Annotated in this window: 36 protein-coding genes and 17 pseudogenes (1 of these 53 running past the window's edge); 22 read left to right on the forward strand and 31 right to left on the reverse strand. The window is 47.1% G+C overall.

Translation table 11 applies throughout. The features are described 5' to 3' along the window. From LC431_RS20000 to LC431_RS20045, 10 genes and pseudogenes are all read right to left on the reverse strand, one after another. A pseudogene (locus LC431_RS20000) lies at positions 1–399 on the reverse strand (DNA methyltransferase); it reaches 245 nt to the left of the window's first position. 554 nt (positions 400–953) lie between these two features. Then, positions 954–4439 (reverse strand): P-loop NTPase fold protein, encoded by a 3486-nt coding sequence (locus LC431_RS20005; protein WP_223510248.1) that lies wholly within the window; start codon positions 4437–4439, stop codon positions 954–956. 335 nt (positions 4440–4774) lie between these two features. After that, positions 4775–5143, reverse strand: a pseudogene (locus LC431_RS26420) (transposase); the annotation flags it as partial. Continuing rightward, the gene (locus LC431_RS20015; RefSeq protein WP_223510249.1) at positions 5143–5730 is read right to left on the reverse strand and encodes a transposase; all 588 of its coding nucleotides are present in this window, start codon (positions 5728–5730) and stop codon (positions 5143–5145) included. The pseudogene LC431_RS26420 and the gene LC431_RS20015, both read right to left, overlap by 1 nt. A 582-nt stretch (positions 5731–6312) precedes the next feature. Then, positions 6313–6546, reverse strand: a complete 234-nt coding sequence (locus LC431_RS20020; protein ID WP_223510250.1) for a hypothetical protein — start codon at positions 6544–6546, stop codon at positions 6313–6315. A gap of 293 nt (positions 6547–6839) precedes the next feature. Continuing rightward, positions 6840–7073 carry a hypothetical protein gene (locus tag LC431_RS20025; protein ID WP_213052954.1) on the reverse strand — a complete coding sequence of 78 codons (234 nt, stop codon included), beginning with the start codon at positions 7071–7073 and terminating at the stop codon, positions 6840–6842. A gap of 37 nt (positions 7074–7110) precedes the next feature. Next, the gene (locus LC431_RS20030; RefSeq protein WP_223510251.1) at positions 7111–7506 is read right to left on the reverse strand and encodes a plasmid partitioning/stability family protein; all 396 of its coding nucleotides are present in this window, start codon (positions 7504–7506) and stop codon (positions 7111–7113) included. Positions 7507–7524: 18 nt separating this feature from the next. Further along, positions 7525–7707, reverse strand: a complete 183-nt coding sequence (locus LC431_RS20035) for a plasmid segregation protein ParM domain-containing protein (RefSeq protein ID WP_223510252.1) — start codon at positions 7705–7707, stop codon at positions 7525–7527. A gap of 1445 nt (positions 7708–9152) precedes the next feature. Then, positions 9153–9431, reverse strand: coding sequence for a hypothetical protein (locus LC431_RS20040; protein ID WP_223510253.1), 279 nt, complete (start codon positions 9429–9431; stop codon positions 9153–9155). After that, positions 9431–10066, reverse strand: coding sequence for an AAA family ATPase (locus LC431_RS20045; protein ID WP_037035481.1), 636 nt, complete (start codon positions 10064–10066; stop codon positions 9431–9433). The genes LC431_RS20040 and LC431_RS20045 overlap by 1 nt, the downstream gene beginning before the upstream one ends. Positions 10067–10827: 761 nt before the next feature. Between LC431_RS20045 and LC431_RS20050 the strand changes: the two are divergent. Continuing rightward, positions 10828–11076, forward strand: a pseudogene (locus tag LC431_RS20050) (transposase); the annotation flags it as partial. 9 nt (positions 11077–11085) lie between these two features. Here LC431_RS20050 and LC431_RS20055 read toward each other — a convergent pair. Then, positions 11086–12236: pseudogene (locus LC431_RS20055) on the reverse strand (IS30 family transposase). 67 nt (positions 12237–12303) lie between these two features. Here LC431_RS20055 and LC431_RS20060 point away from each other — a divergent pair. Both LC431_RS20060 and LC431_RS26345 read left to right on the forward strand, forming a co-directional pair. Further along, positions 12304–13050, forward strand: a pseudogene (locus LC431_RS20060) (IS3 family transposase); the annotation flags it as partial. A gap of 20 nt (positions 13051–13070) precedes the next feature. Beyond that, a pseudogene (locus LC431_RS26345) lies at positions 13071–13347 on the forward strand (DUF4113 domain-containing protein); the annotation flags it as partial. A gap of 672 nt (positions 13348–14019) precedes the next feature. Here the strand turns inward: LC431_RS26345 and LC431_RS20070 are convergent. Beyond that, positions 14020–15069 (reverse strand): RepB family plasmid replication initiator protein, encoded by a 1050-nt coding sequence (locus tag LC431_RS20070; protein ID WP_223510254.1) that lies wholly within the window; start codon positions 15067–15069, stop codon positions 14020–14022. Positions 15070–16021: 952 nt separating this feature from the next. Here LC431_RS20070 and LC431_RS20075 point away from each other — a divergent pair. Further along, on the forward strand, positions 16022–16636 hold the full coding sequence (locus LC431_RS20075; RefSeq protein WP_223510255.1) for a hypothetical protein: 615 nt from the start codon (positions 16022–16024) through the stop codon (positions 16634–16636). 134 nt (positions 16637–16770) lie between these two features. Then, a protein-coding gene (locus LC431_RS20080) for an IS3 family transposase (protein WP_223510256.1) occupies positions 16771–17870 on the forward strand; the annotation gives its coding sequence in 2 pieces (ribosomal slippage) (positions 16771–17032 and positions 17032–17870; 1101 coding nt in all). 9 nt (positions 17871–17879) lie between these two features. Here LC431_RS20080 and LC431_RS20085 read toward each other — a convergent pair. From LC431_RS20085 to LC431_RS20095, 3 genes and pseudogenes are all read right to left on the reverse strand, one after another. Then, positions 17880–17993 (reverse strand): annotated as a pseudogene (locus tag LC431_RS20085) (hypothetical protein); the annotation flags it as partial. Positions 17994–18278: 285 nt separating this feature from the next. Then, positions 18279–18494, reverse strand: a complete 216-nt coding sequence (locus LC431_RS20090) for an EexN family lipoprotein (RefSeq protein ID WP_223510257.1) — start codon at positions 18492–18494, stop codon at positions 18279–18281. Between the two features lie 1074 nt (positions 18495–19568). Then, positions 19569–21101, reverse strand: a complete 1533-nt coding sequence (locus LC431_RS20095; protein ID WP_223510258.1) for a methyl-accepting chemotaxis protein — start codon at positions 21099–21101, stop codon at positions 19569–19571. A gap of 199 nt (positions 21102–21300) precedes the next feature. Here LC431_RS20095 and LC431_RS20100 point away from each other — a divergent pair. The 3 genes and pseudogenes from LC431_RS20100 to LC431_RS20110 all read left to right on the forward strand — a co-directional run bounded on the left by LC431_RS20100 (position 21301) and on the right by LC431_RS20110 (position 23292). Beyond that, positions 21301–22430 (forward strand): annotated as a pseudogene (locus tag LC431_RS20100) (IS3 family transposase). A 30-nt stretch (positions 22431–22460) separates the two neighbouring features. Further along, positions 22461–22622, forward strand: a pseudogene (locus LC431_RS20105) (resolvase); the annotation flags it as partial. 295 nt (positions 22623–22917) lie between these two features. Beyond that, positions 22918–23292, forward strand: a complete 375-nt coding sequence (locus LC431_RS20110) for a hypothetical protein (protein ID WP_223510259.1) — start codon at positions 22918–22920, stop codon at positions 23290–23292. Positions 23293–23687: 395 nt separating this feature from the next. Here the strand turns inward: LC431_RS20110 and LC431_RS20115 are convergent. Further along, positions 23688–24270 (reverse strand): annotated as a pseudogene (locus LC431_RS20115) (IS6 family transposase); the annotation flags it as partial. Between the two features lie 52 nt (positions 24271–24322). Between LC431_RS20115 and LC431_RS26425 the strand changes: the two are divergent. Beyond that, the gene (locus LC431_RS26425; protein ID WP_223510260.1) at positions 24323–24685 is read left to right on the forward strand and encodes a type II toxin-antitoxin system RelB/DinJ family antitoxin; all 363 of its coding nucleotides are present in this window, start codon (positions 24323–24325) and stop codon (positions 24683–24685) included. 204 nt (positions 24686–24889) lie between these two features. On the opposite strand, the gene LC431_RS20125 is transcribed toward LC431_RS26425, so the two are convergent. Further along, positions 24890–25564, reverse strand: coding sequence for a GntR family transcriptional regulator (locus tag LC431_RS20125; protein ID WP_223510261.1), 675 nt, complete (start codon positions 25562–25564; stop codon positions 24890–24892). A gap of 111 nt (positions 25565–25675) precedes the next feature. Here LC431_RS20125 and LC431_RS20130 point away from each other — a divergent pair, with 111 nt between their 5' ends. The 4 genes from LC431_RS20130 to LC431_RS20145 are packed head-to-tail and all read left to right on the forward strand — an operon-like array spanning position 25676 to position 29648. Continuing rightward, a complete protein-coding gene (locus tag LC431_RS20130; RefSeq protein ID WP_223510262.1) occupies positions 25676–26356 on the forward strand; it encodes a DUF2848 domain-containing protein in 681 nt (226 codons plus the stop codon). Between the two features lie 10 nt (positions 26357–26366). Further along, positions 26367–27710, forward strand: a complete 1344-nt coding sequence (locus LC431_RS20135; protein WP_223510263.1) for an amidase — start codon at positions 26367–26369, stop codon at positions 27708–27710. Then, entirely contained in the window at positions 27710–28345 is a 636-nt protein-coding gene (locus LC431_RS20140; protein WP_223510264.1) for a DUF4286 family protein, read from the forward strand. Before LC431_RS20135 ends, LC431_RS20140 begins: the two co-directional genes overlap by 1 nt. After that, positions 28338–29648, forward strand: coding sequence for an MFS transporter (locus tag LC431_RS20145; RefSeq protein WP_223510265.1), 1311 nt, complete (start codon positions 28338–28340; stop codon positions 29646–29648). The genes LC431_RS20140 and LC431_RS20145 overlap by 8 nt, the downstream gene beginning before the upstream one ends. 315 nt (positions 29649–29963) lie before the next feature. On the opposite strand, the pseudogene LC431_RS20150 reads toward LC431_RS20145, so the two are convergent. Together LC431_RS20150 and LC431_RS20155 are read right to left on the reverse strand one after the other, a co-directional pair. After that, a pseudogene (locus tag LC431_RS20150) lies at positions 29964–30332 on the reverse strand (IS30 family transposase); the annotation flags it as partial. A gap of 184 nt (positions 30333–30516) precedes the next feature. Continuing rightward, the gene (locus tag LC431_RS20155) at positions 30517–31266 is read right to left on the reverse strand and encodes an NADPH-dependent F420 reductase (protein WP_223510266.1); all 750 of its coding nucleotides are present in this window, start codon (positions 31264–31266) and stop codon (positions 30517–30519) included. Positions 31267–31767: 501 nt separating this feature from the next. Here LC431_RS20155 and LC431_RS20160 point away from each other — a divergent pair. Together LC431_RS20160 and LC431_RS20165 are read left to right on the forward strand one after the other, a co-directional pair. After that, positions 31768–32361, forward strand: coding sequence for a TetR/AcrR family transcriptional regulator (locus LC431_RS20160; protein WP_223510267.1), 594 nt, complete (start codon positions 31768–31770; stop codon positions 32359–32361). Positions 32362–32634: 273 nt separating this feature from the next. Then, the gene (locus LC431_RS20165) at positions 32635–33495 is read left to right on the forward strand and encodes a helix-turn-helix domain-containing protein (protein WP_223510268.1); all 861 of its coding nucleotides are present in this window, start codon (positions 32635–32637) and stop codon (positions 33493–33495) included. A 223-nt stretch (positions 33496–33718) separates the two neighbouring features. On the opposite strand, the gene LC431_RS20170 is transcribed toward LC431_RS20165, so the two are convergent. From LC431_RS20170 to LC431_RS20180, 3 genes and pseudogenes are all read right to left on the reverse strand, one after another. Beyond that, a complete protein-coding gene (locus tag LC431_RS20170) occupies positions 33719–35062 on the reverse strand; it encodes an MFS transporter (RefSeq protein WP_223510269.1) in 1344 nt (447 codons plus the stop codon). Positions 35063–35149: 87 nt separating this feature from the next. Then, positions 35150–35995, reverse strand: a pseudogene (locus tag LC431_RS20175) (fumarylacetoacetate hydrolase family protein). 76 nt (positions 35996–36071) lie between these two features. After that, a complete protein-coding gene (locus LC431_RS20180; protein ID WP_223510270.1) occupies positions 36072–37235 on the reverse strand; it encodes a mandelate racemase/muconate lactonizing enzyme family protein in 1164 nt (387 codons plus the stop codon). A gap of 182 nt (positions 37236–37417) precedes the next feature. On the opposite strand from LC431_RS20180, the gene LC431_RS20185 reads away from it, so the two are divergent. Further along, entirely contained in the window at positions 37418–38344 is a 927-nt protein-coding gene (locus LC431_RS20185; protein WP_223510271.1) for a LysR family transcriptional regulator, read from the forward strand. Between the two features lie 393 nt (positions 38345–38737). Then, positions 38738–39772, forward strand: a complete 1035-nt coding sequence (locus tag LC431_RS20190) for an alpha/beta hydrolase (RefSeq protein WP_223510284.1) — start codon at positions 38738–38740, stop codon at positions 39770–39772. An 820-nt stretch (positions 39773–40592) separates the two neighbouring features. On the opposite strand, the gene LC431_RS20195 is transcribed toward LC431_RS20190, so the two are convergent. The 3 genes from LC431_RS20195 to LC431_RS20205 form a co-directional block, all read right to left on the reverse strand. Then, entirely contained in the window at positions 40593–40880 is a 288-nt protein-coding gene (locus LC431_RS20195) for a hypothetical protein (RefSeq protein WP_223510272.1), read from the reverse strand. Between the two features lie 284 nt (positions 40881–41164). Further along, positions 41165–42820 carry a methyl-accepting chemotaxis protein gene (locus tag LC431_RS20200; RefSeq protein WP_223510273.1) on the reverse strand — a complete coding sequence of 552 codons (1656 nt, stop codon included), beginning with the start codon at positions 42818–42820 and terminating at the stop codon, positions 41165–41167. Between the two features lie 1061 nt (positions 42821–43881). After that, on the reverse strand, positions 43882–44478 hold the full coding sequence (locus tag LC431_RS20205) for a TetR/AcrR family transcriptional regulator (RefSeq protein ID WP_223510274.1): 597 nt from the start codon (positions 44476–44478) through the stop codon (positions 43882–43884). Positions 44479–44594: 116 nt separating this feature from the next. Here LC431_RS20205 and LC431_RS20210 point away from each other — a divergent pair, with 116 nt between their 5' ends. Further along, positions 44595–45350, forward strand: a complete 756-nt coding sequence (locus tag LC431_RS20210) for an SDR family oxidoreductase (RefSeq protein WP_223510275.1) — start codon at positions 44595–44597, stop codon at positions 45348–45350. A gap of 145 nt (positions 45351–45495) precedes the next feature. Here LC431_RS20210 and LC431_RS26315 read toward each other — a convergent pair whose 3' ends face one another. After that, entirely contained in the window at positions 45496–45777 is a 282-nt protein-coding gene (locus LC431_RS26315; RefSeq protein ID WP_370633913.1) for a cytochrome c, read from the reverse strand. Positions 45778–45825: 48 nt separating this feature from the next. Further along, positions 45826–46083 (reverse strand): annotated as a pseudogene (locus tag LC431_RS26320) (cytochrome c); the annotation flags it as partial. Between the two features lie 95 nt (positions 46084–46178). On the opposite strand from LC431_RS26320, the pseudogene LC431_RS20220 reads away from it, so the two are divergent. Next, positions 46179–47299 (forward strand): annotated as a pseudogene (locus tag LC431_RS20220) (IS3 family transposase). A gap of 52 nt (positions 47300–47351) precedes the next feature. Here LC431_RS20220 and LC431_RS20225 read toward each other — a convergent pair. Further along, positions 47352–47954 carry a LysE family translocator gene (locus LC431_RS20225; protein WP_223510277.1) on the reverse strand — a complete coding sequence of 201 codons (603 nt, stop codon included), beginning with the start codon at positions 47952–47954 and terminating at the stop codon, positions 47352–47354. A gap of 233 nt (positions 47955–48187) precedes the next feature. Here LC431_RS20225 and LC431_RS20230 point away from each other — a divergent pair, with 233 nt between their 5' ends. Further along, positions 48188–48688 carry an Lrp/AsnC family transcriptional regulator gene (locus tag LC431_RS20230; protein ID WP_223510278.1) on the forward strand — a complete coding sequence of 167 codons (501 nt, stop codon included), beginning with the start codon at positions 48188–48190 and terminating at the stop codon, positions 48686–48688. Between the two features lie 162 nt (positions 48689–48850). On the opposite strand, the pseudogene LC431_RS20235 reads toward LC431_RS20230, so the two are convergent. Beyond that, positions 48851–49015, reverse strand: a pseudogene (locus LC431_RS20235) (IS110 family transposase); the annotation flags it as partial. A gap of 16 nt (positions 49016–49031) precedes the next feature. On the opposite strand from LC431_RS20235, the pseudogene LC431_RS20240 reads away from it, so the two are divergent. After that, positions 49032–49358: pseudogene (locus tag LC431_RS20240) on the forward strand (integrase core domain-containing protein); the annotation flags it as partial. A gap of 79 nt (positions 49359–49437) precedes the next feature. Here LC431_RS20240 and LC431_RS20245 read toward each other — a convergent pair. After that, positions 49438–49707: a hypothetical protein gene (locus LC431_RS20245; RefSeq protein ID WP_223510285.1), complete on the reverse strand. Its 270-nt coding sequence runs from the start codon at positions 49705–49707 to the stop codon at positions 49438–49440. Positions 49708–49831: 124 nt separating this feature from the next. Continuing rightward, positions 49832–50327 (reverse strand): annotated as a pseudogene (locus LC431_RS20250) (baseplate assembly protein); the annotation flags it as partial. Between the two features lie 837 nt (positions 50328–51164). Here LC431_RS20250 and LC431_RS20255 point away from each other — a divergent pair. Next, positions 51165–51860, forward strand: coding sequence for a metallophosphoesterase (locus tag LC431_RS20255; protein WP_223510279.1), 696 nt, complete (start codon positions 51165–51167; stop codon positions 51858–51860). Positions 51861–52356: the final 496 nt, after the last annotated feature.

Raw genomic sequence — 52356 nt, forward strand, 5'->3', positions numbered from 1 at the left:
GACGTCCGGTAACGGCTTTTCAGGCAACGGCGGACGCCCTTTCGCCAAAATGTAAGCACTTTCGTGGCGGTAGCCTACGAATGCCGATTTTGATGCGTAGGTTTTGGTAAACACGACGTGGCCAACCACGCGGAACCCCGCCGCTTTCCATGCCTGCATAAACAAGTCCACCCGATTCCAGGCGTAGAAACTGACTGCCAGGCTGTTGGGTTTGAGCACCCGGAACATCTCTTTGCTGACCGGCAGCAGCCAGTCCCCCTGCTTGTCATTGGCAATAGTTCGCCCCGTCCGGTCGGTAAAGCCGACGAGATACGGCGGGTCCGTCAAAATAAAATCCACCGCATTCGACGGAAAACCAGACATAACCTGCTCACAATCACCCTGGATAAATCGGGACATAGCGTGACTCCACATAGAATGCCGGGACCGGCCGGCGCCGTGCCCCCACGACAGACGGGCGCAAAGCGGAGCGGGCAGGTGCGTCCCCGGAAGCCGCAGCGCAAAACCGGAACGGGCTGAATGCACCATGACGGGTGCGAACGGGTGAGCAGTTGTGTTCGGAGTCAATGCCGCTAAAGCAGGCAATACTCGAATGAGGATGAGTTTTAATGGAATGCAGAATAAGAAGAGGTCATTTCATTGATGTCCGCTTAGAGCGAAAAGCGGACATTCAGACTGCTAGTTTCTCATTTCTCGAAGCGTATAAAAATGCGTGTAATGCGCAGTCATCCCCTGAATGCCGCTCTAGCGGCATTCAGGGGCCAGATGACATTGAAAGTAAGGCCAGTGTAGAGTGGCGCCGTTAGTCCGGTGCATCCGGTTACAGACGTATAAATCCTGCCATTCCATGGCCCTTCCCTGTGCAGCTCAATTTTCACATTGATGACCGCCACTTCAGTTCTGCAGCATCTTCTTCAGGGGCCTGCCGAAATGCCCAGATACGAAAGGTAGTTTCAAGCCTCATCCTTATTTCCCTCTGCATTTGTATCATCCTGCTCCGGCGCCAGTACGGGAAGACGGTTTCTGATGAATGAAGAGCGGCTGATAATATCAGGAAAATTCTCCTGATTTTCGTTAATTACCTGACTCACTGTCTCAGCTTCAGCCCTTGGCCAGGCGCTGAAAGTAAACTGCTGTGCATTAAGCCACGAACGCAATATCTCATCACTGGAAGTAAGACTGAACAGCGCTGCAATCGCCCGTCGTGAAGTTTTCCCTTCCGGTTCGACAAAGATGATAACATCATGAAAGTCATGAATGACTTTGAGCCTGTTATCTTTAAGCGTGCCCACTTCCATAAGAACATCGTGGAGTTCTTTAAGTATTTCAGACCGCTGCACTTCATTAATACATGACCATATTAACCTTACATTGTTAGGAGCTTTCAGCTGTACACCATCAATATTCCGATACCAGTCCGCGAAGAGGCTGATACCTGCCGTCATGTTTGCGTACTTTCCTGCTGATGCCATCCTTCGCAGAACGAGGCTTCTGTTGCTTTCGAGCGCTTTAAAGGCACTATAGAGCTGCTCTTTACTTGAAATAATGTCCTGACTGATTGTATGAAGTTTCTCTTTAAATCTTTTGAGCAGATTTCTGGAGAAAATGTCCTCCAGAAATCCCTCGCTTATTTTTGCTATATTTTTTTCATTTATGTTTTTGAGCAAGCCAGTCTCGCGATTAACAATCGGACTCATGTAATCTACATCACTCAATTCAGACTTGAGTAACGGGTAATAGGTGTTAACGTAATCGACTGTATTGATTAAGCCTAGATGATTTTCGTTAAATAAAATTTTTATGGCTTCCTTTACATACGCTGACGACTGAGTGTCTTTCAGTGCATCCAGTACGATATTGAAATTCTGAGCGTAGCGGAAATAAAAAGAAAGAAACTTAATGTAATTTACATCATTTTCATAACCTTCAGCGTAATTCTTTATTTCAGAGTAGTTTTTTATTGCCACCAGATGTGCGACCAAGTGAGCAGCAAATTCTTCAGGATAATTTTCGCTGATGACACTCTGTTTTTTTAAACTGGGTGTTATTTGACTTTCATACCACTCAGGGTTGAAAATAACATAGCGAAGATCATCTATATACTCATTGCTGCCGGAGTTGCGAAGCAATCCCAACTTGCTAACTATATTTTCAGGTAAGTTTGCACTTTCGTTATTAACTATATTTTCTACTGCACTGCTTGATAGTTCGAAAAAGCGGATGACGTCAGGGTTGAAAATTCCGTGCGCCTCAGTCAGCAGTAAGTGGCGAAGCATGTTTTCCTGCTCTGCATCTATAAGTGAAAGAGAACTGACACAGAGGTTGGGCAGATTTTCTTTTTCATTCAGCAGGTACATGGAGTAAAGTTTACCGCTAACATCATTCTCAATCAGGTCCAGCAGGTTTTTTTTAAATATTGCAGAATAGAGGTCTGCCTCCTTAAGAAGCTCCCTGACGTAAACCTCATCATTTTCCGGCATTTTCTGCAGCTTATTCAGTTCTGCGACGACATAATTTTTCTGCCGGACCATGAAATCTTCAGTACCGAGGTAACCTTTTTCTTCTAAAAATTTGAGGCTTTGGGTGAAAGACTCACGAAAATTTTCCCGCTCAGATAATGCATAATTTGCGTTGAGCCTGGCAACGGCACCGGTTAGCTCTTCTTTGATTTTGATTAATGTATCGTCGGAAAGTTTTATGACAGTTTCCATCCAGTCGTACATATTAAAGCGCCCGGCACAGCGCTGCCATGCATGAGAGAATCCATACATACCTGTCAGTTTCTCCAATGCAACAGCATCCCGGCTATTAACTGCTTCGGTAAGCGGCAAATCAAATAACTCTGTACGCGCAAGCTCCACCGATGCCTGGAAATGAATGCTCATCAGATATTCACTCCATCGATTCGTATCATTCATAAAAAGACGATTTAACTGGGCTTTTGTTGCCTGCAACTTATCTTCATACTCATTGGGCTGCATGTTGATAGAGTCATTTTCGGCGAATCTCAGTAGCGCCATTACGTCAGATTCGTTGTAGCGTACGAAAACTACATAAAGTGCAAGTAGAACGTATTCCTCCGGAGCTTCCGCAGGCACTGTCATCAGAAGTATGTGGACGTCATTTACCAGTTTTTTTAGGAGTCTCGGCGTCATCCGGGGGTACTCAACAGTACGCCAGCGTTCCAGTATCTGCATGGTCTCCGCGCAGGAGAAATCAGTCCGCTCATTCACGGTTTCTTTCCACATTTCACGGAACGTGTCCTGCCATCCGGCAGTGATCAAAGGTGGTACGGTAAAGGTAACGGGGATGCGTTTGGAGATAAACTCCCGGCCGGTATGGCCCTCTAGCATAAGAGATTTTGCAACATGGCGAGCGGAATAAGGCACAATAATGCGGAACTGCCGGTGCGTTGTTCCCGCAATAAGCTCCATATCACTCCAGAGCTCTTTAACCTTGTCGGCGTTAATGCGGTCGAGATTGTCAATAATGAGAATAAACTTTGCGTCAGCAGAAACAGATGAGCTACTGGTAAAACCTGCGAGCGCCTTAGTTAATTCAATAGTCCCTATTTCCCGGCTTATCAGCCACTTTTCAGTAATACTATCGGTACTGTTTTGCTTGAAGAGATCACCCACGGTGGTGACGTCCTCTGAATTACCCCGAGGTTTTGCATTAAGTTTTTGGCTCACTAAAATCCATACTAAAAGCACGGCCGAGGACAACGCCGCAACTATCTCAAGGGCTATTACCAAACCTGATATTGTTCCCGGATTTTTAGCATTAGCATTGATGTCTAGAATAAGATAGCTGACCACCTGCACAGAAAACAGGCATAAAAGACCGAAACTTGCGGCCCACCAACTTTTTAAATTTAGCTTCGGGCTTACTAAAAGCCATAATAAAAGCAGACCAGGTGAAAGCGCCGCAACTATTTCCAGGAAAATTACCAAACCTGAAATTGTGCCCGGGATTTTGACATTAGCATTGATGTCCAGGATAAGATATCTGACCATCTGCACTGAGAGTAGGCATAAAAGAATGAAGCTAACGGTCCACCAACTCAGTCTACTGCTTACTCTTTTATCATACTTTACGATATTCCCCAGCGCTGTGTTTTTGAGTTTATCAAGGTTGTCCTTATTTGCCCCTTTACTTTCGCTCAGGCCATCGTGAATGACTTCGATGAGTGCTTTTTTCGTATTACCGTAATGATAAATCTCTGCATCAAAGTCTATAAAAGTGTATTCAGGAGACAGGGATTTTTTTAAAAAATGAATGATGGTCGATTTTCCGGATCCAAGCTCACCCTCCAGACCCAGAATATTAATTTCCTGTTCTTTAATTACCTCTGCCATCCTGTCTGCCACATTTTGGTGGCTGCCACCTTTGAACAGGTCGCTGTCTGCGGGCATTTCCTGCTGAAGTTTAAGTGCCACGTGCTCTCCTTGTACTTCACATTGTTGCTGGGAGGATGACCTTAGGTCAGTGAAAATAGGCATTCATCAGAATCGCTCACGTTTTCATCATAGTGCTAATGATAATAATATTCCTAGTGCCTTTTGAAACAATGGCAGCATTTCCTTATTGTTAAATCCCGCAGATCCGAAAAAGGGTAAACTCGGATCTGTACTGATTAATCGCGTGGAAGTGTGAAGGAGGTAGGCCAAGAAGGGATTGCAATCAAAAGGCAGGAGGTATTGGAAGGTCCGCTTTTGGCACAGAGCAGCCCCTCAGGAAGACCCTGATATGCCATTACATCTGAGAGTGAAAACTAAGGGGTTAGACTGCTTGCCCCCTCATAAACCCAGTCTTTTTGATCGCGAAACATGGCATTAAGTATCGTAACAAACTTCCTTATACAGGCTGTAAGCGCCACTTTTTTGGGTTTTCCCCTTGCTAACAGTCCGTTAAAGAAAGCTTTGATTTGAGGGTTATAACGGACCGCTGAAAGCATGGCCATAAAGAGAGTGGCGCGCAGACCAGACCTTCCACCCCAGATCGCCCTTTTCCCTCGAAGTTGCCCACTGTCTCTGTCATAAGGACAAACACCAACCAAAGCTGAAATCTGTCGACGCGTAAGACAGCCCAGTTCCGGAAGCTGTATCAGCAATGTGGCCTGCGTTATGGGCCCGATACCTTTTACCTTATCAGCAACAGACGCTTTGCTGCCAGATCGTCATCCTGGCGTAGCCGCTGCTTAATTTCGGCATCCAGTACATCAATCTCAACATCGAGCCATTCAATGTGCCGCATAATTCCTTGTTCAACATAAGCGCCGAATCGTTCTTTGCAACGGCTAGATTCCATCACACGGTTCTGAACCAGCTGACGCCGACGTGTCAACAGTACGGCCAGGTCTTGCTGCTGCTCGCTTTTCGCCGGTCTGAATTGTGGAGTCATGCGTCGGCCATATTCGCAAATAATTCTCGCGTCAATTGGGTCGCTCTTTGCCACCTTCCCCATAGCTCTGGCAAAGTTCTTGATCTGACGAGGATTAATTACTGCGACCGGCAGACCCGCAGCACTGAGCATTAACTCGGCAGTACAGTGATACCGGCTTGTTGCTTCCATAATTATTCCCGTAACAGAAAGCCCGCTCAGAGCTGCCTGCAATTCAAGTATTCCTGCAGCTGAATTTTCCAGATGCAGTAGCTGCCCGGTAGTATCGATAAATACTTCCAGAGTGTTTTTAGCTACATCTATACCGATTGTGGTTTTATCACTCATGTTCAGTTCTCCCTGCCTTGCAGATACAGGCTGTTTGCACGCCCCGGCAATTGTTCGGGTTAATACTGATAATGACGTTGCGCAATGATGCTCACCCTCGGGCTCATATCCCAGGACGACGAACGTGCTGCAACATCAGGTAAAACACAATGAGTGTATACGCTTCTCACTGTCATCCTAAACATACAAGGAGACGACGGAGTGAACACTTGCAGGCGCAGCGGCCCGGCTACAGTGCGGGCACGGGGTCGGCGCTAACGTTAAGGATGTGGAGGGATAGCACGGAAGTGAGCAAATCAGGGCGGCACCGTCAGGTGCTATGGATGTGGAGCAACGCGACATCCTTGGGTGAAAAGCCGCCAGGCACAGGACCGGCGCAGAAAGGTACACCGACTTATCCCCCGCGAATACCGAAGTTACTCAGTGAATCTGTGGATAACCGAATGCGGTTTGAAATGAGACGGTAGTCTGCGACGACCGGGGCGGTACGCGAAATGAATGGCAGCAGGACAGACACCGGCCAGGCCGGCCCCCTGAGGTCAGACGATGAATGAGGATGACATTTTGTTTATCGCGGGCAACTCAGCGGTGGCCACGATGCTCTTCAAGCCGGTTAATCTCCTGCTGCATCACGCCGGCCGTATAGTTGTCTTCAATGATTTTCGCGTAAGCCTGCCGGTCGGCCAGGCATTCCACCAGGGTATCGTGGCAGATTTCTTTACCTGTCAGAAAAATGCGAGTCGCCGCGTCAGCGACGGCATCTTTGACGTCCGAGAAGAAAATCAGCTCTTTGGGAAAGCGGGGATTAATGACCATGTCATGCCTCCAGCAGGGTTAAGCGCCCCTTATCATGCGTCCGGGTTCTGAGCCGGCCAGCACGACCGGGCCGTTGTCTTGAGAATGTCGAAAAGCGGAAAAAAGTCCACCCTGTAAAAACCCGCAACGCTCGCCGCAGACTCGGCTGAGGCGTACCGCAGCACCGCGAGGAACGAACAGCCGCGACGAGGAAGCGTCATATCGTCTGCAGCTGATGTGAAAACCGCACACTCCCGGCCTGATGTAGCCATAAAAAAACCGGCACGCGGGCCGGCGGAAAAAGATGATCGGTTTTACTTACGGTTTTTCTTCCAGGTTTCAGAGGCCAGAAAGGCCGCGCGTACCACCACGATCGCCCAGCACAGCTGCAGGAGTATCTTCACAGGCACACTGAATCCGTCAAATATCAGCAGCGGCACAATAAACAGGCAGCTGAGGAGAAAACACCACTCCGCCGCGCTTTTGCGCGCCCTGCCCGTCAGCGTCTCCAGTCCGATTATCCCTTTGCATAACAGCATCAATGACATGGTTCTCTCCACAAATCTTCCGGCACGCCGGAGGGCTTCAGTCTTTTTTCAGCATGCGTTTGAAATTAGTTCGGGCCTGCCCTTCCCCTTCCGTACTGCCGGTGGGTTCCGGGAGCACTGAGGGGGCAGGCACCTGGCCAGCGCAGGCGGCAATGACGTCCTGAATGCTGGCCGTCGTGGGCTGCCATCCCGTCGTTTGCTGAATAATACCCACCAGCTGGTCGGCGGTCAGCTGGCCATCGAACAGCATGGACAACAGATAAGGCAGACGCTTATCCAGCTGGTATAACGCGCTTCCGCCCACGATCGCCGCCCGGAAAAAATCACCACGGGTGCGCAGGGGAACTGACTCGATAATCTTCATCGCCCGGGCATCCTGACTATCGTCTTCAGGGTGCAAATAGACGGTCAGTTTCTTACGTTTGTCGGTCACGGATAGCGCTCCTTGAAATTAAAGTAAAACAAGTTCGCGAACCAACGCCGTCTGGAGGTCATTGACGACAACAATGCGTTTAGGAGTCAGTTTCCAGGCACGGCGCACAGCGACTTGAATCAGCGGCATACCACCACCGACCAGCCACACCAGGTTCAGGGCAAAAACAATCTGCTCTTCGGTGAATCGTGACTTTTTCATCGGCACCATCTCCGTTCAGGGGAGTGTTTATCATGCCTGAACTCTGTTTCTGAATGGGACAGGATTTGGGGCTAGAGTCACCCCTGCCCTGCTGCCGTGAAATTGTTTAGGGCAAGATTGCGACTCTATTGTCGCATAACCGAGCTCACAGTTTCTGACAAACTCTTCAAAAGAGTGACTGATGAAGCAGCTATTTACACGAGAAATTGCGGATATATATAATATGAAATAATAAGTATGAGATGTGAGATGTGAGATGTGAGATGTGAGATGTGAGATGTGAGATGTGAGATGTGAGATGTGAGATGTGAGATGTGAGATGTGTCATATAATCTCCAACGGGGCCTAATGATGACAAACAAAACGTTTAATAAATATTAAATCACACTTCATAAGTGTGACATTATGTTTCACTTCAATTTACGGCTCCTGTCCTCCCTGGTAACACGCCAACTTTACTAACTGGCATCTGATCTACTACATTGAATCTCAGCCTGGACACCATAAGTGCTAATCATGAATTCACAAGTATGAATTATGCGGTTGCGTGCAACCGACACAACACAGACTGCGGAGGATTCAATGATTCATATTAGAGCCAGGTGCCTCGCCTAAAGCTAGGAATTGCTACCTTTTATCTCTTCAGATACATGAATGCACTCCACACATATTTAAAATGGGTATGAAGTATTACTTATGAGGTTATCCTCATAATTCACACGTGTGACATATGTTTGTTCCCACCAGGGGAATGGTATTCTGTGGGCGTGCATCATCATAAGTAATATTTCATAAGTGCTACATGTTAAATCGTCAGTAATACAGGGGCCAGATGTAGCCATTGCTAGATTCCCCCCTTCTCATTGCTGCTTGTAGGTACCCAGTAAAATCACCAAACAACATAACTCATAACTCATAACTCATAACTCATAGAGTTCATACTTCATAATTATGAAGTAATAAACAGCAATGATGAATTATTCGGTCTAATTCTACCAATGAAAACAATGCATAAATGATGTTTATTGCAATACAGACTCACCAGAACCGAGCCAGATAAACTGAGGTATGAGGTATGAGGTATGAGGTATGAGGTATGAGGTATGAGGTATGAGGTATGAGGTATGAGGTATGAGGTAGCATACTAAATTTAGCATTCAAATAATCAACTCTAAACGATCGTTATCAGTGTGAATTATTACGGAATACTTAATACAGCAAATTGAATCTACTGATAACTAAGGAATTATAAGGTTACGCTCCACACATCATTATCATCAGAAACATAGCAACATGATTGATTTTTTTCAGAAATTATCCGGCTCGGAAAGATGGAAGGAAACATAATTGTGAAGTATGAAGCGCGGATTATCAGGAGCTAATTGAATACAGTAGGGGAGGGCGCTGGATTTCAAAAAGAAGCCCAGCGGTGCTTAAGTATGAAATCATACTTTTTTGAAATACGCGTCCAAAGCATCGCGAATGATTGCGCTCACACTTTTCGGCGCAATACCGACGCGTTTGTTATACAAGGCCAGGTCTTCAATTTCACGCAAGGTATGCTGTGGCAGAGAAATGGTCGTTCTGGTCAATATTTCTGGTACAGGTTCTACAACTACTTTCTCATCGCCATAGGGACGGTCAGCCAATCTGTTCGCCAGAGCATCTGCTTCTGCTTCAGTAACTATGCGGCGATTGGTGAAAGGGGGTTTTTTTAAAGCCATTAAAATACCTCATTCAACAGTGCAAGAACTTCAGACTTAGCTTTTTCGTTAGATGTTTCCAGGACAGATTTACCTTCAGACATCACATCTCGGTAAACCTTTCGGTAACATGCCGTCGCGCTCAAAGGGATCAGTCCTTCGAATTCGCGGACATACTCCAGAAATTCATGCCGTTCGTTTCCCTGAAGGAGCGGATTTGTAGTGGCCATACTTTGATAGCAATATGCCTTAAGCTCCGGATTTAAATCCCGCATGCTTTCTAACTGCTGCTGAAGCTCAACCATTGTATCCAGGTCTAACTGAGAGCATTGGTGCGGAGCAATGATCTGATGAGCTACGGTTCCCCCTGTAATCAGCTCACGGCTGTTTCGGCCGGCAACATCCACTATAACGTGATCAAACCTCTCATCAAGGCTTCTGAGTGTTTGAGATATGTTGTCTCTTTTCTCAATCAAAGTGATGGAGGGGGTAAGACCTGCAGCTTCCCGTTCGGCATACCACCTAGACGAAGAGCGTTGAACATCAGCATCGACCAAACACACATCCTTGCCCCATAAGGCCAAACCCACAGCTATATTGACTGCAGTTGTTGTTTTCGCGGCCCCACCTTTATTGCATCCAACAATCGTGATCATTTGTCACCCGTGATATCAAAAGTAGTATTTCTTAAATAATAACTCACAAAAGATAAATGTGAAGTGATATCGAATAATTATTATGTATGAGTTCATACTTATTACTTAACTAAGGCATTGTGAGCACAGCTCAATTGAAACCACGAGTGTGATTGAAAAGGGAAGAGACGAAATCAAATTTATTTGTTTCCTTGTAGACCAGCTGCCTAAGACTTTTCTTGGGTACAACCCTTCACAAGCTGAAGACCCCATTGTTACACTATATAAATGAGGGTCTTCCCCTGTAGTGGTGGGTACTCTAGAGCTGTCCTTACATTTGTGAACAGCAACTCACTAAGCAGTAAGTTTCTTATGACTCAGAGTGTTTTTTTCATGAATATGCGGCAGGTTCCATCAGGTAAACAGTCAATATCCTCGAATTTTTACAAACCATTTTTTCTATATATATCAGGTAATTGAAAGATGATTATATAAAGGAATGCCGCAATACAGCATCTTTGCCGTCCTTCTTCTTTAAACCGTTTTAAAAACTCATTCCCAAGTCCCTTTGACCTGAGTTCAGGGGGCAGATAAAGAAGGTCTATGAACAATAAGCCCAAGGATGAACAGCCCAACATTCCTCCGAGGATCTTCCCACTGCTTATACCCCGGATAACCACAGATAAAGGTTTACGATCGCTGATACTGGTCATGTAGCCTGAATCGCCACGGGTTTAACAGACACCTCAGAGTCATTTAAAATGGCTTGAATAGAGGTGCCCATGAGCGGTAAGCGCTATCCCGAAGAGTTTAAAATTGAAGCGGTCAAACAGGTTGTTGATCGCGGTCATTCTGTTTCCAGCGTTGCAACACGTCTCGATATCACCACCCACAGCCTTTACGCCTGGATAAAGAAGTACGGTCCGGACTCATCCACTAATAAAGAACAGTCAGATGCTCAGGCCGAGATCCGCCGACTCCAGAAGGATCTGAAGCGGGTTACTGACGAACGGGACATATTAAAAAAAGCCGCTGCAGATTCAATCTGTCAACGCAACACCCCTTTCAATTATCTCTTTCGGTGTTTTGAACTTCAGTGTCTTTCTCGGTCTGTTGTTTAGCTGAGCTGCAACCTGATCCAGCTCATGTTGAGTATATTGGGCAAGGCATGTCTTTTTGGGAAAGTACTGTCGAATTAGCCCATTAGTGTTCTCGTTTGTTCCCCGCTGCCAGGGACCTTGAGGATCGCAGAAGTAAACTTTAACTCCGGTGCTGCCAGTAAATTCCAGATGCCTGGCCAGCTCCATTCCTCTGTCCCACGTCAGTGATTGCCGGAGTTCAGGCGGCAAGCTCAGGAATTTTTCGGTAAGTGATTGATTCAATGAGACAGTGTCTTTTCCCCTAAGTCTAAGGATGATCGTATAACGTGATTTTCAGTCTACAAGTGTGGCTATATGCGAGTTTTTTGTGCCTGATACTAAATCGCCTTCCCAGTGCCCCAGAGAGCGTCTGTTATTGATATGCCGGGAGCGTTCGTGAATTGGCGTTCCGTTCACTATGTTGATCGTACCTCTTTCACCTTTGCGGGTATGGCGTCTGCCATGACGAAGGCTATGCGATCGGCGCAGATGCTGTACATTCAGGTGGTGTAGCGCTTCACGGCTACGAAAGTACAGCGTTTTATAAATTGTCTCAGGTGATATTCGCAGTGTTTTTTGACGCGGCTTTGTTCGCCTTAACCATCCTGATATTTGCTCAGGAGACCACTTCATCTCCAGCTTTTCCAGGACAAGCTCTCGTAACGGTAAATTCTGATCCAGTAAGCACGGTTTTGGTCTTTTCGCCATTCTGTTGGTCCGGTTATTAGCATCAACAGCTGTGTAATAGCGCCTGTCTCGATTACGCTGAACTTCAGTGAGATCGTCGAAGGACTACGATTCAGCGCAGTCGCTATCGCACGAATGCTCATTTTGGCTGACAAACCGGCTCGTATTTCCTCGCGCTCAGACAGCGTAAGGTGAGCTTCAGCCCGCTTGCGCTCATTGGGTTTTATACCGCCAGTATCTCTTAACATAGTGAAGATTGTTCCTGGTTTCGAACCCAGGATATTAGCTATTTCACTGAAGCCTGTTCCTTTTTTCCACAGTTCAAAAACAGATGCTTTTTCCTTTGCTGTAAATGTCCGTCTCATTCAAAAACCCTCCGCAACCCCATGTTTTCACATGACTGTTGCGTTGACCAATTGAATCTACAATCTGAGACTGACAGGACAGATCAAACAGTTCTGGCTGGAGTCCGGTTGCGTTTATGGTTATCGCAAGATTCATCTGAATTTGCGGGATAGCGGGCAACAGTGCGAAGTGAACAGAGTCTGGCGACTGATGAAGCGTGTCGGGATAAAGGCTCAGGTCGGGTACAGGAGCCCGCAGGCACGCAAAGGCGAGGCCAGTATCGTGTCGCCCAACAGGCTCCAGCGACAGTTCAATCTGGATGCTCTGGCTGAGCGTTGGGTAACGGACATAACCTACATCAGGACTCACGAAGGCTGGCTGTATCTGGCCGTGGTTGTTGACCTGTTCTCACGCAAAATTATCGTCTGGTCAATGCAATCCCGGATGACAAAGGACATTGTCCTGAACGCAATGCTGATGGCTGCATGGCGGCGTAATCCGCAAAGACCGGAGCTGGTTCACTCGGACCAGGGCAGTCAGTACACAAGCCATGAGTGGCAGTCGTTCCTGAAATCACACGGCATGGAAGGGAGTATGAGCCGTCGCGGTAACTGTCACGATAACGCGGTTGCAGAAAGCTTTTTCCAGTTACTGAAACGCGAGCGGATCGAGCGGATAAAGAAAAAGATTTACGGAACGCGGGAAGAAGCCCGCAGCAATATTTTTGATTACATCGAAATGATTTATAACAGCAAGCGTCGGCATGGTTCGAGCAATCAGATGTCACCAACAGAATATGAAAACCAGAATTATCAACGGCTCGGAAGCCTCTAGATTATCCTTTTATATTCAATCAATTATCAGAATACGATTTGATATATGAAGCAATCTGCAGCCATGCAGTACGAGCCGCCGAGAAACTCCAGGACGAACATCATATTGCCAACATATCTCAGCATTCATCAAAACAAGCCCATTTTTAATAAACGAAGTCTACTTTGGGAAAACAGCGAACAACTCATGGCAGTTCTAGATGGAATTAATCACAGCGGAAAAGGGCACGTATGGTTTGCGGGACAGGGTATCCAAAAGTCATGGGAGATGAAACGCCAAATGCTATCCCCTGCATAGATCAAACGTTTCAGTGACCTTATGCGCGTTAAATTCTAGAGAAGTGGTTTACTGATAAGGTTTGATCAACCCGAGTTGTTAGTGTCAGTTGCTTCCAGCTTCCTTTGTTACCTGCCGCCAATGGAAGGTATTGCATTTTCCTCAGCAGTCCCATGGGGGTGAGAGGACGATGTTCATTATCTCATCACAAAAGTGACACTGTCTCAAAACAGTTTAAAGCTTTAACCCAGACATAATGCGACAAGTTAGCCTATCCACGATAGAGAGAAAGAACCACTGTAGTGAGTAAAGACATCGGAAACCACTGTAGAGAGGAAAAACCACTACAGTGAGTAATATCCACTATGCTGAGTAGGAAATACCTAAAATTGAAACAACCGCTGTGGAGAGTGCCAACCACTATAATGAGTAATTAAAAGAATCCATCTATTAGTTAGTAACCACTGACGTATATGCTATGTGGGGTTTCAGGTTAGTAAGTACTAGGGGGGTTAGCGGAGAACATCTCAATAACCACTATAGTGAGTAAAGAATGCAGTTCACAGTGGATAGGATATTTCGTGATGGAAGTCTTTACTGATTACAGTGGTTAGTCGGCTTTGAACAGTAAATACGAAAAAGCCTGCCACCACTGCAGCAGGCTTTAGGGCAATTAACAGCAAGAGGTCAAAACTATTTCTTTGACTGGCGAAGCTGTTCCAGTAACTCAAGTTCTTCTTTAGTCAGCATTACCATCTCACGAGGCGTAGCTGATTTCGCATCCCTCTCTGCCGGCACATCAATGATGTGTTCGTCATCCATTACATCGTAAACATCATCACCTATGCCCGTAGGTATTTGCGCAGGGCGTAACTTTGGCCGCCTATAGTGGATACAAAAATACACTACCTTACCGCGCTTAACTTCAGTGTAATCAAGATACCCAATCGCCTTTAACTGCTCCATAGCCTTGCGTACTGTCGCATTCTGAGTGATGGCTCGAGAGGTCAGATTTAGGCGGGCACGCAGGCGAGACATAGATATGGGAGCAGGATCTGTCGGAAGACTTTCAATGAACGTATACAGAGCCTGAGCAGACTCCTTGCGGGAGAGTTCGTTGATTGCCCTGAGCTGGAGAAGAACTTTCTTATCAAACTGATACAACTCGAAGATCTTCGGATCCGCCTGCAACTCGACAACGTCCTTTTTCGGGCTATATTTTGCTGACTGAACAAGGTGAGTAACGTAGTAATCCCCCTCTTTATTCGAAAACGACAGGGTGTTAGTGGCTATGCGTTCAAGTGAGGCCTCCAGACGCGCCCTGAGCTTCGCAGAAGAGCGTGCGGATGGAATCCCACACAACTTAGCGAATTCTACAAATGGCAGGTATACAGAGTCTCCTAGGACCTTATGCTTAGCAAAGGCATGAATGATCCCAACCCAGGTCTTAAAATCGTTATCCATATCAAGCCGGGCGCCGGTGATCTTGATGTTCTCATATCCCTCAGACTTCACGATCGAAAGCTGCTTCAGCTCAGAGGTGACATCCATTGAGTTCATCTGACCTTTACGTCCACGTGCTGTGGACTTCAGCGTAGGTACAAATAAGCCCAACCGCATCAATGCTACAGGCTGAACGGTGTTATTGCTGTTAGGAACCAGAGTAACAAGTTCACCTGTTCGCTTATCGGTTTCAGAGAATGCTTTAACTATCTCTATGTTTTTAGGCTCATTTTCAGACATTATCAGCTCTCACATTGAATGTGGATAAGAGGCTCTAGGTACACAATATAGTGGATACTATCACTCACTATAGCGGTTTTACTACAAAACACAGTGGTTAGTTTGCTTTTTATAGTGGATGCTTTACTGACTACAGCGGTTAACGATCATCGTTTACTCCAGATATGACAAGGCCTGGAAGGCTATGGGGATCTCTTTGGGTCTTATAGGTTCTATAAGGATCTTATTATTGGATCGAACCAGAGGATAAGTTAAAAAACATGACCTTAAGCTTTGGAGTAGAGATCAACATAGCACTGAAGAGCCGGTACTGGGGCAGTGCATAAAATGTGTACATAATTTTGGATTATCAATCAAATCATCACCTTTACAATAAATTTCAAAGAGTTAAACAATCTCAATTAACTAAATGTTATGTACAACTATATTGACGATTTACTCACTACAGTGGTGTACAGTCACTCTCCAGCGAAGTTACCTAGCTGTCTATAGTGGTTAACACGCTTAATATAGTGGATATTTTACTTATTACAGTGGTTGGCAATACGGTTTAAACCCTTACAGGGCAAGGCCTGTAGCTGGGCTGGGATCTCTTTTGATCTATTAGATGATCTATATAGGATCTTATTATTGGATCTGAGCGGTGGAAAAGTGGATAAGTTACTTAAAAATTACATTCAAGGCTGGTGTAGTGATGTGACGGACGTCTCTCACTCTGTATAAGTCTTATCATACTTTTGCTGACTGCATTAGGAAGGGGGTCAGGGTCAATCGTGTCGGAATTCTGTTTCTGAATGGGACAGGATTTGGGAGTAAAGTCAGTACTAATACCGTTGCCTCACCTAGGTAAGCTAGTTGCAACCCAATTACATCTATTATTAATAACTTGAATGTTAAACATTTAAAGTTTGCTGCCGATAGTATATGACCATGAATATTTTGGATTTATTAAATGTTAACTACTTTACTAGCTGCACTTCCCATAGCCATCTCATTTCTCGTTTTTATCCAATCAATCAAAAAAGATAATATCGGATTGCTGAGTGAATTGTCTAAAGAAATATCTAGTGAACACCCTTGTCCTTATGTTGTTGAAAGCCTGATCAGTAAAATTCATCGCATGCGTCCAATACCTTTTACAGATGCATTGTTGATACTAAAAAAAGATAACTCATTTGAGATAATGTTAAATCTTTCTAGGTGTAGGGGGATATTGGAGTTAATTAAACCAGTTATAAATGGTGATGTTCTTGGTTTCGAATACACATGGCTTTTTGCAACATGGCCCCGCCGCATAGGTTGTATGGCTCTTTGTATGGCGGTAGTAGTTGCTTGTTTCTTTGGTACATTACATTATACGGAAGTCTTAGTGCATAACTATCAAGTAGCTAAAGCATTCCAGAAAAATGAACATCAGTTAATGATTAATGAATTGTTTATAATGGCAATTAATGCAATCAAGTTTTTCTTCGTTTTCGTTCTGTATATGACATTCTCTATTCAACTTATTAAAATAGTTTTTTCCCATATACGAATGATGAAAATTAATGAACTTCTTGAAGAATAGTCAAATTTCATGCGGAGAATATTAGTCAGAGTGACAACAGTGCGCTAGCGTGAGTGATCTCCTCCCTGAAAACAGTGCCAGTCTAAACTGAAGTATCCGGTCTTTCTTTCATCTCACTGAGAGGCATATCAACCATGAAAAAGACCCGTTATACCGAAGAACAGATAGCCTTTGCCCTTAAACAGGCCGAAACCGGCACTCGGGTGGAGGAAGTGTGCAGAAAGATGGGGATTTCTGAGGCTACTTTTTACAATTGGAAGAAGAAGTTTGGCGGCATGGGCGTCACGGAACTGCGTCGGCTGCGTCAGCTGGAGGAAGAGAATAACCGCCTGAAACGGCTGGTCGCCGATCTCAGTCTGGACAAGGAAATGCAGCAGGACGTCATCCGAAAAAATTTCTGAGGCCGGTGCAAAAACGCGAGGCGGTCGAATACCTGCTGGCGGCGTACCGCATCGGGGTTCGCAGGGGATGCCGGCTGATGATGCAGAGCCGAACGGTCTACCACTACCGCAGCTGCCGCGATGACCGGGCCCTCACGCAGCGGATATGGGAGATTGCAGAAACCCGCATTCGTTATGGTGTGCAGCGGATCCATATCCTGCTGCGGCGCGAGGGCTGGCTGGTTAACCACAAGAAAACCCATCGGATTTACTGTCTGGAAGGGCTGAACCTGCGGTCAAAACGCCCGCGGCGGCACGTGACGGCCAGGCACAGGCGTATCCGCCCGGCCGTGACCGCTGTGGATCAGTGCTGGAGCATGGATTTCGTTGCTGATAATCTGTTCAACGGACGCCGGATCCGTGCCCTGACTGTAGTCGATAATTTTAGTCGTGAATGCGTGGCGATCGAGGTAGGCCAGGGGCTTCGCGGTGACGATGTGGTCGCCGTGATGGAACGGATCAGGCAGACACAGCAGCGTGTACCACAGCGGCTACAGACGGACAACGGCAGCGAATTTATCTCGAAAACGCTGGATCGCTGGGCGTATGAAAATCGTGTAACGATGGACTTCTCACGCCCCGGGAAGCCCACAGATAACGCCCTGGTTGAGTCATTTAACGGCAGCCTGCGTGATGAATGTCTGAACGTGCACTGGTTCCTGTCACTGGAAGATGCTCAGGAGAAGATCGAGCACTGGCGGCAGGAATATAACCAGTACCGGCCACATTCCTCGTTAAATAACCAGACTTCGGCAGAATTTATCCGAAGCCTGCAAACAGGCCCGGATCTCTGATTTATCCTGGCACCGATACTGGGAAGGGATCAGAGGCAGTTCCTTAATTGATATACAGGATTCGCCGTTAAGTTCGCGTACTGTTCGCTCCAGTACCACGTTGAACTTTTTCCGGATTAAGGCAAGTCACTCTGCCTGATGCCCCGGGGCACCAGAAAACACCGGATGTACAAAACATCATAAGGGAAAAGCTGATGAAGTAGGTATTTGAGGTGGTCAGAGAGTCGCTGTCGGTAAAGGGCGAATTTAGCGTTATTTGACTTATTTAAAAACCTCAAAAAAATCCCGGAAGGGGATATTAAACGATCTATAGTAGAGTTTTGAAAACTGATTTTACGTCTATTTTTTAAAACTTGATAGGTTGCTATCAGCAACAGCACTAACGTAACTGGTGCTGTTGCTTTGCCATTAATTATGCATGACTTTGACATTTTCCTGATTATCCCTGAACAACGCGTCTTTAGCATTGATACAGTTACTTCCGCTGACTTCCCCGTCCTGGCACTTTTGAACGACACTTCTGGCTTCATCCAGATTTTTAAAATAATAATCTGTATCGCGCTGTTCGTCTTTACAGCCTGCGAGAATAGTTATAGCTACAGCAATAAAAAATAGTTTTCTCATAAGTCCTCTCGTCAGTGTCAAATCAAAAATTCTAGTAAAAATAATGAGAGTAATGATTTTTCTTAGCGAAAAAACTGCTTTATTTAGTTAATTAACCACGAGTGGATAGTCTGTTTACGGAGTGAACATAGCGTCTTTCTTTAAGCGTCCTTCTTCTAATTTTGCCAGTAAGAAAATAAGTACAGGTGTTTTTCCGGGCCGTTCTCCTCAGGTACGACATCAGCCAGCAGAACATCATGCCGCCCTAAACGTACTGAGATACCTGATTTCAGGTGCAGGCGGCTCTCAGCAGCCAGGTATTTTCAGGAGTGTGTAACAGGCCAGCATGGACGCAACCACCTTATCCGTTTTCCTTGTCGAACAGCTAATTTTGATAGAGTTTTTGCAGCTTCAAGAGTGTCTGGCTTTTTCATAACCGCTACGCGCTGATTCCATAAGATGAAGAGTGATTTTTAGGTTACATGAAGCTCGAACGTGAATTTACTTTCTGCACAACGCGTGGGCGTGTGAACGGAATGAGATCTCCCAGCTTCTGCTGGGGCCGCGATACCAGACCTAGACAAGTTTCATGAATACCATTAAGGATATGGCGGAGTTTCTTTAGTTTCAGATGGATAATGCTGGCGGTGCAACTATTGCCGGGCGCAATAGCGACATGACGTTGCTTACCTTGCTGAGTGTAGTCACTGCTATCGTAGGTTCAGCAGCAGCCTGATTTATTACTCGCAGCATTACCAGCCCGATAAGTGCAGCTCCTCACTTACAACAGCTCAACGCTGGTCGCGACATGAGTCAGATCATGCCCCTCAGTGGCAGAAATGTTTTCCCACAGCCGAACAAATGATATCGTTCAATCTATCCGGAAGCCGAACTACGGTATGTGAGGTAGAGCGAGAGCAAACTCCTTCTGCTCGGGGAAAAAGAAATGCAATGTCTTCAACAACGTTTATGGGTGCGACAGAGGCACGATGACAATGTACAGCCTGATTGAAACATGCATTCTCAACGACATGCACAAGAAAGGAAGGGGGCCTGCATTTTGCTCCTTTCTTCCCTAAAAGTTTACTGATCACGTTACAGTTTAAAGACAGTCACTGTCTGACGTAACTGATGAGCCTGCTGGTCTAAAGAAGATGCAGCGGCAGCGGCCTGCTCTACCAGCGCGGCATTCTGTTGGGTCACTCCGTCCATCTGGGTGACTGCCAGATTTACCTGCTCAATACCTATACTTTGCTCTGACGACGCCGAAGCAATCTCATCCATAATGTCGTTCACCTTCTGGATTGATTGTACGATTTCATTCATCCGTTCCCCGACCAGTTTGACCTCACTGGAACCGGCCGTAATCCGAGCAACGGACTCACCGATCAAATTTTTAATGTCTTTAGCGGCTGTTGCACTCCGCTGCGCTAGTGTGCGAACTTCGCTGGCCACAACGGCAAAACCACGTCCGGCCTCGCCGGCCCTGGCAGCTTCAACCGCAGCATTGAGTGCCAAAATATTGGTCTGGAAGGCAATGCCTTCAATCACACCGACGATCTGCACAATGTCATGAGATTCCGTAGAAATCCGCTGCATCGTTTGCGTCAGTTTCCCCATGGCTTCGCCACCCAGCTGGGTAGCTGATGATGCTTTTATGGTGAGTTTACTGGCCTGCCGGGCATTCTCAGCGTTAAGTTTGACCGTCGCGGTAATTTCTTCCATGCTTGCCGCAGTTTCCTGAAGTGAAGCAGCCTGTTCCTCAGTACGCTGCGACAAATCGGTATTCCCCATTGATATTTCACTGGCACCCGTGGCTATCGAATCACTCGATAGCTGTATATCGCGAACCAGATCGCGAAGTTTTAGTTTCATTTCATTAAGCGTATACATCAGGCTCGAACGATCATTTGCCGCAAGTTTCACGTCGACACCTAAATTGCCGGAGGCAATCTGCGCCGCAATATTGGCGGCAATATCAGGCTCACCACCAAGCGTACTGCGGATGCTGCGTGTCATGATACCAGCAATAATGCTCACTACCACGAAAATAGCCAGTGAAATAACTAAAAGCTCCCAAGCCATTTTCCAGAAACTGGCATTAATATCATCGTAGAAAAAGCCAGTACCAATGATCCAGTTCCACTCAGGAATGAGAACCACACCCTGCAATTTGGGCTGTAAAGATTCGTCTTTGCCGCGTTTTACCAGCACATCGACCAGACCGAAATGACTCTGACTGATAGCCATCCTGTATGCTTCGTTGTCCATCATGCCGGAGGCAGTATGGTTGCCGCCAGAACGTTTACCGATAAGATCTTTGTTGGGGTGGACGATAGTTAAATCTTTGCCATCGTTTGCCCAGAAGTAGCTTTTTGAATTGCTGTTCAGCTCGGAAAGTATTTTTTTTGCACTTTCCTGTGCTACTGCCTGAGTCATTTTTCCGGAATTTTGTTGCAGTACATAATAACGGGAGACATGCTCTGCTTTAGTTAATAAATTAATCACTTCCGACTTTCTGCTTTCTTTCAGGGAATAGTCCAATGAATACAATGCAATACCCGCCACACATGAAACACCCAAAAGTGCAGAGCTAACGAGAACAAGTAATCTTGTGGAGATTTTCATAGTTATCCTGGTTACTTATATTTGTAGTATACAGGTGTTATCGTCACAAGATGTCATTACTTTAGTTGGTGTCAATGAAATAAATAACAAAATAAATCAACCTCAATTTACCTTATCTATTTAAATAGATGGTGTTTGATCCTACCCGCGAATAGTGGACACGCGACTAAGTGAGTAAACTCTCAATCAGAGGTGACTCATGACAAAACCAGCATCAACCAGTAAGAAGCCACGCAAACAGCACACGCCTGAATTCCGCAAAGAAGCCCTGAAGCTTGCTGAAAGTATCGGTGTCGCGGCCGCTGCCCGTGAACTCAACCTGTATGAATCCTAGCTCTATGCATGGCGCAGTAAGATTAATAATGCCCGCTGCTCTTCCGAACTTGAGCAGGAAATGTCCGTTGAAATTGCCCGCCTTAAACGCCAGTTGGCTGAGCGGGACGAGGAACTGGCCATTCTCCAAAAGGCCGCGACATACTTCGCGAAGCGCCTGAAATGAAGTATGTCTTTATTGAAAAGCATCGGGCTCAATTCACCGTCAAAGCCATGTGTCGCGTATTGCGGGTTACCCGCAGCGGCTGGTATGCCTAGCGTCTGCGTCATCATCAGATAAGCCGGAGACAACAGTTCCTTCTGGTCTGTGATGCTGCTGTCCTGAAAGCATTCAGTGATGCAAAACAGCGTTATGGTGCGCCTCATTACAACATCAAAACCATTGCCGCCAGCCTGCGACGTCAGGGACTTCGTGCAAAGGCTGCCCGGAAGTTCAGCCCGGTCAGCTACAGAGAACATGGCCTGCCGGTGTCTGAAAATCTGCTGAAACAGGATTTTCACGCGAGTGGCCCGAATCAGAAGTGGACAGGAGACATCACATACTTGCGCACCGATGAGGGCTGGCTGTATTTGGCTGTGGTCATTGACCTGTGGTCCCGTGCAGTCATCGGCTGGTCAATGTCACCACGGATGACTGCACAACTGGCCTGCGATGCGTTACAGATGGCGCTCTGGCGGCGAAAGCGCCCGGAAAATGTCATCGTGCATACGGACAGAGGCGGGCAGTACTGTTCGGCGGATTATCAGGGGTTGCTGAAGCGCCATAATCTACGCGGGAGCATGAGTGCCCGTGGTAACTGCTATGATAATGCCTGCGCGGAAAGTTTCTTTCACTCGCTGAAAGTGGAGTGTATCCATGGGGAACGCTTTATCGGCCGAGAAATCATGCGGACGACGGTGTTTAATTATATCGAGTGTGATTACAATCGGTGGCGGCGTCACAGCGCCTGTGGCGGACTCAGCCCGGAACAGTTTGAAAACCAGAACCTCGCTTAGGGCCGTGTCCACATTACGTGGGCAAGATCAAAATACCGAGGCAAGCAGGCTGATCAGGAGCGCCATCAGAAAGTTCTGTACTATCGGCAGGTTAAAAAACTCAGCATTAAGGAAACAGCAGAAGCAACGGGTTACAGTTGCTCGCAGGTCTGCCGGATACAGGCACTTCGTAAAGCCACTCGAACTGGTTAACAACGAGCGATGTTCATCCATAAATATTATTGGTTTCAGCATGTACTTCCTGACGTCCTGTTTTAAATAGTATAATATTTTCGTACATGTCTTTTTATATACACAGATGTTGTGTATCTTCAATAATTTTGTAATTTATTTTGTTTTTATAAATACATTGTAATTCATTCTGGAGTTTAATTTTATGAGTCGTTATTTTATTGTTGGTAATTGTGGTAGCGGAAAAACATGGCTTGCTCAAAAAATGGCAACTCATTTATCGTATCCGCTATATCACTTAGATGAATTCCACTGAATGCCAAATTTCGGTGGGCCGCGCCAACTTGAGGAGCGTGATGCAATGGTAGCTCAGGTTTCATCCTCTAATGAATGGGTGATGGAAGGGATTTATGGCCTTATTCTCCAGAATACATTTCCTTGTATAACGACGCTAATATGGCTAGATATACTTATCAATGAATGTATTGATAATGTTAAGAAAAGAGGCCCCAAAAAAGACGAAGATGATAGTTCATTTAATGAGCTTCTTGAATATGCGGGTAGTTATCTTCTTCGAAAAAATAACATGAACGCTTATGACGGGCATAAGTACTTGTTTAACAAATTCTCCGGCATAAAATTCAGAATAACATCTCGTGAAGAGATGGATTTATTTTTGTTGCAACTTTAATTATGTATAATATGGGAAAGTATGAAGTGTCAAGCGTTCAAATCATGTATAGCTAATTTTACGGCTGATGCCGAATGAAAAATATTTCAGTCCATATTTCTGGTTCATACCATCAGATAAGCCAGTCGCTGTGACTTCAACAGGTTGAAGTGATGGTACTGCTACTGGGCCAAAATTTGATGGTAGGAAGCGGCCAACTTAAAATGACAGCAGCAAATCATCTTCGATGATAGTTCGCAGTTAAACCATTTAGCTCCAGCATCCCGAGCCAAGGCCTTCGTGGTACAAAAAATCATCTTAACGTACAATAATTTTCGGTAGCCAAACTGCCTCCTAACACGTCAGTCATCCGGTGCGACAACACGCCAGCAATTTACCATCACGTTGGCTTATCACTTTGCTAAAGCACGCATCACCTCAATACCTTTAATTGTGGCTCATGGATTTAAATCCCAGCGTGGCGCCGATTATCCTTTTCAGCTTGGCATGATCGCATTCAATGACGTTATTTCGGTACCTAATCTGTCGGTGTTCAACATCAGGCGGACATCGATCTTCGCGTTTAAGCAGAGCGAGCGCACGGCCATAGGTGGGCGCTTTATCCGTGTTGATAAATCGCGGGATCTGCCATTTTTTAACGTTGTTGAATATTTTACCCAGGAACCGGTATGCCGCCTTGCTGTTACGACGTGGAGAGAGGTAAAAATCGACAGTACGGCCCCTGTTGTCAACGGCCCGGTAAAGATAAGCCCAGCGGCCATTGACCTTCACGTACGTTTCATCAATGTGCCATGGGCAAAGATCGGAAGGGTTACGCCAGTATCAGCGCAGTCGCTTTTCTATTTCAGGCGCATAATGCTGAACCCAGCGGTAAATCGTGGAGTGATCGACATTCACACCACGCTCGGCCAGCATCTCCTGCAGTTCACGGTAGCTGATGCCGTATTTACAGTACCAGCGGACTGCCCACAGAATGATGTCACGCTGAAAATGCCGGCCTTTCCGCCGCGCTTCTTACTCCACCTATCTGATGCGAAGCGACAACGACTATCCCGATGCAGGCATCATTAAAGGATCCGTGTTAGCCATCTACCGCGCGTTGACGCCGGTACGGCCAGCTTATCGTGTCGGAGCTCGACGGGGAGCTGACGCTGCGGCGCCTGCTGCTCAATCCGGTTCCCGCCCTTCAGACGCCAAGCAGACCAGGGGACGTCATTGCAGCACCTCGGACGTTATCCGCCTGGTTATGATGTGTGTTGCTGAAGAAGGCCGTCTACCTTTTGAGGTTAAGCCTCCTGACTTTGCCACTCGTCGCGCGATAGATGTACTGGAAAAGGGTCACGGTAAACGTTTCGAAACTGCTGACGCCCTATTCAATAATATGGGGATCTGATGCTAACACCGATACAAGCGAGTGCTTTTAAACGAGATATAAAACGACTACAACGAAAACAGAGCATTAGTCACCCAATATCCCATAAATTTGTTTCAAACTGCCTGTGCCCGATTCCAGCCGGCGTTTCTTCAACAATGCTGAAACCCGGGTGACGATGCCGTTCTGGACGAACTGATCAGGCTCCGCTCAGTGCATAGTGCATCAGGCCGAAAGCAATGTGCGTTTAAAAGAGTAAATATGCGCACGTGCCGCTTCGGTAGCACGACGTGTGTCACCCGACTTTAGCGCTTCAATAATCTCGTTATGCTCCGTGATAACTTCATCCATATGCTCGACATTAGATAGTGTTGTGGCCCAGAAACGTTGTGCCTGCGCATGAATAACACTGAGAATGTCTGAGAGCCGACTGTTTCCTGCGATATTCGCCAGCACTTGATGAAACTCTCGATCCAGTAACATCATCTTCTCTCGGTCACGAGCCTCACACGCACTGCCAATTTGTTGGTTCATACCATGCAGTTGATGGATGTGCACATCACTCACCTTCTTGCTGGCAAGCTCGACACACAGAGTCTCGTTTACCAACCGCACTTCTATTAATTCAAGGGCATCATCTATCGACAGAGGAGCAACCATAACCCCTTTACGAGGAATAATCTGCAGAAGGCCCTCAGTCGCCAGACGGTGAATTGCCTGATTAATGGGGGTGCGCCCGATCTCTAGGTCATCCATCACCTGAGCCGTATTTAAATATTCGCCAGGCTTATATCGCAGCGTAATGAGCTTGTGTCTGAACGCCAGATAAGCTTGTTCATTCAGCGAAAGGCTCTTTCCCGAACTGATGGGGTTCACATTTTCAGTAATTAACTCACGCATTACGACGTTCCTTTTTTGTGTATGAGACATATTACACAAAAAACTGGCATGAAAATCGCTTATTTGAAATCACAGTGAAATTTCACTGTGATTTCAAATGGAGATCATTTCATGCACCTTCAGTTCACATCAGGCGACGACGCTGCTATCACGCTAGACGTTGAGGTTACGCATTTCATTATTGCGGGATGGGCAGGTCGGGATAAAGATGCCGTACTGCACCACATCAGGGAACTTGAAGCGTTAGGCGTGCCCGCTCCCGGTGCAGTGCCACTTTTTTACCGCGTTGCAACCAACCAGCTCACCCAGAACCAGCGGCTGGAAGTTGTCGGCAACGAAACCTCTGGTGAAGCCGAACCCTTCGTATTTCGCCATCGCGAAGAGCTGTGGGTCTCTCTGATTTCCGATCACACAGATCGCCACCTGGAAACCTTCAGCGTCGCGCTTTCTAAACAGGCATGTATCAAACCGGTCGCAAGCAGCGCGTGGCGCATGAGCGAACTCGTTGATCACTGGGATGCGCTCGAACTCACCTCATGGATAAAAGAGCAGGGTGAATGGGTTGTTTATCAGCAAGGCACGCTGTCATCGCTTCTCACTCCGCAAGATCTACTCGCCCGCTATCTGAATGGCAACACTGCACAGGAAGGGCTCGCCATGTCCTGCGGCACACTGGGCACTATTGGCGGCATTCGTCCTTCCAGCGAATTTAGGATGGCGCTACACGATCCAGTCCTGAACCGTACACTTGAACACGCCTACTGCACCGGCGCGTTGCCGGTAGTTGCATGAGGGGTCGCTGATGACAACACTTTGGCAGGCAAGTCAGCAGCTACAGTCAGGTGAATCTGGACCTGAAGCATTCACTGAAACAGCGTTAAATGCTGCCCGCGATCCTAATAAAGAAGGCGAATGCGTTTTCATAAAATTTTATGAGGCACAAGCCATCCAACAAGCCCATAAGGCAGGTATTCGCTGGAAAGCACAACATCCGCTAAGCCCAATTGATGGCCTTCCCGTCAGCATCAAAGATCTGTTCGACGTTGAAGGCGAGGCGACGACGGCCGGTTCACGCCTGTTATCGGATGCGCCGGTAGCAACGGCAAATTCCAGCGTGATGGAGAGACTGAACCTTGCTGGTGCGGCGATAGTCGGCAAGACCAATATGACTGAGTTCGCATTCTCCGGACTAGGGATCAATCCACACTACGGAACGCCTGCCAATCCCTGGCAGCGTGCAGAAAAACGTATTCCTGGAGGCTCTTCATCTGGCGCGGCGGTGGCAGTGGCAGATGGCATGTGCCTTGGCGCAGTTGGCACCGACACGGGTGGCTCCGTCCGCATCCCCGCCGCCCTGTGCGGTCTGACCGGCTTTAAACCCACGGCAGAGCGCGTCTGTCAGGCTGGTACTTTGCCGCTTTCAAAATCACTCGACAGCATTGGGGTCATTGCCCACGACGTGCGTAGCTGCTGGCTGCTTGACAGCGTGATCGCTAAACAACCACTTGAGTTAAAAAAATACGATCTACGCGATGCGTGTTTTGCCGTTCCGCTGACCCGCGTTTTGGACGGGCTGGACCGGGAGGTTGCGCAGACATGGGATTATGCCATTAAGGGTTTGCGTCATGCCGGTGCCACACTTGTGGAGATTTCGCTCAGTGAGTTGGATGAGCTGAGCAGCATGAACGCCCGTGGCGGTATCACGGCTTATGAGGCCTGGCAGTGGCATCAGCCCACTGCGCAGGCACAGCCTGAGACTTATGACCCGCAAGTGCTGGTGCGTGTGCAGCGCGGCAGCCATCTTAATGAACAAGACGCGTCGGAACTCTATCAGCAGCGTGAAGCTTGGCAGCAACGCATTAATGCGGCCCTGGCAGGATTTGATGCATTGCTCATGCCTACCGTTCCCTGCATTGCCCCAACCATTGCGTCACTCAATGATCCCCAGCGTTACATGGATATCAACGCGCTAATGCTGCGTAACCCTAGCGTCATCAACATGCTGGATGGCTGCGCCATCTCTTTACCTTGTCATAAAACAGGCCACCCGCCGGTTGGCCTGAGCCTTGCTTCCGTTCATGGCGACGATGCCCGCTTAATCAGCTGGTCTCTCGCCGTGGAAACAGTCCTTAACTGGAGATCCTGATGATGAATCAACCCCACGGTATGCTGTTTGTCGCAACTAACATTGATACTGAAGATGAAGCGGATTTTAACCAGTGGTATGACCATGAGCACGTAGAGGAGCGTGTGGCAATCACAGGATTCCTGAGCGGTACCCGATATCAGGCGATTAATGCCGAACGTAAATACCTTGGTTTGTATGAAACCGAATCTCTGGAAGCTTTCACCACCAATGACTACCACGCGGCGTTCACACGTCAGACAAAGTGGTCGGTGAAAAATTTGCAAAAGATGGTTAATCCCATGCGCCGGGTCAGCGCCGTAACGCATAACCATGGCAAAGGCACAGGTAATAACCTGGCTGTGGTGACACTCAAAGCTGTCGATCCCTGCGTGTTAACCGCATGGCAACAGCAGGTTAGCCGAACGCCGGGCTATATCTCTTCCTGTCTGCTCACACCGGACACAGGTCTCAGCTCGCCATTACCAATGGAAAGAAAAGACAATCGCTCGATGTTACCGATGCTGCTTATCCACTGCAGTGACACACAATGTTGTGATCAACTGGCTTCAGCAGCAGCAGAGGATCTTACCGGTGATGTTCAGCGTTATGCCCTGAGCTGGCAGTTAACGAAAGAGGAGTTGACACATGGCTAATACAGATTCCACTTTGCCTTCGAAGGTAGGCGATAAGCACAAATCAAAAACAGGTCGCCTTGCGGCAGCCAGTTCGATAGGCACAGCACTCGAATGGTATGACTTCACCGTCTACAACATCATGGCTGCGCTGGTGTTTAATCATGTCTTCTTTCCCAGTTTTGATCCGCTAGTTGGAACGATTCTGGCGTTTTCGACCTATGCGGTGGGTTATGTTTCGCGCCCGCTGGGGGGCTTTGTCTTCGGTCATCTCGGTGATGTTGCCGGCCGCAAGGCCGTGCTGATAATTACGCTGGTAATTATGGGCATCACCACGGCATTAATGGGGCTGCTTCCCGGCTATGCCATTTGGGGAATATGGAGTCCCGTTCTGCTGGTGGCACTGCGTTTTGTGCAGGGCATTGCCCTCGGCGGAGAATGGGCGGGGGCGGTTTTATTGTCAATGGAGCATGGTGATGCCGACAAGCGCGGCCGTAACGCATCGTTTGCTCAGGTTGGTCCCTCCTGCGGAACACTGATCGGTACCGGCTTTATAACCCTGGTAACGGTAGCAATGAGCGCCGATCAGTTTCAGGCATGGGGCTGGCGCATCCCATTCCTTCTTAGCCTGTTATTGGTGATCTTCGGCTTGTGGCTGCGCCGTGGCGTGGCGGAGACTCCGACATTTATTGCAATGCAGACGGAAAAGAAAACCACACATACGCCGCTTAAAGAAGTGTTTATTAATTATCCCAAACAGTTGCTGATTGCCGGTGGGTCGCGCATTGGTTCTGATGTACTTTATGCGCTAGTGGTAGTATTTACGCTGACATATGTCACCACCGTGCTTCATCTGCCGCGCCCACTGGCGTTGATGGCCACCATGCTGGGGGCGATTGGTAACGCCATTACTGTGCCGATGTTCGGGGCTCTGTCAGATAAATGGGGACGCCGACCAGTTTATATCACTGGTGCACTACTAGCGATCGTCTGGTCATTTGTGTTCTTTGCACTACTCGACAGCACACAACCAGTATTGATTATACTGGCCGTCATTGGTGGGCTGCTGATCCACGCGATGATGTATGGCCCGCAAGCGGCATTTGTTACCGAGCAGTTTCCTAGCCATGTGCGTTATGCGGGATCATCGCTCGCTTATACCCTCGCTGGCATTGTTGGGGGGGGATTTGCGCCATTGATTATCACGTCTCTTTTTAAAGAAACGGGGAGCACGCTGTGGGTATCGCTGTATGTCAGTCTGGCACTAGTCATTACGCTGTTTGCATTGTGTAAAGCAAAAGAAACGGCGCATCGTTATGATTAACGGGAAAATAATGGCGAGGGAATGCTTTATCCTTAATATGAACAATGCAGTATACATGAGTAAAGTTACACCAGATTATTCATTGGAAGCTTAATAGAGAAAGCAAAATTGCCAGAAGGGCATACTTGCCCGGTGATTCGGACTGAAAAAACAGAGGGGCAACGAGCCTCTCCTGAAATCGATAGTCAGGAATAGTACTCGGGTGCCTTCTTAAACTCTTTCCAAGAATCAAGATTGTACCCGGTTACCACTAACGCATTTTCGCGCTCGGCTAAGCTCCGCAGTTTTTGCACAGAACGCACCGAATCTGTAGATTCAATCTGTCAACGCAACACCCCTTTCAATTATCTCTTTCGGTGTTTTGAACTTCAGTGTCTTTCTCGGTCTGTTGTTTAGCTGAGTTGCAACCTGATCCAGTTCATGTTGAGTATATTGGGCAAGGCATGTCTTTTTGGGAAAGTATTGTCGAATTAGCCCATTAGTGTTCTCGTTTGTTCCCCGCTGCCAGGGACTCTGAGGATCGCAGAAGTAAACTTTAACTCCGGTGCTGCCAGTAAATTCCAGATGCCTGGCCAGCTCCATTCCTCTGTCCCATGTCAATGATTGCCGGAGTTCAGGCGGCAAGCTCAGGAGTTTTTCGGTAAGAGCCTGATTCACTGAGACAGAATCTTTGCCTCGATGCCTTTCAGCAGGTCGGTAAAATGGCGAATTTTTAGTTTCAGCCGGGCTTATTAGATGCTGATGTTTATAGGTTTAACTTTGACAGGAACCAGCGCTAATGATAGTACAGATTTAATACATATCCCGGAAAAGCAAATGGAAGCCGGCTGTCTCAAAACAACCGGGTCATGGAGAGTAAATCCATAATCTATCTGTAAATGATGCGGTTCAAAGTCATGAGGAAATCTGCATCGGAATTACTCAACTTCTCTGCGCCGAAACGTTCTAGTACCACTGCTGTTACCAGGTCACGGCGTTTGGGGAGACGTGCTTTTTCTGCCGTATCCAACGCTGTAGCCATCTCATGCTTTTTGAGGTTTGTGCAGTAAACTGGCGATCCGGGTTGCTGACGCCATGAATCAGCCAGAGTGCCAGTGTCGAATGCATCGAAACCTGTTGCTTCCACCAATAGCATTGCTATATCGCGATCATTCTTTCGGTCTGCTGCGACGGGAATTGCGATACGATCTGGATTGCCTGACGCCATCCCTGATTCGGCAAAAGCACGTGCTCCTATTGCGTTCCATGCCTTGGCAATCGGCCTGCCCAACAGCTCGGCAACCCACAGGCTTTCCACCATGCCGTTCTCAATATCCTGAATTATACCGTCCCGTACCGGATAATAATTAGCAGTATCGATCACTACAGTTTCCTCAGGAACGTCTGCCATAAGGGGCTTAATCGTCGAGTGGCTCGCAAAGGGAATTGAGAGAATAATTACGTCTACGTCCTTCATCGCGTCCTGAGATGTTACCGCACGGGCGCCAGAAGTCAGGATCTGAGCATCAATCGTTTCGGGCCCGCGAGAATTCGCGACTTTAACTTCATGGCCTGATTTGGTCAGTTTCTGGACGAGTGTTTTCCCGATATTACCAGTGCCTAAAATACCTATCTTCATAATGATTTCTCCAGTTTGCGTTACTGACTGCTTAATACTTAGTGAAAACTCAACTCTCCTTGCTTATCGCGATCGCCGCTTGATGTGCACTGTGTACCGGTTCGTTATAATTTCGCGAACAGTACTAATGCTGAAAACACCAAAATTCAACGTGTGGGAGACAGTAGTCACCGTCGTTTCGTTATCCCTGTCGCCATTTTCATTGAGAAAAAGGATGTAAAACAGGAGCCGTGACTTGTACTTTTCCCCATCCTGAGCATGATATGTCATCACGTCGCGGGCGCAGATTTTACTTGATAAACGGCTATATGCCCTCAGTCCGTTTGATCACCATCATCGTTGCTGAAGTGCATGCCGAGCATCATCTGTCTGGTCTTCATATATCGTTATTCTATGCTGCTCGGTTGTACAACACAGCCACACTCTGTATTATTCGGAGTGTATCTCCGTTTAATAGAATATACGGAGAGTTTATCCACTTTTCAAGGTCAAAAAGTTGCTATGACTGATATATCTTCCCTGACTGGGCTCCGCAAGGATGCACAACGTAATCGAAAGCACATTCTTGATGTAGCCCGCCAGGCATTCGTGAGCGAAGGCGTCAATGTTTCTATGGATGCAATTGCCAAAAAAGCAGGGGTGGGGGCCGGGACCCTTTATCGTCATTTCCCAAGTAAAGATGCATTGCTTGCTTCGCTGCTGGATCACCATCATTTAGTACTGGAACAACAGCGTTTGATCATTGACGCGGAAGAAAGCGATAGCGGACGATCACTGGAGAAGTGGATCGACGCGCTGGGCGACTGGATGCTTGCTTATCACGGCCTTCCTGAACCTTTGCAGGCTGCATGCCAGGCTCAGTCGGCTTTGACTCCTGCCTGCCTTAATGTCATCGACAAGACTGAGACTATTCTTCAGGTAGCTCAAAATGATGGGCTTGCCCGTCGGAATTTGAACGGGCGTGACATTTTCATCGCAGCTTTGGCTGTAGCATGGGCAAGCGGCATTAAGGTCGCTGACCAACGGACACGAATTGTACTTAGCGACATGCTGAAGAAAGGATGGGGGGCAAGTGAAACACAACCGAAGAGCTGACATTGTTTGTGATGGTTACACAACAGCCCCTGGAATGTAAGACGTGTAAAAAGTTAATGCATTGATTTAATAAGTCAGGGCATATCAGAAAGGATTTACTGGGCAGCGTTTTGGTTTAATTTTAGACCATACTTCTGCTGAGAGTATCATCTAAAAGCATGAGTGTGACTGAAGCTAAGTGAATGACGCAGCAGGCTCCATTATCGCTGGTGCCAGGCGTGAACATTCTAATCAGAACGTAGACGGTTATCCGTACAGATTTCGGAATTGATAATGAACAGCTTTACGCGAGATTTATTGATTTGGATTGAAAAAAATCTTGGCCAGAAAATTTCTCTGGATGATGTTTCTGTAAGGGCAGGATACAGTAAGTGGTATCTTCAGCGACTGTTCAGGGCTGAAACCGGACTTACACTCGCTTCCTACATCCGCCAGAGAAAGCTATACAGGGCTGCAATCATGCTGAAAATGACCAGCCTTTCCGTTATCGAAATAGTTGATAGGTTGGGTTTCAGTACGCAGCAAACATTTACCCATACCTTCAAGCGTCATTTTGGTCTGGCGCCAGGTCGCTATCGTGAGTCGGAGCTCTGGAATTTTAATGGGCTTATCCCAGAATTTACTGGAGAATATCCAGTATTGCCAGCCCCGCAGCGTATTATGGCAAGTCTGCATACATTAGCGGGCATCAGTCTGAGCTATAACTGTAACAGTATGGATCTCGGTAATGTGCGGCTCCACACCGAGCAGCGCCAGGCATTATTTCGCATAGCCGGAAAAATGCCGAATGATGTATTTCCGATATCCTTCGCTGCAATGTGTGAACCGTCTTCCAGTAACGCTGAACAAATAAACTTCAGCCTGACGTTTGCAAAAGTTATCTCGGAAGGCCACACCAGCTTAGATGGAGCAGCGGCATTTCTACGGTTTCCTTTCCAGGGAACACCTGAGCAGTTGACAGAAATGCAGGTAAATATTTACGACCACATTATGCCACTCAGACGCGAAGCACGTCGGACGGGACATGATTTTTTTATATGTGAAAGTAAGGTGGAACCTTATAAAGGTGAGTTAAGCTTCCGGGGGAGTTATTACATACCTGTGACTGACAAAAAAGCTCAAACCGATTGTTAATTAATCAGAAGGAGCCACCGTTTTTAGCGCTTAGCAGCCAGCGCTATTTGCGACCAGGACTTAACTGCAGAGACTACCCTGTCGTGAGAAAATAGTCGTCTGGCACGGATCAGAAACCCGCAAGGGCTCTCTGATATGTAACCTCACATTACACTCCCGATTGATATACCTAATCTGTTGAAAAAGTCTGCCTGCCCCATACGGCAGGGGCAGGCTCTGTTTTTTATTCCCGTGCGGAAACTGTCCTGTGGGAGGAAACCCTGAACGCCTGTCGCATGTCCCAGACGTGCTCTTCACGCCCTACGGCAAGGGCAAAAAGCACTCCACCAACGATTGAGAACAGACCCAGAACACCCCATGCGAGCGTCATATCAGTGCCGCCACCCAGATGCTTCAGGTAGCCGGCAACGAGTGGTCCGCCAAACTGTCCAATGAAATTGCTGCATGCGCCTACGAATGCCACCGCAGGGACCGCTTTCTTTGTCGGGAGGATTTCAGTCAACCGGACGTAAACCAGCGGTACAAGCATCTTCATTGTCAGGCCGACAAACATGAACAATGCTATCTGAACCCAGTAATATGACAGCGGCACAAAAGCGGCAGTCAATAAAGCGACACCACACAAGACGGTGGGAATAGCGGCATGCAACCGCCGCTCCTGATTGTATTTATCTGATCGTCGGGTGATATACCAGATGCCCACCATGGTCATCAGGAAGGGCATTCCGCTGATCAGGCCAACCATGAATTCACTGAGCGTTCCGTAATCTTTGAGTGCCGTCGGCAGCCAGAGGGTAAAGCCGTAAGCCAGCATGCTATGCAGGGAGTAGCCGATAAGCATCAGCCAGAGTGCGGGTATTTTAAGAATGGTCCACCATGGATCGGATTTCTCTTTCACATAGTTTGACTGCTCAGCCGCCAGGTCTTTCTGGATATAATCCCGGTCTTCGGCGCTCAGCCAGCTTGCGGCCTGAATGCTTTTGGGTACAACATAAAACCAGGTGATGCAGAACAGCCACGCCGGTGCACCTTCAATCACCATCATCATGCGCCAGTTATGGTGCGCGAGGACCCAGCCAGATATCGGACCGGCCAGAAACGCTCCGGCACCCAGGCTGAGATTCCAGATACCAAAAGCGCGACCCCGTTCCGGCTTCATAAACCACTGTGCCAGAAACATCGCCGTGGCGGCCTGAATCGGGCCTTCAGCGAGTCCCAGCAAGAAACGGATCGCAACCAGTTCACCGAAGTTTCGCGTCAGGCCGGTAAGCATGGCGCAGGCACCAAAAAGAAACAGGCTGACGCCAATAATTCTGCGCGAACCAAAACGGAGTGCCAGCCAGCCTGCGGTAAACTGCGTAGCCACGTAGCCCCACGCAAATGCGCCCCCAAGCCAGCCAGCTTCAACCGAACTGAGCCCCATTTCGGCCGTAATATGGGGCAGCGCCATGCCAATATTCACCCGGTCGAAAAAAGAAATGGTATACATGATAAACACGGCGGGGAGTATTATTGTCCAGCGATTTTTCCCGATAAGTGCATTACCTTTAAGAGCATTTTCACTCATGATAACTTCCTCATTTGACGCAGATGTAGGGGGAGGAAATGCTGATCCCAGGTCCTTTTGAATATCAGTCAGGTAAATTTTTATTTATTATTTTGAAGCTGCGACGACGAAATTAGTTAGACGCCCGATTGACTCAATTTCAACTTCTATAACATCACTGTCATTAAGAAATACCTGCGGATTACGTGAACGGCCAACGCTACCTGGCGATCCTGTCAAAATGACATCACCCGGAGACAGTTGCGTGAAGGTGCTCACGTAGCTGATAATTTTGCTTATTGAATGAACCATGTTGGCTGTGTTGTCCTGCTGAACACTTTCACCATTTAGCCAGGTTTTTATTTGGAGCTTTTGCGGATCCGGAACCTCATCACATGTAACCAGCCAGGGACCGAACCCACCAGTTTTGCTCTAGTTTTTGCAAGCTGTGAACCAGGTATTCTGCCAGTCACGCACGGAGCCATCCCTATAGCAGTAACAGCCCGCGATGTATTCTGCGGCGTCTTGCTCGGTGATGTTCAGGCCGGGTTTTCCAATGATGATAACCAGCTCACCTTCATAATCGAGCTGGTCGCTTAGCACAGGTTTCATGATCTTGCTCAGATGCACAATCTGAGAATCAGGGAACCGGATGAATAGGGTAGGCGCATCCAAAGTAATGCAGAACTCTTTGCGCTTGATCTGATAATTCATACCAACGCAAAGTATTTTCCCCGGATTTTCAATTACAGGAAGAAAGGTAATCTCAGAAAGCTGATAATCCGGTTCATGGCTTATATATCCGTCAGCAGAAACTATGCCCCTTTCTCTGATAAAACTTTTCAGATCGGTGGTGTCAATATCTGTCCGGCTTCTTAGCTCAATAATTCCCTCGCCCTGTAGAATACCGTAACTTTTATATCCTTCAGGTGTGAGATAACTTAAAAGCTTCATATACTTTCCCCGCAACGCCCTTCGACATAACGGAAGGGCGTCATTAAATTAAGCAAGACGATATGCCAGCAGGAACTTATTCAGCCAGAGCCCGCATTTCTTTGATGAGGTCTGATTTACCCTCAAAACCAATACCCGGCAGTTCCGGCATGATGATATGGCCACCTTCTACCTTCACTGAGTCCGGGAAACCGCCGTAAGGCTGGAACAGATCGGGATAACTTTCATTGCCACCCAGGCCGAGACCGGCGGCAATGTTCAGGGACATCTGGTGACCGCCGTGAGGAATGCAGCGTGACGGTGACCAGCCAAACTGCTCAAGCACATCAAGCGTCCGCAGATACTCAACCAGACCATAAGAGAGCGCGCAGTCAAACTGCAGGTAGTCACGGTCAGGCCGCATACCGCCATAACGCAGCAGGTTACGAGCATCCTGATGAGAGAAGAGGTTTTCACCCGTGGCCATTGAGCCCGGGTAGAACTCTGACAGCGCGGCCTGCAGGGAGTAATCAAGCGGATCACCGACCTCTTCATACCAGAACAGCGGGTATTCGCGCAGCATTTTCGCGTAGGCAATACCGGTTTCCAAATCGAAGCGGCCATTGGCGTCAACGGCGAGTCGCGCTTCGCTACCAATTTCTTCCAGCACGGCTTCAATACGACGGCGGTCTTCTTCCAGAGATGCGCCACCAATTTTCATTTTCACGACGTTATATCCGCGGTTCAGGTAGCCGCGCATTTCCTGACGCAGCGCGCTCAGGTCTTTACCCGGATAATAATAACCGCCAGCCGCGTATACGAAGACGCGCGGATTAGCCTCAACGCCCTTCATTTCTGCCAGCAGGCGGAACAACGGCTTGTTAGCAATTTTTGCGGTTGCATCCCAGATAGCCATGTCCAGCGTACCTACCGCAACTGAACGTTCGCCGTGACCGCCCGGCTTTTCGTTGCTCATCATGACGTTCCAGATCTTATGCGGATCCAGGTTGTCGCCTTTGGCATTCAGCAGGCTTTCAGGTTCGGCTTCGAGGATGCGGTTACGGAAGCGTTCACGGATAAGCCCACCCTGACCGTAACGGCCGTTAGAGTTGAAGCCGTATCCCACTACGCGGCGTCCGTCTACCTCAACATCTGTCACAACGGCAACCAGGCTGGCCGTCATCTTGCTGAAATCGATGTAAGCGTTACGGATAGGGGAAGCAATGGGTTTGGTAATTTCTACAACGTCAAGGATACGCATGTTCTCTCCGGCAGTTCTCAGTCAAATAACATATAACTTACGTACCTACGCAATGGGTTATGTCATGCCATATATTTATTGGCATAATACATTGACGTAGTGTTCAGGGAGCTTATTGCCCTGTCTGACTTCATCCTAAGCAGTTCATGGATTCCGTTCTAATGCCAAAGAGGCAGGCTGTAATGCAAAATAGGCATCATCTTGAATTAACCTGGCTTGAGGACTGTGTGGCTCTGGCACAGTCCCTGAATTTCTCCCGTGCAGCAGCTTCACGATATGTGACGCAGCCAGCATTCAGCAGGAGAATTGTTTCGCTGGAAGAGTGGCTTGGAACCCCGCTTTTTGAAAGAAATCGTCGGGGCGTCAGCCTGACGCGCGCCGGGGAGGTTTTCGTCACGCAGATCCCTGAACTTATTCGCGCACTCTATACCCTGAGAAGTGAATCTATAGAAGCTGCGGGAGAAACCAGACCGGACGTTATTTTTTCCGCTACGCACTCTCTGTCATTTTCATTTTTTCCGGCGCTGATGCGTAATAACGAAAAAATCGCGCGCTTCGGCTCTTTTCGCCTGTTATCTGACACGTTAAGTGCCTGCGAACGTATGATTGACAAAGGTGACGCACAGTTTCTACTTTGTTATTACCATCCTCATATGCACATCAATCTCGATCAGTCCAAATACCTCAGCGTCCGGCTCGGACGGGAAACCTTACTGCCTTATTCCAGATGCGATCCGGCAACCCGCGAGCCGGTCTGGCATGCTTCAGGCAGTAAAAAGTTTCCCTTCCTGTCCTATTCAGCGGAGTCCGGACTCGGCCGGATCCTTTCCAACACTTCACAGGTAAATCGTGCCAGACGTGGGATGGATATCGCGTTCACTGCCGATCTTGCTGCCACATTACTGGCTATGGTCAGGGCCGGCGACGGCATCGCATGGCTGCCGGAAACACTCGCCGCGCCGGATGTGGATGCCGGCTCCATTGCCGTTGCGGCTAAGAAAGACAGTGCGCTTTGGATACCCATAGATATCAGACTTTTCAGACCCGCAGCAAGGATGTCCCGGGCAGTAGAAGAGTTGTGGGAAATTTTCGTAGACGGCCAAATCTGACAATCGGAACATATTCAGGAGTTTCCAACATCAGCATCAGAAGATGAAAAGCGGGAGAACATAAAATCCGCAAGACATGGCATTGCATGCAGAGTTATCCCTATCAGATGTTCGCTTCTCGCTATGAGTTCAACGGGTCGACGCAACAAGCCCGGGAATTGCCTGTTGAGCTTTATAAAACATTCACATGGGATCGGAGTGCTGAAATGACCAGCAGTCTGATTTTTTCAGGCATTTCCATCAAATCGCCACAATTTATACCTAAGGTACAAAATTCATCTCTGTAGGGTAACACATGAGAGGGTTACAGCCATTTGATGAAAATTTCAGAAGTCAGAAAAGTTATAAAGATCAGTTAATACAATAGATTTTGTGACAATAAAGGATAACATGATGAAAGCGTGGCACATCTCCCTGACTGGAGTTTTTTTGATGATTTCGGCAACTACCGGATCGATAGCATCCGAAAAGCACACAATGCCCGGATACACTGAGGGAGCGGAAGTTGTTCAGATTAAGACCCGCCGCGACCAGATAGATAGCGTGGGGGATGTGGTATACGAACAAATAAAAAATACCCGTTCAGTCCGACAGTTGCATATGTCCGTTTTAGTACCGCGTAACGATGATCTGAAACCGGCGATTATCTATTTTCCCGGTGGGGGATTTACAACCGCTGAGCGTGACAAGTTCATAGAGATGCGTATGGCACTCGCAGAGGCGGGGTTTGTTGTCGCAGCAGCAGAGTATCGGACGATCCCTGATGTCTTCCCGGCGCCGGTTGTGGATGCCAAAGCGGCTGTCAGATACCTTCGGCAGCACGCAGTAGAATATGGCGTCGACCCGAAACGCATTGGCGTACTGGGAGACTCTGCAGGTGGATGGCTGGCTCAGATGCTGGGGACAACAAATGGAGATAAATCGTTTGATAAAGGTGACTTTCTCAATCAATCTTCCGATGTCCAGGCTGTAGCGACGCTTTACGGGATTTCTGACCTGCGGGACATCGGCGAAGGCTTTCCGGAAACTGTTCAGCAAGTTCATCGTTCACCAGCAGCAACAGAAGCCTTGTTGGTTAATGGCGCCGCTTTCAGAAATTTTGCTGGGGCGTCTATAACGGACTCGCCCCAGAAAGCGCTTGCAGCAAGTCCGATCGGACATCTTAACGGGCACAAACCTCCATTCCTGATTATGCATGGGAGTAAGGATTCACTGGTATCCCCTGAACAAAGTGCGAAGCTATATAAAGCACTCAGGAGTGGAGGTAACAGCGCTGATTACGTAATTGTTGAAGGTGCTGAACATGGCGATAACCATTGGTTCCAGCCAGCGGTAATCAACAGAGTTGTTGACTGGTTCAGACAGGTACTGGGCTCCCCTGAAAAAATGAGTAATAAGCCGGTTAAAGATCTGAACGCCAATCTCTGATATCCGTAAACTCCTTGTTTCCCTTGTAGTATGGGGGAACAAGGTAGTATGGATAAAATCCACATACTTCAAGAGCATAATTAATTTTTTGGCAGGCGCGTGACTCCATATCCATTCTGACAAAGAGTTGCTGGAATGGACTGAAACATGCTCACGACATGCCATAACCTTACAAACATAAACTACTTTCCAGTCTATATTGATAATTATTACGAACCACTGTAGGACTGACCAAGTGATCGGCTAATCCGTTAATCCTGAGAATACGCTCAATTCCTGTAATCCATTCTTCATGAGCACTCAGTGGAAATCAGAGATCATTGTTAACGCCGCTCAAAAGCGAAGGGGCAGAAGTACACATACTGTCCGTCATCTGCAAATGCGCCAGTTAAAATCAGTTCACAGTTAATATCTTTTGTCATGCTGTGACGAGCAAGTTCCGTAACAATATTGTCCCAGGTCCAGTTGGGTAATCGGGACCTGGTAGTTCAAAGCAACGTAAAGATTTATTAGCGGCGTTAGCCATACCAATGGCTAACAGATGCAAGTTCCAGCTCATCGTTTCCATAATGATTTCTCCATAATGCTTCATCACCGCTGTCGAGACGTATATAAAAATACTCACCCTTGCATTTACTATTAGCATCACGAAAATTAAATGAAAATGAACTATCCACCCTCCTCTTTTAAAGAGTTCGTTCATTTCCCTTACGATAGTTATTGCAATAATAATTTAAATTAGCAGGTATTAAAAGCACATTAACTCAGAAAATAGGTTTTTGTAAAAAAAACACAAAGGACAATAATCCATTAATTTATATTAAAATCTTTTATCATCCATAGATACCAGTCGGAGAAAATTCGCTATGATTAATATAAGATTACCCGTCATGACAATTTCTTTCAGTAGTACCGGGTCATTTTTTTGAAGCCAGGCCAGGAACTCAATATCACTGGTATACAAACCGAACTCGCGGAATGTTCTCGTAAGGTGTATGAGGTTATTTGAATAAATATCTAATGATTTGTAATCACCTCCAGCGAGCTGCTTCATCAGGAAATCTGCATGCTCTTTGATCTCTTTAAAACCCTTATATTTTTCATGCATATGTTCACCACAAACAATAGAAATTAATTAAACTGAAAATTAAGACACAGGAAGCTGCGTTTAGTCCAAGCATCCAAAACTAAACGCATTAAAAATCGGCCCAGACATAATAAAAATAACAATTATCTTATCAAGTGAGAATTAATGATAGACACTGAATAGATTAATGGATCGCTGACTCTTGTTAGCCAGCGACGCCATCTAAATATTATGTGATAAAGCTGATGAAGAAACAGCTTTAACAAACGCTAATAAAGGTTGTTTGAGTCAGTGCCCGTCGATTTTTAGAAGTTTTTCCAGTCATCATCAGCATGTGCATTTTTTAAAACATGATTGCTGGTAATCGGCTTCAGCGGCGTTTCCTGCTCTGTTTTGTACTTTCTTTCGTGGTTCTCTAACTCACCCACAGTAAACGCACTGACCAGTTTATTCAGAGCGCTGGCCTGCGCCATTAAAGAGAGTGAAGCGGCCGAGGCCTCCTGGACCAATGCTGAGTTTTGCTGAGTAACGTCGTCCATCTGGTTTACCGCCGCATGAACTTGTTCAATACCCTGCGACTGCTCGTGTGCGGCAACGGAGATCTCATCAATAAGGTCAGTAACCTGACGGACCGCATCGTTCATCCTGCTCATATTGTGCCCTACACCTTCAGCCTGATTAACCCCTGCTTCTACGAACTGCATAGAAGACTCGATCAGCTCTTTTATTTCTTTAGCTGAAGCTGAGGAGCGCTGTGCCAGATTGCGTACTTCACCAGCGACAACAGCGAAGCCGCGTCCCTGTTCACCAGCACGTGCAGCCTCGACAGCAGCATTCAACGCAAGGATATTAGTCTGGAATGCTATCCCTTCAATAAGTGAGATGATATCAGTGATTTTCGACGAACTGGTTTTGATATCGCCCATTGTTCCCAGCAAATTATGAACACGTGACGAACTATCGTCGGAAATGTCACATGCATTTTTAGATAGCTGACTGGCAAGACGGGTATTCTCAGCTGTCTGACGGACTGTTTCGCTAAGCTGGGACATGCTGGCAGCAGTCTGTTCCAGAGAAGCGGCCTGTTCTTCCGTGCGTGAAGACAAATCTTCATTACCCGCTGATATTTGCGCGGAGGCGGTACTGACAGACTGCGCTGATGACCTGACGGTAGTTAATGATAATGCTACATTTTCAATAAGATGGTTATAAGCTTTAGCCATTAAACCAATCTCATCTTTACGTGTTTCATCGGCACGTAAGGTTAAATCAAGTTTTTCACTGGCATTTTCCATCAGTGAACGTATGTTTTTAAGCTTTATTCGGATACCTGCTATGGTTCTGAATGTCAAAAGACTAAGCAGTATGATAACGGCTGAAGAACCGATTATCAGTGCCCATAAAGTCTGATGATAGATACGGAGATTATCGCTCTTGTATTCGTTGCTGACATCAATGTTAATCTGACGTTGTTTTTTATAACCCTCAATCAATTCACGAACCGATTGGCCTACGCCCGTATTCCCCTGCAACGCTGTCAGCGCTATGTCATCATTCTGAGCGCGTGAACCCGCGACAAACTGAGGAAGCTTTGTCTGAATATCCTGGATGATTACAAAAGCATGCCTGCTCAGTTTTTTATCCTGCTCACCTGAAAGATAATTATCCAGATATTTTTGATTCAGTTTTTTTAAGTTCTCTATCTGCTGAGCCAGCTCATTTTCAATCGCCGACTGTTGCTCAAGGCTTTTTGAACTTTGATGCCGGTAAAGCCAGATAGTTAATCCGTTACTGTCTGCTATCATATCGTCGAGAATCGCAACAGAGGGAATTGTATTTTCCTGCACATACTGAAAACGGGCCTGAAAACCTGATAGCACCAGGACTGCTGTAACCACTATTGCGATGAGCGCTATCGAGAGCAGGGAAAAAGTCAGGAACAGCCGTTGTGTAATTGTCATGTATTATCCTTATTATTCTGAATTAAAAACTATTTATTAAATTACATAATATCTATCGGCAGACAGATGTAGAACATTATTGTTTTTTTAAAATTAAAATCATAAATGAAACACATGATTTCAATGTCATTAAAAATTCACAAAAAAAACATTGACAATTAAAATGTCAATAATAGTGAAAATTTTCACACGCAAAATATCCATAAGCATTCAGCAAGTCCCTATGGTTTCAACCTTCTTATGAGTTATCCGGTTCTTGGTTTTGAAAAAATATTATATAATCAATGTCTTACTGAAAAAATGGTAATTGGTAGAAAACTCACACCTTTAAACATATATAATGCGAATCACCTTAAATAACATTCACTTTTCTTAAGTCAGAAAAAACAAAGAAGCCAAAATAATTTTATTTAGTTAATTAATTAAAGTAATTTTATTTTCTATCTATTAATTCCTGTGAAAATTTTCAGCAGGTTGTATTTAGAAAGCAACTGCAGACTCCTCACCGTCAGGAAGATAATCTTTATGCATTGTTTTTCTACCAGACATGACGTTACGGATAACAAATTCAGGGAATATACCTATATAGAGTATGGTTAATAATTTATTAAACCGAAAACTGATGAAAAACTACCATCAAAATAAAAACAGGAAAAAAATCAGGGTTAGGCACGCGATAGCGTTCTGAGATTCTTACAGTTGAGGAGGTCGGAAGGACACAGTGCATTTTGCAACAGCACTCCTGTTTACCCGCATGACCAGTTTGCTTCATCGCTTCTGCTCCGCATAGGATGAATAGCCGGCCCGGGTTTGGACGGCTCGACCCGGAAGTTGCGGTGTGAGTGAAGTTTGCGACTGAGACGCTGTCTGGGTGAGCATGTAGTAATCCCGGCAAATAAGAACGCCTTTGCGCCTGATGTTTTTAATCAGATCCACGTATTGCAAATATCAATCAATACCAGGCTTAAAAAATAATGAAAAGGCGAGGCAATTATTGTTCAGACACCCCGGGATACTTCGGCGGTTTCGCCACTCTCCTGCATGTACGCTGTGGTTGGCGTCTACTGGGAAACAGTGCGTAGCGGTGCCCCCGCGCGCAGTCCCGCCATCACCATGTCTATGAGCCAGGTTAGCCTGGGCTGCCACTCATCATTAAAATCGAGCTGCCATATACCCGCAATTGCCAGGAAAAAGTCGTCAGTGGTAACCCCCGGGTGGATAGTTCCCGCTTGCTTATTGGCATCAAGTAACAACTGAGCGGCAGCAATGACAGGGGCATAGCCTGCCTTTTCCGGACAGTCCCGCGAGAGCGATACCTTGCGAATGGCATTGGCCAGGCCTGCTTTGGTCATCGCGTATTCGGCAAGGCGATTCATCCAGTCACGCAACGCCTGTTCGGGTGCGCAGGTCCGGAGCAAATGTTCTGCAAACTTTGTGACCTGCAACATCTCATAGCGATAAACCTCCATCACTAATACCTCCCGTGTCGGGAAGTTGCGATAAAAAGTGGCCTGCCCGATGCCTGCCTTCTTCGCGATCGTGCTTAGCGGCACGTCTGCGGAAACGGTCAGTTCCTGAAGTGCAACCGACAGAATACGTTCGCGATTTTGCTGCGCATCAGCGCGTGCCGGGCGCTCCGTTTTTTGTTGTTGTGTCACCAGTCCTCCTGTCCACAATATTAAAACTTGCTTAACGGACAGTTGTCCGTTAAGTTTTCCCAAGCGGATAGTTGTCCGTTTGGTATTCTACCTTTTTCATCAATCCGGAGAAACATATGAAAACTTCAGGTAATACGATCCTCATCACGGGTTCAACCTCGGGGATAGGGCTGGGCCTGGCGGTACGTTTTCATGAAGCAGGCAATAAGGTCATTGTTGCTGGCCGTCGCAAGGCTTTACTTGATCAAATCATAAACGACTATCCCGGCATCGAGGCCATTGAGCTCGATATTGCTGATGCCGGATCCATTACCCGGGCGAGCGAACTCGCGGCAGTGCGTTACCCCGACCTGAATGTTGTCATCAACAACGCCGGTATTATGTTGAGCGAAAATGTTTTGGATCAGGATGCAGTGAAGATTGCGCAACAGACCGTTGAGATCAACCTTCTGGGGACCATTCGTATGACTTATGCGTTCTTACCGCAGCTGGTTCAAAAGAATGACAGTGTCATCATTAATGTCAGTTCCGCACTGGCGTTTGTCCCGTTCCCTATAGCCATGACCTATAGTGCCACAAAAGCTGCGGTTCATTCATTCACTGAAAGCTTGCGTGTTCAGCTCGCCGACACGCCCGTGCGCGTGATTGAGCTGGCGCCCCCTGGCGTGCGTACCTCGTTGTTCGGACAGGGAAATGACGAGCATGCCATGCCGCTGGATGACTTCCTGACTGAGACGCTCGACCTTTTGCATGCAGACCCGGCGCCTGATGAAATCATCGTTGAGCGCGCCAAATTTTTACGTACAGCCGGGGCGACGGGTCACTACGACAGCGCCCTTAAAATGCTTTCTGAATGGAAGGCTGCAGACTGAGCGTTTAGCTCTAAAAAACTCCACAAGTATGTTAATAAACTTGTGGAGTGTTACTTATTATTTTATCTCTTAGTCAGTGGGCGACGTTAAGCTTCTTACGTGCCTCAGCAACAGTCCTTGTATCCACGGGCGTTGCCGCATTGCCTCAGCTATTACGAATATAAGTGAGAACAGCTGCAATATTATCGTCGGAGAGTTTTTCTGCAAAGGCAGGCATACCCGCTCCTGTGGGGTTAGCGTGGGTCATTGGCCCGTACGTTCCGTTAAGGACGACGTTAAGCAGGCTTGCTGGGTCCGGTGAATTAATCTGCGGATTATTTACCAGTGCAGGGATCATTTTCCGGACCCCTGTACCGTTTGAAACATGACAAGCTCCGCATTGTGTCTCAAACACCAGTTTCCCGTCTTTCATTGCAGGATCCGTCATGCTGACCGGAGTAGGTTTAGGGACATCGGAAGCTGGCAAAGATTTCAGATAGCTGGCAATCGCTTGCAGATCTTCCGGAGTCATGTACTGAGTTGAATTTTCAATCGCTTCGGTCATGGGGCCTGATGATGCCGTTATATTGTTGGTACCCGAGTGCAGGTAGCTGGCAATATCGTCTTTACTCCATGAGCCTAACCCCGTATGCGGGTTCGATGTTAAATTCGGCGCATGCCAGCCTTGTAGCGTACCGCCTTGCAGATAATCTGAACTGTCGCCGCCAAGCAAGTTTTTCGATGTATGGCAGGATGCACAGTGTCCCGCCCCCTCGACTGATCTGCTCCCCGTTGATTAGTACACCCCGATGTTAGTAATGTCTTCATAAGTCACATGAGGACATCCCCATGAAGAAGCGTTTTTCCGACCAACAGATCATCAGTATTCTCCGCGAGGCTGAAGCCGGGGTTTCTGCTCGTGAACTCTGCCGTAAGCACGTCATTTCCGACGCCACGTTTTACACCTGACGTAAGAAGTATGGCGGTATGGAGGTGCCTGAGGTTAAGAGCCTGAAGTCGCTTGAGGAAGAGAACGCCAGACTCAAGAAGCTGCTTGCCGAAGCCATGCTGGATAAGGAGGCGCTACAGGTGGCTCTTGGGCGAAAGTACTGACGACAGACCAGAAGCGGGAAGCTGTGGTGTTGATGTGTGATGCGACCGGTCTGTCGCAACGTCGAGCCTGCAGACTCACAGGTTTGTCCCTGTCGGCCTGCCGCTATGACGCTTATGGTTCAGTTGCTGATGCGCATTTATCAGGGCGTATCACTGAGCTGGCACTGGAGCGCAGGCGTTTTGGCTACCGCCGCATCTGGCAGCTGCTGCGCCGTCAAGGGCTTCATGTTAATCACAAGCGCGTGTACCGCCTTTATCATCTGAGCGGGCTGGGCGTAAAACGCAGACGACGTCGTAAAGGGCTGGCAGCAGAACGTCTGCCGCTGCTCCGCCCGGCGGCGCCCAATCTGACCTGGTCGATGGATTTCGTCATGGACGCATTGGCCACCGGTCGCAGGATCAAGTGCCTGACCTGTGTGGATGACTTCACGAAGGAATGCCTGACGGTCACTGTTGCCTTTGGGATTCCAGGTGTGCAGGTCACGCATATTCTGGACAGCATTGCGCTGTTTCGCGGCTATCCGGCTACGATAAGAACTGACCAGGGGCGGGAGTTTACCTGCAGAGCACTTGACCAGTGGGCTTACGAGCATGGCGTGGAGCTGCGGCTTATCCAGCCCGGCAAGCCGACACAGAATGGATTTATTGAGAGTTTTAACGGACGCTTTCGCGATGAATGCCTGAATGAACACGGGTTCAGCGACGTCAGTCATGCCAGGAAAACTATCAGTGAATGGCGTCAGGATTATAACGAGTACCGCCCGCACTCCACGCTGAATTATCAGACGCCGTCTGAATTTGCGGCGGCCTGGAGAAAGGGTAATTCTGATAGTGAAGGATCCGACATGATTAACTGAGTGTTGTATCTAATCCTGAGGGCAGGCCAGTTCTGGTGCTATCTTATGACGGTTAAAACAGCGTCATGGACAAAGCAGAAAGAGCGAGTACGCCTGCGCAACTTTGGTTAAAGCGCCTGACTAACCGCGCATCCGTAAGGTAGTGTTTGATCATTGCACCAAACCAGGCCCAGATCCCAACACAGGGAAAACTCACGGCAGCAAAAAGAACGGTGTATAGCGCTATATCCTCGAATGAAAACACGCTGGGCAGACATGTGGATATTGCCACACTTGCCATAATCCAGGATTTCGGGTTGATGAGCTGGAAAAAAGCGGCTCCGATAAAACTCATTGGGTGTGATGTGTCTGCCGACCTGATTTCACCGGTGCTTCCCAAAATCTTCCAGGACAAATAAAGAATATAGGCTGCGCCGCTATACTTCATGAACACCTGGATATAAGGGAATAAAGTAAATATTTCATGCAGTCCCAAGCCGACTAAAAGTAGCATGAGTGCACTTCCGGCACTTGCGCCGGATATGTGACCCAGTGTTTTACGCGCTCCAAACCGGACGCTGGAAAAAAGGACCATGAGGTTGTTTGGTCCTGGGGTGACGGACATAACGATCGCCAGAACCAGAAAGGAGCTCAACTGCTGTGCTGTGATACTCATCTACTCCAGTCCTGTTGTTGTATTTTTTCCTTGTCGTCGCCAAAAATCTCGGGCGTTTTCCGTTTTATTGACGCTGATGTGAAGCAGAGTGAGTTTTTAATTCTGTTTGTCTCAACACAGGACAGGAACAGAGGAACTAAATAAATCTTTTGCATATGACTTTTTTTTGAATTTCATAAGAAGTATTCTCATAATTACCTTATAAAATTAGCCTATCAACAGGTTTTTTTGAGATGGATAAAGATGTGAATGTCGTTCAGACAAAACTGATTCAACAGCCGAAACTGGATGCGAAGGACCGAACATTATTAGCCATCCTGGCTGAAGATGCCTCACTAAGCTATTCGGAACTTGGGCGTCAACTGCACCTTTCAGCACCGGCAGTACATGAGCGGGTCAAACGGCTTAAGAGTGAAGGGGTGATTACAGGGACAGTGGCCAAGCTGGACAGCAACAAAATCGGGCGCCCGCTGCTGGCATTCATCCATGTCGATACATCGAGTTGGGCTGTAACGCGCTCAATACTCTCTTTAAAGTCGCTTTCCGATGTAGAGGAAATTCACACCGTCGCAGGTGATAGTGCCATGCTGCTAAAAGTCAGAACCCAGAATACTCAGTCACTTGAAGCCCTGCTGGAAGTGATTCATTCAATTGACGGTTTTACTGGAACGCGCAGCTATATTGTATTAACTCCCCACCTTGAAAGGGGGCCAGCCCCCTTACTCTCAAATTAGAGCTGAAGTGATGTTATGGATGCTCCTTCCATCGATTACATTGAAGTGCTCTACAACCGAACCCGGCGTCACAGTCATCTTAGTGGTTTCAGTGGAGTGCCCCCGAGCCCGTAGACAAATCTGGCCTATATTTTGAGCATAGCAACTGTCTTTCGAGCGCGACTACGAAGCATGCTGGTGATGCATAGGATCCCATGCTTCATTCTTTTTCAGCATTGCGTTCAGGATCGTCAGCAATTTTCTGATGCAGGCCGTCAGTGCAACTTTTTTGGGTTTTCCTGCGGCAACCAGGCGTGTATAGAGCTCTTTAATTACCGGGTTGTGCTGTAAGTATCCCGCTTATCCGCTGAAGAGGTGGATGGATAACGGCCCGGAACTGATATCACTGGCTCTGGCGCAATGGGCTGAAGACCATGGTGTGATGCTGGAATTTATCAAGCCGGGTAAGCCGACACAGAACGCGTTTATAGAACGGTTTAACAGGACGTACCGGACAGAAATACTGGATTTTTACCTGTTCAGAACGCTGAACGAAGCACGGGAAATCACAGAGCGCTGGCTGAATGAATACAACAGTGAGCGGCCCCATGAATCCCTGAATAACCTGACACCGGAAGAATACCGGCTGATGGCTGAGAAACCGGAAATCTCAAAAAGTGTGTGGAACTAAAGCTGGTATACTTACAACTTGACTCGTCATATCGGGCCAAACTGTATTATCAAGGACAACTAGAAAAGGGAAAATCCCATCAATCCGCGATCCGAGCTTTGGCATTTATGCCCGAAAAGACTACCAGAGCCGATGCCAGCGACAAGAAGAGGGGGATATAATAAAAGCTAAAGTGGCCGGAAAATTTTGCGAACGACAGGCTGATCGGCAGCTGCACGACAAAATCCTTGAACTCTGGATGTTGTTTCAGGAAGGAAAACAAAATTTGCGCAAGAACGATTTGCCCAAAGGCGTTTGGTGCGGTCGCGCGGATTGACCCAGATGGCCTCGCATGTTCCGATTCGGCCATCAAGCTGTCTTGTTTGAATGCTCATAACGCACTGGTAAATCATAATAAAATTAATTTCATGCAATCGTTATTATGCTAAATGGTAGCTATTTAACTGCATGTTCTTTTCTTCCCCAAACAATTCCACCATGTCAGCGAGCGCGGTGCCGTTGCCGGTCTGTGCCAGCACAGAAATCATCACGCAGGCAGGCGAGGGACTTACTACCGAAATATCCGCTACCCGCTCGTCAGCAGAGCGCCCGTAATACTCATCGGAACCGACCGGACCGGCTACGCTCAGCCCTTCAAATGCCTGCTGCGCACGGATATGCAAATCCGCATCAACTTTCCATCACTGCAGCCACGGCGGGCACGCTGAACGTGGCGGCGATATTGTCGAGATCAGTACTGGTGGGTCATCGCCTGCGATGCTTCGTTAACCCGCTGACGCAGGATCACTTCGCGGTAGGGGTTCTCCTCCAACATTCCAGCGTCAGCGTGCGGGCAGTCACGGCCTGCTGGTCTTCAGGGTACAAGGAGACCAGCGTGGCTTTGCGTTCCGCCAGCAGGATTTCGTAATCCAGCACCTCCTCCACGTTGGGGGTGGGTAACTGTAACTGCTTCAGATAGATAGTTGCTATAATTCAGCGCACGGGTAGGGTTAATGAAATGGTGGCGGACGTATCCTTGCGGGTGCCGGATCCACCTAGGCAACGGTACCAATGCGGATCAGATTGCGCACTAGGCGCAGAATGTCGTTATTTGGATGAATGTACTCATTAAAAGAATACCGCCCTGACAAGCAGCATACAATTTGAAGCGCGTTGTCTGTCAAAGGCACAACACCACTATCTGAGCCTAAAAAACTGCATCGAATGCCAGCTCATTTTGCCCGTTCATGCTGGTTCACAGAGAAATGTCTAAGGGTTTTCCTCCAGAGTTCCGCCACATTTAATGAGTAAACTCATTAAATAACTTAAATTATCACTCCCACTTATTCTTTCATCGTCCGAATCTATGTAGGGTCGTGAATAAAAAACATAAGACGAATCGCAAAGAAAATGAAAGGGGACAAACTTACCCAACTGTTAATTGAGGCTAATACCCACAATAAAACCACTGTCAATGCCTTGTTGATTTCTCTTGGGAAATTAATTATGTAATTATTTTAACTGGCTTTTTATGAACGCGCTAAGAACTATAAGTCAAGGTTTCAATATGTTTCAATGAATTGAAAGCTAAAGGAATGCTAATAACGCATTGTGATTATTTAAGAGGATTCCTATCTAGTGGGACTGAAACTTGTTACTTTTTTTATTTCAACAAGATTAACATACGACTCAATAGCACTTAAAATGGACAACAAAATTCAAGAAGCCTATAAAACATCGATTCCATGTAAGGTGGCAGTATTTGAAACGGGGCCAACTTGGCCTCGTTGACACTTCAGCAATAATGAGTAAGCATTGAGAGAATTTATGATTAAGTCGATACTCTATTTTTTAGGTCTTTACAGAGCGCCAAAAGGAACCTATCGAAAGATCAATGGGGAAGAATATGAAAGGATTTTTGTTGTCGGTGATATTCACGCCAACTTCCACAAGCTTAATCAAGAACTATTAAACATAGGCTTTAATAAAGAAAGGGACCTTCTTATTTCTGTCGGGAACTTAATAGATTATGGCTCGGATAACATTACCTGCCTTGAACTGATAGGGCAAATTTGGTTTGTCGCTGTGCGTGGTAATCATGAGGAAATGGCTCTTGATGCGGTAGAGGGTATGAACGTTGCATATTGGAAATCACATGGTGGTAGTTGGTATTTTGATCTGGATTTAGAAGATGGAAAAAAGGTTGATATTTTAATAAGGAAAATTCAAAGTTTGCCTTACATTATTGAGGCAAATGTTAAGGATGGAAAGCATGTCATTTGTCATGCTGATTATCCAAGTAACTATTATAAATTCGGAAAAAGTGTAGATCTCTGGAAAGTTAGCTGGAGCCGGGAAAGACTGTTTAGTGCTATGAACGGAAATGGTTGCAAAATAAAAGGGGCGAAGCAATTCATTTTTGGTCATAGCTCATTAACTCTCCCCTTCAGAGACGGAAATCAGATATGGATTGATACTAGCTCTTACGTAGGAAATGAGATAAACATTATACAAATACAATAAGCATAATTGATTTATGTAAGTTCCTGTCCCGGATATCACCAGTGGTCTGGAGCACACTTTGCTGAACGGGGCATTACACCTTCCAGAGCAGCAATGAAATTATTGCGCTGGATGCTCTGGTGCCCGTGCTTAAACTTGGGGAGCAATCTCATATAGGCGACTCCGAACTACACATCCATCGTTTCTGTGGATAGTGCTACTGATCTCCTCCCTGAAATCCGCACCATTCTCTTTTAGAGATCCTCTGGCATGTGGATTAATTTACCCTGAAAGCGAACTTCCGCTCTTCGCTCTCAGCAGCCTGATGGGCCTCACCTACAGCAGCTTGGTGCCTAAATCGGACCTTGCTAATATCCTGCCATGTCGATCAAATGTGAGCCGGTCACCCCGGGCGCACAGGCACCTGTTTACGCACTGCGTTAGACAGAACTAACGATGTGGTCACTGAACCATGAACCGCCAGGGCATCGACAACGGCTTCCAAATCAGCCGGTTG

It is taken from the genome of Rahnella sp. GSA61A (assembly GCF_019969905.1).
GTDB classification, from domain to species: Bacteria; Pseudomonadota; Gammaproteobacteria; order Enterobacterales; family Enterobacteriaceae; genus Rahnella; species Rahnella aceris.

Bases quoted from the DNA above. Each gene is read 5' to 3' on its own strand.
- LC431_RS20130 (WP_223510262.1), top strand. From the start codon at position 25,676: ATGCACCTTCAGTTCACATCAGGCGACGACGCTGCTATCACGCTAGAC.
- LC431_RS20070 (WP_223510254.1), bottom strand. From the start codon at position 15,069: ATGTCTGAAAATGAGCCTAAAAACATAGAGATAGTTAAAGCATTCTCT.
- LC431_RS20180 (WP_223510270.1), bottom strand. From the start codon at position 37,235: ATGCGTATCCTTGACGTTGTAGAAATTACCAAACCCATTGCTTCCCCT.
- LC431_RS20020 (WP_223510250.1), bottom strand. From the start codon at position 6,546: ATGGTCATTAATCCCCGCTTTCCCAAAGAGCTGATTTTCTTCTCGGAC.
- LC431_RS20145 (WP_223510265.1), top strand. From the start codon at position 28,338: ATGGCTAATACAGATTCCACTTTGCCTTCGAAGGTAGGCGATAAGCAC.
- LC431_RS20170 (WP_223510269.1), bottom strand. From the start codon at position 35,062: ATGAGTGAAAATGCTCTTAAAGGTAATGCACTTATCGGGAAAAATCGC.
- LC431_RS20095 (WP_223510258.1), bottom strand. From the start codon at position 21,101: ATGAAAATCTCCACAAGATTACTTGTTCTCGTTAGCTCTGCACTTTTG.
- LC431_RS20110 (WP_223510259.1), top strand. From the start codon at position 22,918: ATGCCAAATTTCGGTGGGCCGCGCCAACTTGAGGAGCGTGATGCAATG.
- LC431_RS20225 (WP_223510277.1), bottom strand. From the start codon at position 47,954: ATGAGTATCACAGCACAGCAGTTGAGCTCCTTTCTGGTTCTGGCGATC.
- LC431_RS20025 (WP_213052954.1), bottom strand. From the start codon at position 7,073: ATGTCATTGATGCTGTTATGCAAAGGGATAATCGGACTGGAGACGCTG.
- LC431_RS20040 (WP_223510253.1), bottom strand. From the start codon at position 9,431: ATGGCTTTAAAAAAACCCCCTTTCACCAATCGCCGCATAGTTACTGAA.
- LC431_RS20045 (WP_037035481.1), bottom strand. From the start codon at position 10,066: ATGATCACGATTGTTGGATGCAATAAAGGTGGGGCCGCGAAAACAACA.
- LC431_RS20255 (WP_223510279.1), top strand. From the start codon at position 51,165: ATGATTAAGTCGATACTCTATTTTTTAGGTCTTTACAGAGCGCCAAAA.
- LC431_RS20140 (WP_223510264.1), top strand. From the start codon at position 27,710: ATGATGAATCAACCCCACGGTATGCTGTTTGTCGCAACTAACATTGAT.
- LC431_RS20090 (WP_223510257.1), bottom strand. From the start codon at position 18,494: ATGAGAAAACTATTTTTTATTGCTGTAGCTATAACTATTCTCGCAGGC.
- LC431_RS26315 (WP_370633913.1), bottom strand. From the start codon at position 45,777: ATGACGGATCCTGCAATGAAAGACGGGAAACTGGTGTTTGAGACACAA.
- LC431_RS20160 (WP_223510267.1), top strand. From the start codon at position 31,768: ATGACTGATATATCTTCCCTGACTGGGCTCCGCAAGGATGCACAACGT.
- LC431_RS20035 (WP_223510252.1), bottom strand. From the start codon at position 7,707: ATGAAAAAGTCACGATTCACCGAAGAGCAGATTGTTTTTGCCCTGAAC.
- LC431_RS20155 (WP_223510266.1), bottom strand. From the start codon at position 31,266: ATGAAGATAGGTATTTTAGGCACTGGTAATATCGGGAAAACACTCGTC.
- LC431_RS20165 (WP_223510268.1), top strand. From the start codon at position 32,635: ATGAACAGCTTTACGCGAGATTTATTGATTTGGATTGAAAAAAATCTT.
- LC431_RS20075 (WP_223510255.1), top strand. From the start codon at position 16,022: ATGTTAACTACTTTACTAGCTGCACTTCCCATAGCCATCTCATTTCTC.
- LC431_RS20015 (WP_223510249.1), bottom strand. From the start codon at position 5,730: ATGAGTGATAAAACCACAATCGGTATAGATGTAGCTAAAAACACTCTG.
- LC431_RS20230 (WP_223510278.1), top strand. From the start codon at position 48,188: ATGGATAAAGATGTGAATGTCGTTCAGACAAAACTGATTCAACAGCCG.
- LC431_RS20210 (WP_223510275.1), top strand. From the start codon at position 44,595: ATGAAAACTTCAGGTAATACGATCCTCATCACGGGTTCAACCTCGGGG.
- LC431_RS20200 (WP_223510273.1), bottom strand. From the start codon at position 42,820: ATGACAATTACACAACGGCTGTTCCTGACTTTTTCCCTGCTCTCGATA.
- LC431_RS20190 (WP_223510284.1), top strand. From the start codon at position 38,738: ATGAAAGCGTGGCACATCTCCCTGACTGGAGTTTTTTTGATGATTTCG.
- LC431_RS26425 (WP_223510260.1), top strand. From the start codon at position 24,323: ATGCGAAGCGACAACGACTATCCCGATGCAGGCATCATTAAAGGATCC.
- LC431_RS20245 (WP_223510285.1), bottom strand. From the start codon at position 49,707: ATGGCCGAATCGGAACATGCGAGGCCATCTGGGTCAATCCGCGCGACC.
- LC431_RS20135 (WP_223510263.1), top strand. From the start codon at position 26,367: ATGACAACACTTTGGCAGGCAAGTCAGCAGCTACAGTCAGGTGAATCT.
- LC431_RS20195 (WP_223510272.1), bottom strand. From the start codon at position 40,880: ATGCATGAAAAATATAAGGGTTTTAAAGAGATCAAAGAGCATGCAGAT.
- LC431_RS20185 (WP_223510271.1), top strand. From the start codon at position 37,418: ATGCAAAATAGGCATCATCTTGAATTAACCTGGCTTGAGGACTGTGTG.
- LC431_RS20125 (WP_223510261.1), bottom strand. From the start codon at position 25,564: ATGCGTGAGTTAATTACTGAAAATGTGAACCCCATCAGTTCGGGAAAG.